Below are 54116 nucleotides of genomic sequence, written 5' to 3'. Positions count from 1 at the left end.
CGATCAACTTCGGGATGAAGCTGAGCGTGGATTCGTTCACAGACGTAGCGGCTTGGATGATGCCAATGAACAAACCCACTGCCAGTGCGAGCACCAGCAGGGGGGCACAAACCAGCATCGCTGTCCAGAGCGCTTGTCGTCCCAAATCGATGACCATGGCGGTGTCCATCTCGTCTCCTTCAAGGCATGGCAAAGCTGCCGGCCAGAGAACCCATGATCAGGCTCCAGCCGTCCACCAGCACAAACAACATCAATTTGAACGGCATCGAAATCATCATGGGTGACAACATCATCATGCCCATGGACATCAAGACGCTGGCCACAATCAGGTCGATGACCACAAAGGGGATGTAAATCAAGAAGCCGATGGTGAATGCGCTTTTGAGCTCGGAGGTCAAAAAGGCGGGCACCAAGGTCATGAAAGGCACGTCTTGAGCGCTCGCCACGCCTTTGTTTCTGGCGATTTCCATGAACATGGCAATGTCGTCTTCACGGGTTTGCAAAAGCATGAAGGCCCGAATCGGCTTTTCTGCCGCGGCCAATGCCTTGTCAAAAGCCAGACCTTGGTTCATGTAGGGGAGCAGGGCGTTTTGGTAAACGTCGTTCAGTACGGGCGACATCACAAACAAGGTCAAAAAGAGCGACAGACCGACGATGACCATGTTGGGGGGAGTTTGGCCAGTGCCCAAGGCTTGACGCAAGATGGACATGACGATGACGATGCGCACAAAGGCGGTCATCATGAGCAGCAAAGAGGGCAACACCGACAGCGTTGTCATCAAGGCCAGCAGTTGCAGCGTGATGCTGTATTGCGTGCCTTTGCCTGTGTTGGTGCTGGTGATGGCGGGCATGTCGGGCGCCGCCTGCGCCAGAATAGGCAAAAGCCCCACCAAAAGGGTGAGGATCAAACCGATGGGGACGTTGCGCTTCATGGGGAGAGGGTTTCCGGTGAGGCCTCAAAGGCAGCTGGCGAGTTGCCACTGCCGTTGGATGTGTAGATGTTCTTGTCAGGCCAAGGTGAGAGCACAGTGATGTTTTGGGCTGAGACTCCGACCAAAATTTCACGCTCATCCACCCGGATCAGCATGATTTTTTGGCGTGTACCCACCGAGAGGGTTTCAATGGTTTGAAGACGTTGGGTGTGTTTGCGCAGCAGGCCTTGGCCGTTTTGCAGCTTGCGCAGCGTCCACAAGAGGGTCAGCAGCAAGCCGATGACAAAAACAAAGCTGAACAGGTATTGCAACCAGTCGCTCAATGTCCAAACCGAGGTCATGCTGTGTTCGCCTCGGGTTTAGAGGTTGTCAAGACGTTCGGAGGCTGGGACCACGCGCGTCAAGCGAATGCCATAGCGGTCGTTGACCAGCACCACTTCGCCTTGGGCCACCACGGTGTTGTTCACCAGCAGGTTCAAGGGTTCGCCCGCAATGCGGTCCAGCTCAACCACGCTGCCTTGGGTCAGGCGCATGAGGTCACGGATTTTGATCACGGCACGGCCCACTTCAATGGACAAAGTGACCGGGATGTTTTGCAACACATCGCCGTGGATCTGGCCTTTGGTGCCTGACTCCGGGATGAATTCTTCGGGGTTGTTCAGTTCGCTCATGGGCGCTCCTCAAGGGGTTCAAGCGGTTAAGTTGGGGCTGATGGCTTCGGTGATCTTGACAGCCACTTGACTGCCCATGGCACCCACTTCGACCTCGAAGACAGGCATGTCTTCGATCATGGCCCGCGCCGATTCGGGTTTTTTGAATGGCAATACATCGCCAGGTTGCATGGTTTTCAAATCTTGCAGAGACATGCTCATCTTGCCCAGCAAAATTTGGATTTCCAATTCGGCATCGCGCACCGCATCGTCCAGCTGTACGCGCCAGACTTTGTCAGACTCTTCATTGCCGTCGCCCGTTTGTACGCGGCTGCGCAAAACGTCGCGCACAGGCTTGAGCGCGACATAGGGGATGACCATGTCGATGAAGCCAGAGCCTTGGTTGGTGGAGTCCGATTCGAATCGGCTCAGCACCACCAGGTCGTTTTCATCGGCGATTTGGGCAAATTGAGGGTTGATTTCTGAGCTGACGTGTTCAAAGTCAATAGGCGCCACGGGAGCCCAAGCTTCTTTGAACGAGCGGAAAAAAACCTGCAAGATGATTTTGATGATGCGCGCTTCGGTCGGCGTGAACAAGCGGCCTGCAGGCAGTTGCCCGACACCACGCCCAAAGCCGCCAAAAAAGCTGTCCAGTGAACTGAAGACCACGGTGGTGTCGATCACCACCATGGCATAGCCCCGCAACGGGGCCATGCGGATGATGTTCACCGACAGGGGTGCCTTCAACTCTTTGATGTAATCACCAAAGCGAACAATTTGCGCCCGAGTGGGGTTGACCCTGGGGCTGGTGCGCAGCACTTCCAACATGCCCAAGCGGAACATGCGGATAAAGCGCTCATTGATCATGTCCAGCGAGGCGACGTTCACACCCAGGCTGCTGTCTTCAGCGGCCAGGTCGTGCTTGCGCACTTGGACATCCAGGTTGTAGCCTGTGTCCACTTCCATGCTGCCGTCGTTGAAGCTGGCCGACAAGGCGGCCAGTTCTTCGGGCGACAAGAGGTTTTGCGATTCAGCCAAGCTCATGAGAAACGATCAGTCAAACAGGATCACTGGACCACAAAGCTGGTGAAATAGACTTCTTCGATGCCACCGAAGTCTTCGTATTTCTGCAACAGAGCGTTCATTTCTTCGCGAATTTTGGCGGCCAATTCTTTGCGGAACTCAGGCTTGGCCATGTCCGCTTCGGTTGTTTGACGCATGACGTCCAAAGCCACAGAGCGCAGTGCAAATTCATGCTTTTTGGCGTTTTTGAAGACGCGCTCGTCGTAGTGCGTCATGATGGCTGCGTTCAATTGAATGACTTTGCGTGTGCCCGTCAAGTTGGAGACGAGCGGCTTTTCCAGCTCCATGTAGCTTTTCTCAAACCGCTCGAGCTCGGGCGATTCCTTGGCTTTCTTTTGGGGAGTGGTGTCACTGGCCCCAGCTTTGGGGTCAGAGGCGCTTTCTTCCATGGCTTTCAAGGCTTGTTCGGCGGCCAAAGTGTCTTTTTTGTCAAAGAAGCCGGTCACAAACATGGTGCCCACGGCCGTGCCCACCAAAAGAAGCAGCGCCACCAATGCGATCACAATGATCTTGATCAGGGGAGATTTTTTCTTGCCTTCAACTTCAATTTCTTCGTCAGCCATCATTTTTCCTTGGTTGTTTGCGGGTCAAACCAGCACATCCCAGCCATCTTGCCCCATCTTCATCCGCGCAGTGGGGGCCTGAAGGGCTGAAAGGCTGGATTGTGGGTCATCCGAGCTGTCATCTGCCGATTTTGACATTTGTCCAGGTGTCGACTCTCCGCCACGTTTTTGGGTTTGACCATCGCCAACCTGCATTGAAGCAACATCCATGCCCATTTGGTTCAAGGTGTCTTTGAGCTTGGACATGCCTTCCTGGAGCAATTCGCGGGTGAGGGCTTGCGGTGCGGTGAACACCGCGTCCAGCTCGCCACTGCGCATGCGCATTTCCACCTCAATGTGACCCAAGGTAGCAGGGCGCAAGGAGAGTTTCAGGTGCCATTGGCCTTTTTCGATCTCTGACAAAATGCGCTGGCCCACCGCTTGGCCCATTTTTTCGGCCAAGTTTTGGATTTTCTCACTGCGCTGAGCGTTTCCAGAGTCGGGTGCCGAGGCACTTGCATCGGGGTGTTGGGCATCTTGGCGTGCCGCTGCGGCCAAATCGACCCGTTGACCCGCATGGCCAGACAAGGGTGTTGGGTGATCATTGCCAGCCGTGGTGTTGCTCAGACCGGACCCTTCGGTCAAGGCTTGGCTCAAATTGTCCAGCAACTCGGGCGTGGCGATCTGGGACAGATCGATCTCGCTCAAGGATACGCCGGAAGGCGTGGTGACGGCTTCTTTGGCTGGCGCTGCGACCATGGGGTTGCGCAGCATCCAGAAAGCAGCGGGTGCTGGAGAAGCCATCAAGTTGATTTGGACTTTGGCGACTTCAGCCGGGTCTTCTTGAGCAGGGCTGGTCACGCGGGCTTTTTCTGTGCCTTGTGCCATGGCCCAGAGTGCAGCCGCAGTGAGCGCATTGGGATTGAACAGTCCATTGGGATTGCTGTCGCCGACATTGGTATCTGCGTTTGTTATGGCGACTGGTGTCAAGGCGGAGGACTGACCCAGTGGTGCAGTGTTGGGCAATCCCAGCTCTGCCATCGAAGAGGTGGGTGAGTTGATGGCTGTTGCGGGAAGAGGGCTCCCCGAGGCGGCGGAGTTCTCAGTTGGAATGGTGTTCCCGAGGGGGCTGCTTCCCAAACCTGCCAGAACGGCTTGTCCTGAGATGTCAACAGGGTTCAGTGGCGCCACTCCACCTGCTTGGCCTGCCGTATTCATGGAGTTGACCAAAGCCACGCTATCGAGAGAGCCAAGGCCAACTGTGACGGTCATGGGCGTGGGCGCGGCGACCACCGGGTTGCTGCCCATCAGCCATTGGACTGCAGTTTCGTCCAGTCCTTGTGAGCGGGCAAACGCTTCCAAGCTTTGTTCGTCGGGCACCGCGGCCTCCGAGGTGATGACATTCATGTTGGGGCCCAAATGGACGGCCTTCAGAAAGTCCCCGCCCAGTGAAGCACTCAAATTTCCGCCAAAAGAGCCTGGCCAACCTGCTTGCTGCTCAGAAACGGCGGCCATCTCTTGCCCCGCTGGCTGAGCGGAAGTTTCCGTTGAGGACTGCAAAACCCCCGACATGATTTGCCCAAACTCGCCGTTGGCAGGGCGATCGCTGGGGTTGCCAGCAGTTTCTGGCAGGTCGACTTTGGCGCTGTTGGCTGTTCGGCTGGGAGATTCAATCGGTGCGAGGTTCAGGGACATGTGGATTTAGAGTGAGCAATGACTGGGAAAACAGGCCTCAGGCAGCGGACAATTCTTGCCGCTTGCCTTTGGAACACCCTAATTGAGCAATTTGCGCACCAGGTTTTGCTGGGGTGGCGGGCTCAGTTGGGTGAGGGGTGTCAAAAGGTGTGGCATGTACCTTGCTTAAAGGTCATGAAACATTGGTATTCCGACACTTTATTCACCCTGCCAGCTTCGACCCACCCATGACCACATTGACCCTGTCCGCCATCCGACAGAATTTTGCGCGCTTCGATTTGGCGGGTTTGGGCTTGCCCGTCTTGGTCTTGTTGATCATGGCGATGTTGGTGGTGCCCTTGCCAGCCTTGTTGCTGGATATCTTGTTCACGTTCAACATCATGATTGGCTTGGTGGTGATCATGATCGCGATTGGCACCCGCAAACCCCTCGAGTTTTCGTCTTTCCCCTCGGTGTTGCTGTTTGCCACCATGCTGCGCCTGGCGCTGAACGTGGCCTCAACACGTGTGGTGTTGGTCAACGGCCACGAAGGCCCAGATGCCGCAGGCAAAGTGATCGCCGCATTTGGCGAGTTCGTGATCGGCGGTAACTATATTGTGGGTTTCATCATTTTCGTGATCTTGATGATCGTGAACTTCTTTGTGGTGACCAAAGGTGCAGGTCGAGTTTCCGAGGTCAATGCCCGCTTCACCTTGGATGCCATGCCCGGCAAGCAAATGTCGATCGACGCCGATCTGAATGCTGGTGTGATCGACCAAGAAACCGCCAAAAAACGTCGTGAAGAACTGGCTCAAGAGTCCGATTTCTTCGGCTCCATGGACGGTGCTTCCAAGTTTGTGAGCGGTGACGCTATGGCGGGCTTGCTCATTTTGATCATCAACATCGTGGGCGGCTTGGCCATTGGCATTGGTCAGCACAACCTGTCGGTGGGTGACGCCAGCCGTATTTATGTCTTGTTGACCATCGGTGACGGCTTGGTGGCCCAGATTCCATCTTTGTTCTTGTCGCTGGCCACCGCCATCATCGTGACCCGGGTGACGACCTCCGAGTCCATGACCGAGCAGGCGACCAGCCAATTTTCAAATGTGCCCGCTTTGTTCATCTCGGCCGGCATTTTGACCATTTTGGGCCTGGTCCCTGGTATGCCCCACCTGGTCTTTTTGTCCTTGGCGGGCGCCACGGCGGGTGTGGCTTTCATGGTCATGCGCAAACAAATGCAATTGGAAGAAAGCGCAGCTGCACCCGCAGCGCCCAGCAGCGATGCGCCCAAAGAGTTGGATTGGGACGATGTCGAGCAGGTCGATTTGATTGGTTTGGAAATTGGTTACGGCCTGATTCCCTTGGTCAATGTGGAGTCGGGCGGTCAGTTGATGACCCGCGTAAAGGGTGTGCGCAAGAAGCTTTCGGCCGAATTGGGCTTTTTGGTGCAGCCTGTGCGCATCCGCGATGCCTTGAATCTCGAGCCCGATGCGTATCACATCGTTTTGAACGGCGTGGTGCGTGGCCGTGGCGAAGTGAAGGTGGGCCGCGAATTGGCGATCAACCCCGGGAAGGTGTACGGCAAAGTCGAAGGCCAGGCCACCAAAGAGCCTGCTTTTGGTCTGGAAGCCGTTTGGATTCAGCCCGTCATGCGCGACCAAGCCCGCGCCTTGGGTTACACCGTTGTGGACCCGAGCACTGCCATTGCCACCCACATGAACAAAGTGCTGCGCGACAACGCTTCGGAGTTGATGAGCCACGATGAAGCGCAGAAATTGCTCGACAAGTTGGCCGCCAAGTCCCCTAAATTGGTTGAAGAGCTCGTGCCCGGCAAGTTGTCCTTGGGCGTGGTCACCCGCACGCTGCAAAACTTGTTGCAGGAATCGGTGCCGATCCGCGACATGCGTACCGTCGTCGAAGCCCTGACCGAAGTCTGTGGCCGCACGCAAGACCCTGACCAATTGACACAACTGGTGCGTCCCAAGTTGGGCCGCATGATCGTGCAAAGTTTGACGGAAAACCGCGACACCTTGTCGGTGTTGACCCTGGACCCCCAGTTGGAGCAGTTGCTGCACAACGTGTTGCAACAAAACACCAACTCGGCCGGTATGGTGCTGGAGCCCAGTTTGGCCGAAAGCCTCTTCGCTGCACTGCGCGAGAGTGCACGCACAACGGAAGAGCAGGGCTTGCCTGCTGTGTTGGTGGTGTCACCCGCCATTCGGCCCTGGATGTCCCGCGCGGTGCGTTACCGCGTGAACGACCTCACGGTTTTGTCTTACAGCGAAATTCCGGACGACCAGTCTGTCAAGGTGATCAACACCGTTCAAGCTGATCCTCGCAACAATTCTTCCGCCCCCAAGGCCTGATAAATCATGGAACTCAAACGCATCATTGCCCGCGACAGCCGCTCCGCCAATGAAAAAGCCATCCAGTTGTACGGCAACGATGTCTTGATCATCTCCAGCCAGCGCGTGGACCAGCAGACCGAGTTGATCGTGGCCGTGGACGTGGCCAGCGAACCCTTGGCGCAGGCCCCTCAGGCTTCCTTGCCCCCCGTCGATGCGACCGAGGCCAAGCCTTCGTTCAAAGCCAACGACGACCAGTTTTTGCCCTTTGCCGAGGTGTTCCAAAACGCCAACGCACCCGTTGCACAAGACCCAGTCGCCGCAGATTCCGATGAAATGGCCTTTGAAACCGCGCTGGAACGTTTGCGTGCCCGCCCTGACGCGCCCGCGCCCGCAGTTCACGTCGATGCGCAGACCCCGATGGCCACGCCTGCGGCAGTGGTTCAGCCAGCCCAGTCCAAACTGGAGGTGGCCAAAGCCGCCCAATACGAACAACAGCGCAGCCACGAAATTGTGGACATGCTGCGTGAAGAAATGGCCGCTTTGCGTAAGGAATTTGCCCTTTCGCGCCAAATGCAGCCTTGGCAGCAAACCTTGGGTTTGTCGCCAGACATCCAAAAACTGAGCATGGCGATGCAAGAAGTGGGCATGCCTTCGGGCTTGCGATCCTTGCTCACCGACAGCATTCAGCAACTTGAAACGCTCGACGAAGCCTGGCCCTTGGTTCAGCGCATGTTGGTGGAAGCCATGGATCGTCCTGTGGTGGAAGCGCCTAGCCAAGGCGTGCATGCTTTGTGCGGACCCTCGGGCGCTGGCAAAACCTCGATGCTGGGGCGTTTGGCTTATGCCGCTGCCCAGACGCACGGTGCCGAAAAGCAGGTCATGATCAGTTACGGTGACCAGCGTCCCGGTGCTTGGTCACAAATTCAACTGTTGGCTTCTCAAGCGGGCGCTTCCTGCTTTCGGGCTGCCGACATGGGCATGCTGCAGACCTTGTTGGACGATTTGCAGGGCAAGACCATCTGGATCGACACCCCAGGGGCAGATTTTTCCGCCCAAGCACAACAACTTCAGTCGCAATTGAGCCTCCAACTCCATGCGGTCTTGCCGGTTGATGCTACAGTGACCAGTGTGCAAAAAATTCTCCAAAACCCCGAAATTCGCTGGTCTTCATTGATGTTGACCAAAGTGGATGAAGCCGCCTACCCATGGCCCTTGATCAAGGGTCTGTGTGAGCAGCCTTTGGCGGTTTCTTGCATGGCTGAGGACAGCAAAATCAACGTTCCGGCTTTGGCTTTTGGCGCAGCCCGCTTGGTGGATTTGGCCATGACGCCTTTGCAGGCCTTGTTGCCTGAGATTCAGCATCTGGGTGCTGCCATGCCATCGGTCAAAACTGCACGCAAGCCACGGGCCAATAAATCAACCATTTCTGTGGCAGAAGTTCAACCCAAGTCCCGTGCCGTCAAGCCGCGGGCCACGACAATGTCGTCTGCCAAGGCCGTTCATGGATAAGAAAAACTTCCCTCAAGTCATTGGTGTTGCCAGCGGCAAAGGGGGCGCCGGAAAAACCACGGTGGCCATCAATTTGGCCGTTGCTTTGGCGCTCCGGGGACACAACGTCATGTTGTTGGATGCAGATTTGGGCATGGCCAATGCACAAATCGCTTTGGGTGCGCATGCCCCGTTCAACATCAGCCATGTGCTCAATGGCACGAAAACCCTGCAAGAAGTCCTGGTGACCACAGCCCAAGGTGTGCGTTTGGTGCCTGGCGCTTCGGGCTTGCGCAACATCGCTGCGCTGGATGCTGCCCAGATCGCGACCATGATCCGATCCTTTGACAGCTTGGATGAGCCGGTTGATTACTTGGTGGTGGACGTTGCTGCGGGCATTGCGCCAGCCGTTTTGGAGTTCATGGCCGCCTGCCAACGCCGCTTTGTGGTGGTGTGCGACCAACCTTCTTCGATCGCCGATGCCTATGGTCTGATCAAGGTCATGTCGACCGAGCAGTCGCTGGACGAAATTTATTTGATTCCCAACATGGTGGGCAGTGCCCATGAAGGCCGCCAGTTGTACCGGCGACTGAACGATGTGTGTGCCCGATTTTTGGGCATTTCAATCCGTTACTTGCATGCCATCGAAGGCGATGAGTTGGTTTTGCAAGCTTTGCGCAAATACCAATCTGTTCTGGATTACGCCCCGGGCAGTGCCGCTTCGCGTGATTTCAGAGCCTTGGCTGAAGCGCTGGACCAGCTGCCCCCCATCCAAACGGCATCGGGTCGCATGCAGTTTTTCATGGAGCGCATGCTCCGTGTTCCTTCAAACGGGTGACACGCATGAGCAGCAACGTCTCTCTGTACGAAGAGGTTGGCAACCAGCATGAGTCCATGATTCTGGCGCACATGCCCATGGTCAAACGTGTGGCGGTGCACTTGAAGGCACGCTTGCCCCCTTTCATGGAGCTCGATGAGCTGGTCCAGGTCGGCATGGTCGGCTTGATCGAAGCTGCCCGGTCTTTTGACCCCACCAAAGGTTTTGAGTTCGAACATTTTGCGCTGAGCCGTGTTCGAGGGGCCATTCTGGACGAGGTGCGGCGTCAGTCGTTCCTGCCTCGCTCGGCTGTGGCCTTCAATAAAAATGAAAACGAAGCAGTCCATGTTTTGGCCGCCGAGTTGGGGCGCGCGCCCACCCAGGCCGAGTTGGCTTTGTTCATGGGCAAAGAAATTGAGGAATTTCACAAAGAGCGTGGCCAAGCCAAACGTTTTGAAACCTTCTCGATGGAAGTGGTCAACGACGAGGTCATGAGCATGCCTGCTGACAGCGCCATGCAGCCCGAAGTGATGGTGGAGGAGGCCGAGTTCATGGAGGCCGTGGTGCAAGCCATTGACGAGTTGCCAGAGCGTGAACGGCTTGTGATGTCTCTTTATTACGTCGAAGAGCTCAACCTTAAGGAAATCGGTGAGGTTCTTGGCGTGAGCGAGTCCCGGGTCAGCCAGATTTTGTCGACGGTGGTGAAGAAACTGCGGCAAAATTTGCAAATTGCTTAAGGTCAGACTAGGTCCATGTTCGGTCTTTTTTCACGCAACAAACCCGTCGACGACATGCGTCGCGCGGAGGCGGCTTACGAAAAAGTTGCCTCTTTGAAGGGTGACTCCCATGATGCGCGCAGCTTGCGCTTGCGCATGGGCTTGATCTGCCGCGCCCATTTGGACAAAACCTTTGTGGACGGAGCCGAGCAAACTGCGGCTTGGGAAGAGCGAGCACGGTTGGCATTGCTCGAAGGATTGCCTTTGCCTGAGGCCCCTAAACCGTCCAAATTCCAGAAAATCCGCTCAGGCGACAACGAGATCTACGCCTACTTGCCCGAAGAGTTTGTTGTTCAAGCCTTTGCTTTGGGTTCACGTTACCAAAAAACCGAGTTATCGGCCCCCAAAGCCATTGAGGCGATGCAAGCTTTGGCTCAGCAAATCAGCTACTACGAATTGCGTTTGCCTGAGCCTTTTCAGGTGTTGGACTTCTTGCGAGAAGAGCTGGCTGCAGAAGCTGCCTTGCAAGAAGCGGCCGAGTCTGAGCAAGACAATTCACAACCGCCTGTTGGCGTCTTACCGACGTGATTCCCATGGATGCATTGCTCAACGCTTTGATGGCCATCGGCTTGCTGCTGGTACTGATTTTGGTCATTTACCTGATCGATCGGGTCAATTCGATCGAGTCTGAAACGCGCAAAGTGGTGAGTACGCTCAATGAAAGTGCCGCGAAATTGGCCACGCCCTCCATGGGTTTGAGTGCCAAAAAGCTGTGGGATGTCATGACCGGCAGATCTACCGAAGGTTTGGATCCCCAAGCCATTGACGACCTGCGCAGCCGTTACCCCATTATTTTGTCGAAACACGCTGAGGCCCTCTACAAAGACGGCTTCAAGGACGGCATTCTCGGCTCGCCCCCCAGTGATCCTAAAAACACCAAAGACATTGTGACCGCCAAAGGTCCTGTGGAGTCTTGGATTCCGACAGCCCAGGCCAATGCTTTGTACCAATGCGGTTTGAGTGCATCCCAAACCCCCGAGGCCGAATGGGGGCCGATTCGTGCCTCCATGGATGAAGCGGGGCAGTTTCTGTGGAGCAAAGCGCAGTTGGATGCCACCAGCCCCTTGTCAGAGTGGTTGATGCCGTCGTCTTCCGATGACGCCGCGACGCCTGGAGCGTGAACGCGAGAGTGATGTGAAAGGCCTTTGGCTGGCATCTTCCCCAGATCCGGCTGAATCTTTGCAGAAATGCAAGACAGGCCTCAAGTTTCTCCCCGAACCGCCGATTCCTCTGTTACTGAAGTAGTAAAGGGGTTTTTTCCATGCGTGCCTATTCCAAGTTTGCTGAGAGTTACGGTTCAGTTCAAGTCACCACAGGTGTGGCCACGGCAGACAACATTCAGCTGATTCAGATGCTTTTTGATGGCTTGCTCGAGAGCCTGGCTTCTGCTACCGGTCACATTCAAAACAATGTGATTGAAGACAAATCGAAAGCCTTGGCCCGTGCCGGTCGCATTGTGGTTGGTTTGCAAGGCGCCTTGGACTTCGAGCGTGGCGGTGAATTGGCTCAGAACCTCAACGAGCTGTATGCTTACATCACCCGTCGACTCTTCCACATCAACGCTTACAACGATTTGGCAGCGCTGGAAGAAGTCAAAACCTTGATCAGAGACATTTCGCAAGCTTGGCAGACATTGCCTACTTTGTTGGCAGATACCGGTCGCAAGACACGTTACGCCAACTGAGGAGGGGATACCCTGTCAAAGGGTAAGGCCGAATGGTCTGCCCGACAGGGATCGAACCTGTGACCCACAGCTTAGAAGGCTGTTGCTCTATCCAACTGAGCTACGGGCAGAAGTGGCAAGATCGACAGAAACACAAAAGGCCCTGACGGGCCTTTGTTGTTTGTGCGTCTGTGATCAGACTTTTGGTATTTCTTGAAGGTCAGACATCAGGAAATGGTCGGAGCGGCGGGATTCGAACTCGCGACCCTCTGCTCCCAAAGCAGATGCGCTACCAGGCTGCGCTACGCTCCGACAATCGATATTCTAACCCCCAAAAACCCCGTTCTTGGCCTTTCGGCCAAAAAAGTCAGCTGCCCCGTGTGATGGGCATGCCCAAATCACCGGGCAAAGCCAATTGCTTGGCCAGTTCCAGCTTGGCCAGCGAGTTGCGGTGCACCTCGTCTGGGCCATCGGCCAGTCGCAGTGTGCGCTGGTGAGCGTAAGCGTAGGCCAGCGGGAAGTCTTGCGACACGCCGCCACCGCCGTGGGCCTGAATCGCCCAGTCGATGATTTGGCAAGCCATGTTGGGAGCCACGATTTTGATCATGGCGATCTCGGCCTTGGCCACCTTGTTGCCCACGGTGTCCATCATGTACGCAGCTTTGAGGGTGAGCAAGCGGGCCTGCTCGATCATGCAACGCGACTCGGCAATGCGCTCTTGCCACACGGTCTGGCGGGCCACTTCGCGGCCAAAGGCCACGCGTTCGTTCAGTCGTTTGCACATCAATTCCAGGGCGCGTTCGGCGATGCCGATGGTGCGCATGCAGTGGTGAATGCGGCCAGGGCCCAAGCGGCCTTGGGCAATTTCAAAGCCACGGCCTTCGCCGAGCAAGATGTTCTCAGCCGGCACACGCACGTTCTTGAGCACGACCTCCATGTGGCCGTGTGGCGCGTCGTCGTAACCAAACACCGACAGGGCGCGTACCACGGTGATGCCGGGTGAATTGGCGGGCACCACGATCATGGATTGCTGCTCGTGGCGGCCTGCGTCGGGGTTGGTTTTGCCCATGACGATGTAGACCGCGCAGCGTGGGTCACCCGCGCCGGACGACCACCACTTGCGGCCGTTGATGACATACTCGTTGCCTTCGCGGCGGATCTCACACTCGATGTTGGTGGCGTCAGAGGACGCCACATCGGGTTCGGTCATCAAAAAAGCAGAGCGAATTTCGCCGCGCAACAGGGGCTCAAGCCATGTGTCCTTGAGGCTTTCGCTGGCGTAACGCTCCAGGGTTTCCATGTTGCCAGTGTCTGGCGCCGAGCAGTTGAAAATTTCTGCGGCAAAGGGCACGCGTCCCATGATCTCGCAAAGCGGCGCGTATTCGAGGTTGGACAGTCCCTGAGGTGCGCGGGTGGACTTGGGCAGAAACAGGTTCCACAAACCGGCGGCCAGGGCCTTGGGCTTGAGTTCTTCAACGATTTTGGTGGGCACCCAGGCATTGCCTTTGGCGCGGTTTTCGGCGATTTCTTCAAAGAACCGCGCCTCGTTGGGGTAAATGTGCTCGTCCATGAAGGCCAACAAACGGGCCTGCATGTCCTTGACCTTGGGGGTGTATTCAAAATCCATGGTCTATCTCCTAAGGGTTGGGGGTGTTGGTGTGAAAAATCAGGCTTGGCATGCAAAACGCCAGGCCAACTCGGCCATGGGACGGGCACCTGCGCCCGAGCTCTTGGCTTGTTCGCTGGAGGCCGTACCGTCTTCGACGCGTTTGGCAATGCCTTGCAAAATGGCCGCAATGCGGAACATGTTGTAGGCGAGGTAAAAATTCCAGTCTTGGGCCAATGCCTCAGGGGTTGTGAAGCCGGTTCGTTCGCAATAGCGGCGAATGTATTCGGCCTCAGATGGGATGCCCAGTGCCGCGAAATCGAGTCCGCCAATGCCCCGAAAGGTGCCTGGTTTGATGTGCCAAGCCATGCAGTGGTAGCTGAAGTCGGCCAGTGGATGACCCAACGTAGACAGTTCCCAGTCCAGCACAGCCAGCACACGGGCTTCAGTGGGGTGGAACATCAGGTTGTCCAAGCGGTAGTCGCCGTGCACGATGCCGACCAGCGATTCGTCCTTGGCACTGTCCGGGATGTTTTTCGGTAACCATTCGATCAGCTGGTCCATTTCGGGGATGGGCTGGGTGATGGAGGCGGCGTACTGTTTGCTCCAGCGGCCAATCTGCCGCTCGATGTAGTTACCCGGTTTGCCGTAGCTGGCCAGGCCTTGCTTGGCCACATCAACTTTGTGCAGCGCTGCCAGAACCCGGTTCATTTCGTCGTAAATCGCGCCGCGCTCGGCAGTCGTCATGCCAGGCAGTGACTGGTCCCAGATCACACGGCCTTGTACGAACTCCATGACGTAGAAAGCGCGGCCGATCACCGACTCGTCATCACACAGCACATGCATCTGGGCCACAGGCACATCGGTGCCGTGCAGGCCTTGCATGACGGCAAACTCGCGCTCGATGGCGTGTGCTGAAGGCAGCAACTTGGCGACCGGGCCGGGCTTGGCCCGCATCACGTATTGGCGTGATGGGGTGATGAGCTTGTAGGTGGGGTTGGATTGCCCGCCCTTGAACATTTCTACGCTCAAGGGCCCTGAAAAGCCTGGCAATTGGGCCGTGAGCCAACTTTCAAGCGCTGGAATGTCAAAGGCGTGGGAGCCTGTGACAGGCCGGGTCCCCACGAAATGGTCAAAAGCACTCATGGGGTTTCCCGTCGAAAATCAATGGCCTCTGCAGAAAGCGGCAAGAGGATGTAACTGAGTCGTTTCAGTGATCGGCATTCACGATCAAGAGCAGTGCGTCGCGGTCCAGTACCACCAACCCACCGGGCTCGATGCGGATGATTTGTTCCCGCTCCATTTGCTTGAGCTCTTGGTTGACCCGTTGACGCGATGCCCCCAGCAACTGGGCCAATTCCTCCTGCGCCAACTGCAAGCTGATGCGGATGGCTTTGGCATCCGACAAACTGGGGACGCCATAGCTGCGCAACAAGTGGTTGAGCTGTTTGGCCAGTCTGGCCCGCAAGGGCAGGGTGTTGAGGTCCTCCACCAAGCCGTAAAGCTGGCGAATGCGCCGCGCATGCAGGCGAAGCATGGCATCGTAAAACTCGACGTGTTGCGACAGAATTTTCTTGAAGTCGGCTTTGGCCACATTCAGCGTGGTGGTGTCGCCGTGTGCGTAACAGTCGTGCGTGCGGCGATCCCCATCGAAGATCGAGACATCGCCAAACCAAATGCCCGGCTCCACGTAGGTCAAGGTGATTTGTTTGCCGGACACCGAAGTGGAACTCACACGCACCGCGCCCTTGGCACAGGCAATCCACTGCTCGGGTGGATCGCCGCGTGCTGCGAGCATGTCGCCGTCTTTGTGGCGTTTGACGTAAGCGCATCGAAGTATGTCGTGTCGAAGTGAAGGTGAAAGGGTAGAGAACCAGCGACCTGCATTGATCGCTTCTCTTTCCTCCATTGTCAGAATCGGTTCGTCCATGCTCTGTCCTTTGAGTGACTGGTGATCGAATTTTTGTCGCCTGGGGGACCAGCCGCTTTATTCGTATTCGGGTTTTTGCTTGTTGAGAAAAGAAGAAATGCCAATGCCTGCATTGGTATGGTGCAGATTTTTGACAAAGTGGTCTCGCTCGTGGCCCAGTTGGGCGTTCAAACTGCTGCTGTCTGCATCGGACAACAATTCTTTGATACTGGCCAGCGCATTGGGTGCGCGGGCATTGAGCTGCGCGCACAGTGCCAAGGCTTGTTGCAGGGACTGACCGGCATCCGCCAAGCGATTGACCACACCGAGTTGCTGCAAACGCTCTGCACCGATGCGCTCCCCACACATGAGCAGTTCTGTGGCCAGTTGGCGCGGCACAGCGCGGGCCAGGCTCCAGCTGCCGCCGCCATCGGGTGACAGGGCAATGGAGCTGTAGGCCATGACGAACACGCTGTTGCGGGCTGCCACGATCATGTCGCATGCCAGTGCCAGTGAAAAACCTGCGCCGGCTGCCGGGCCCTCCACGGCCGCAATCACAGGTTTGGGAAAAGTACGGATCGCCTCGATCCAGTTGTGCAAACCTTCAATGCTTTGGGCTTGGTGCTCAGGCGGTAACTGTCGGTTGTTTTGAAGACGTTGCAGATTGCCGCCCGCACTGAAAATACCATTTGCTCCAGTGATCACCACACTGCGCACATCTGCGCTCGATTCGGCCACGCTCAGTGCTTCGACGCCTGCGGCGTACATCTCCGGGCCGAGGGCGTTGCGAAACTCGGGGTTGCTGAGGGTCAAGATCAGAGTCTGGCCTTCGCTGGTGCTGAGGAGTTGGGCGGTCATATTTTTAATCAGTTGGGGACAGAGCTAAAGATCTGTCCCGCAATGTTATTCAGATGGGGACAGAGCTAAAGATTTGTTCCCTAAAGTCATTCAGATGGGTACAGAACAAAGGTCTGACCCACACAGTCATCAATCCTCGGTGTGCATCAAGGACAGGCCAATGGCACCTCGGCGGCGCAACCAAGGGCTGGGGCGATAACGTGGATCACCATAAACGGTTTGGAGGTTGAACAGCACTTCCAGAATGCTGTCCGGGCCCAAGCGGTTGCCCATCGCTAAAGGGCCCATGGGGTAAGCCAAGCCCAAGGTGACGGCGGTTTCCAAATCCTGCGGGGTACAAATTTGCTGCTGGCAAATGTCCGACGCAATGTTGACGATGGTTGCCACCACGCGCTGTGTGACAAAGCCACCGCTGTCACGGATGACGGACACGGCCTTGCCATCGCGGGCAAACAGGGCATGAGCCGCATCACGCATGTCGGCGCGTGTGGCGGGGTTGGTGGCCAGCACGCGGCGCTTGGTGGCGCCGTCGTCAAACAGCATATCGATCCCCACGGTTCGGGCCGGGTCCAAGCGCTCCACCACCGCCACGGTGGTGATGTCAAAGCCCAGCGGGGCAACGATGGTCAGCGCTTCAGGTGAAGGTGAAGCACCTGTTTCAATGGTGGCGCCGAGGTTTTTCAGAATTTGTAAGAGCTCCATTCGCCGGGCAGCTCTGGGCGAGACCCAGACGGGCGGCATGTTCTCAACCTCAGGGACGGGCGTTTCCGCGGGCACCTGCGCTGAACCGTCCACGTATTTGTAAAAGCCTTCGCCCACTTTTTTACCCACCACACCCCCAGCCAATCGCTGGGCGGTGATCACGTTGGGGCGGTAACGCGGCTCCTCGTAATACTGGTGATAGATCGATTCGATCACATGGTGTGAGACATCCAGCGCCGTCAGATCAAAGAGTTCGAAGGGGCCAAGTTTGAAGCCAACCTGGTCGCGCAAGATGCGGTCGATGGTGGCGAAATCGGCCACGCCCTCGCTCACGATGCGCAAAGCCTCCGTGCCGTAACCGCGCCCGGCGTGGTTGACGATGAAGCCAGGCGTGTCTTGCGCTTGCACCGGGGTATGGCCCATCTGGCGTGCAAAATCCGACAAACGCTGACACACCGCAGGGTCGGTTTTAAGGCCCGCAATCACTTCGACCACTTTCATGAGTGGTACCGGGTTGAAGAAGTGGTAACCCGCAAATTGCGCTGGACGCTGCAAGGCTGCGGCAATGGCCGTGACAGACAAGGAGGAGGTGTTGGTGACCAGAACAGCCGAAGGAGCCAACACTGTTTCCAGCTCGGTGAACAGACTTTTCTTGATCTCGAGCTTTTCAACGATGGCCTCGACAACCAGTTCACACTCCGCCAAGTCTTGAAGCTGGGTGGCACCCAGCAGGCGGGTTTTGTGACCCGCTACGGCTTCGGCTGTCAATCGGCCTTTTTCTTGCAATTTGTCCCATTGCAGGAACACGGCTTCACGAGCTTTGGTGATGGCTTCGGGTTGAGTGTCGTAAAGCCAGACCTGGCTGCCGGTCTGAGCGGCAATTTGAGCAATGCCTCGGCCCATGGCCCCTGCGCCAATGATGGCGACTTTGGAAAATGCAAGCGTCATGTTGGAATGGAAAATGAAATGAGAAAAAAGAACCGTTGGCCTCAGCGGCGAACCTGCAAGGCCCCGGGGTTCACGATGTTGGTAGGGGTGCCCTTGATGTAATTGACCACATTGTCAAAAGCGGCGCTGAAATACAGCTCGTAGTTGTCTTTTTCGACGTAGCCAATGTGCGGCGTGCAAATGCAGTTCTCCAAGCGCAAGAGGGCTGAGCCTTGCAAAATTGGCTCTGACTCGAAAACGTCGACCGCAGCCAATCCCGGACGGCCGCGGTTGAGGCCACCGATCAAGGCGTTGGGTTCAACCAATTCAGCGCGAGAAGTGTTCACAAACAGCGAGGTGGGCTTCATTCGGCCCAAATCTTCGCTGTTCACGATACCTTGGGTGGCCTCGTTCAGGCGCAAGTGGATCGACAACACATCGGACTCTTCAAAGAATGCAGCCCGGCTGGAAGCGGCACGGTAGCCGTTTTGAATGGCTTTGTTGCGAGATTCGTCGCTGCCCCAGACCATCACGTCCATGCCAAAGGCTTTGCCGTAGCCGGCCACCATTTGGCCAATTTTTCCATAGCCCCAAATCCCCAAGGTTCGGCCTTTGAGGACTGTGCCCAAACCAAAATTGGTCGGCATTGAGCCCGCTTTGAGGCCTGATTGCTGCCACGCGCCGTGCTTCAAGTTGCCAATGTACTGGGGCAAGCGGCGGGTGGCTGCCATGATCAGGGCCCAAGTCAACTCAGCCGGTGCCACCGGGGAGCCCACGCCCTCGGCCACAGCCACACCGCGTTCGGTGCAGGCGGCCAAATCTACGTGTCCGCCCAAGCGGCCAGTTTGCGAGATGAGTTTCAAGCGCGGCAGTTTTTCGATCACGGCCCTGGTTAGTTGGGTGCGCTCTCGAATCAGCACGATGATGTCGGCATCTTTGAGGCGAACGGTCAGCTGGCCCATGCCCTTGACCGTGTTGGTGTACACCTTGGCCGAGAAATTTTCGAGTTTGGCGGCGCAGTCGAGTTTGCGGACCACATCTTGGTAGTCGTCAAGAATCACAATGTTCATCCCTCCATTGTGCCTTGACGAGGCGGCCCCATTGGGCCGCTGGGCATGCTTTTCAGGTCAAATGCGTGCCTGTGATGCCTCAATCGCGGCCAACCGGTCCAATTCGGCGCACACATCGGCCATGCGACCGGAAATCACCATTCGGCCCGCGCCTTTGACGCGTTGGTCACTCTCAGTGACACGAAGCACCCGCAAGGCTGGTGCAGTTGTTGCCGTGTGAACCCGATGAGGCTGAATGCTGGACTTGAGCCCTTGAGGCACACAAGCCGGACGGCGTGTGGCCCAAACCGGACGCAAAAAAGCGTTGGCACGCTGGGGTTTGGCTGCGACGGTCGCAGGGCGGGTCCAATTGGAGAGGCCTTGAAACAGACCCGAAAAAGCAAGCAGAGCGATTCCCATGTGAAACCTTTCAAAAGCATGGAGGTTGGACACAGGCAGGATTGCTGAATGAGCCTGTTGCACCAGGGCTGGCGGAACCATTCCGCCTGCGCCCGCCACCTGGTGCAGCAAGCAGATCTCTTACATGAGCAGGGTGTTTCGGATCAAGCCCACGGCCAAACCTTCGATGTCGAAAGGCTCTTCGGGATTGACCACGATGGTCGGATAGTCTGGGTTTTCCGGCAGCAGTTCAATGCCATCGGCAGTTTTGCGCAAGCGCTTGACGGTGACGTCATCGCCCAAGCGGGCCACCACGATTTGCCCGTTGCGCACGTCTTTGGTGGATTTGACGGCCAACAGGTCGCCGTCCATGATGCCGGCGTCACGCATGGACATGCCGCGAACCCGAAGCAGGTAATCGGGTTGTTCAGTGAACAAGCTGCTTTCTATTTGGTAGGTCCGGTCCACATGCTCTTGCGCCAAAATGGGTGAGCCGGCTGCGACTCGGCCAACCAGTGGCAAACTCAGTTGCCCCAAACCGGGCAGCGTCAAGCTGAAGAGGTCGGAAGGTGCGCGAAAATTGCTGCGGTTGCTGCCCTTGAGGCGAATGCCGCGGGATGTGCCACTGACCAACTCGATGGCGCCTTTGCGGGCCAAGGCTTTGAGGTGCTCTTCTGCCGCGTTGGCTGATTTGAAGCCCAACACACTGGCGATTTCGGCGCGTGTGGGAGGTGCACCTGTGTTGGCAATGGTGTTCTGGATCAGTTCCAGAATTTCCTGCTGCCGAGCGGTGAGTTTGGGGCTGTCGATCATGGCGGTCTCCGTGTGAGGACTGGTTGGGCTGTTTTTTCATCCAGTGACTGTATTTTTAACCAGTTTTTAAGGCAGTGCAAGTGGTAGACGCAAAAAAAAGTCAAAAAGTCGTGGTTTTGGGCACAGGCGGCACCATCGCAGGCACGGCGGCCAGCGCCAGTGACCATACCGGCTACACGGCTGGTCAGTTAGGCGTCCAACACCTGTTGGACGCGGTACCAGCGCTGCAAGACAGCTTGCAAGGCCATGAGTTGGTGGGTGAGCAGCTTGTGCAACTGGACAGCAAAGACATGGACCATGCGACTTGGCAGGCGCTCGCGCAGCGTTGTGCGCATTGGTTGGCTCGACCCGATGTAGATGCTGTCGTCATCACCCATGGCACCGATACTTTGGAAGAAACCGCTTGGTTTTTGCAGATGGTGCTGGACACGAACAAACCGGTGGTCTTGACTTGTGCGATGCGTCCTGCAACGGCCTTGGCGCCGGATGGCCCTCAAAATTTGCTGGATGCCATGGTGGTGGCCTGCGATCCTTTGTCACGGGGGGTGATGGTGGTCTGTGCCGGTCTCATTCACAGCGCCCGGGCGGTGCAAAAGGTTCATCCCTACCGACTTGATGCTTTCAGTTCGGGTGAGTCGGGTCCCCGAGGCTTTGTGGAGCAGGGTGGTGTGCGGTGGCAGGATTTGGGTGTTTTGCCAAAGGTGCATGCCCATGCGCGCACTGCCTTGACTTCCAATGTTGCGCAATGGCCCTGGGTGGCCGTGCTGCACAGCCACGCAGGATCGGACGCACGACAAATTCAGGCCTTGGTGGCTGCGGGGGTGAAAGGGCTTGTGATGGCAGGCACAGGTAACGGGACTGTGCACGAAAAGCTAGCGTCCGCATTGTCGGAAGCACAAGCGCAGGGCGTTGTTGTTCGGCTGGTTTCGCGCTGTGCACAGGGTCAAATCGTGGGTAAAGCTGCGTTTTCGACAGCGCCGCTGGGATTGAATGTTTTCAAAGCCCGAGTCAGCTTGCTGCTCGATTTGCTGGGCTAGAGATTGAAAAGTGCTTGCTTCACGCCATGCCCTGAAAGCAAAAAGCCCCGCTGAGCGGGGCTTTGTTTTTTTGGGGGCAGCTTCAGTTCAGCCAGCCAGTGCCGAAAACGCCCGGGCTGTGATGTCTTCCACGCTGCCAGTGCCGCTGATGGCGCGGTACTTGGGGGCCGCTGCAGCGTCGTTTTTCGCCCAACCCGAGTAATATTCGACCAAGGGACGAGTTTGAGCGCTGTAAACATCCAGACGCTTTTTCACGGTTTCTTCCTGGTCATCGGCACGTTGTACCAAGGGCTCGCCCGTCACGTCGTCCAGGCCTTCCACTTTGGGTGGGTTGAACTTGACGTGGTAAGTGCGGCCCGATGCGGGGTGCGAGCGGCGACCGCTCATGCGGTCGATGATGGCGTCAAAGGGCACATCAATTTCGAGCACGTAATCCAACTTGACGCCAGCTGCCTTCATGGCATCGGCCTGAGGAATGGTCCGGGGAAAACCGTCAAACAGGAAGCCGTTGGCGCAGTCGGCTTGGGCGATGCGTTCTTTAACCAAGTTGATGATCAGGTCGTCGCTGACCAAGCCGCCCGATTCCATGACGGCTTTGGCTTGCAGGCCCAGCGGCGTGCCCGCCTTGACAGCCGCACGCAGCATGTCACCGGTGGAGATTTGAGGGATGTTGTATTTCTGGCAAATGAAAGAGGCTTGTGTGCCTTTGCCGGCGCCGGGTGCGCCCAACAGAATCAGTCTCATGGGGAAGGTCCTTATCGTTTGAAATCGGTTCAGTCGGCAAGACCAAAGGCCCAACCACTTGATTGGTTTTGAGAATATCACGCCAGCCTCAAAGCTGGCTTACGGTGTAAACCCTGTTTTTAGCTCAGCATTTGGCGCACTCGGGCCAAATCTTCTGGCGTGTCCACACCAGGACCCAGGGCCTCAGAAGTCACATGAACCGCAATCCGATGCCCGTGCCACAATACGCGAAGTTGTTCCAGCGACTCCATGCTTTCAATGGGGGCAGGTGTCAATTGTGGGAACAATCTTAAAAACCCAGCACGGTAGGCGTAGATGCCGATGTGCCGCAGAGGCGCTGGGTTGGGCAAGCTTTTGAAGCCCGCGTCACTTTGGCCGTCTCGCCACCAAGGGATGGGCGCACGACTGAAATACAGGGCCATCTGGCGTGCATCCATGACCACTTTGACCACGTTGGGGTTGCCGAACTCTTCCAGCGACCCGATGGCGTGGGCGGCTGTGCTCATGCTGGCGTCAGGGCGCTCGTTCAGTACGCAGGCCACTTCGTTGATGAGTTCGGGCCGCATCAAAGGCTCGTCTCCTTGCACGTTGACCACCAAAGCATCATCGGGCAAGCTCAGCAGTTGACACGCTTCGGCCAATCTGTCACTGCCGCTGACATGGTCCTGCCGTGTCAACAAAACTTGGACGCCATGTGCTTTGCAGGCATGAACAATGCGTTCGTCATCGGCGGCCACCACCACTTGAGTGGCTTGCGACTGCATGGCGCGTTGAGCCACGCGCACAACCATTGGCAGTCCGGCGATGTCGACCAGCGGTTTGTTGGGCAAACGGATCGAGGCCAACCGTGCAGGAATGACCACGGTGAAGCCTTGCGGCTTTGTGGAATCTGTCATGCCGGCGTCTCAGAGTGGTGGGCGCAGGGCCGCGAGCTTGTCAATTTCATCGTCACTCAGCGTCCGTGCTTCGTTTTCCAGCAGGATCGGAATGCCATTTCTCACCGGGTAAGCCAAGCGTGCGCTGCGCGAAAGCAATTCTTGACGCTCGCGGTCGAAGTTGAGCGGTCCTTTGGTCACTGGGCAAACCAGCAGTTCAAGCAATTTGGTGTCCATGGCTGAATGATAACGACCTTGAATTTCCCGGCTAAATGAGTCGATGGCCGCTTCAACGTTTCAAAAGTTGACCGATGCGAGCGTCAAGGGTCGTCCAAAAACCAGGTTCTGGTGTCACCACTAGGGGGATGGCCAGAGCGCCGGGTTCGTGCAACCAGAGCTTGGCCGCATCCTTTTCGGTACACAACCAGGTCAGACCGGGCTGCTTGGGCCAGTTTTGGTAAGGGTGGTGATCGGGCAGTGGGGTCGTACTGGCCAGACGCAGACCTGATTGGCGCAACATTTCAAAAAATGCTTCTGGGCGGGCCAGTCCTGCCACCGCATGAAGCGGTGAATTTTCATTGCTCAGGCTTTGCAGCGTGATGCGCCGGCCATCTGCCGCCAGGGCATGGTCGGCCAATTGGCGGGGGGCGTGGTAAGTGTCGGTTGGCCAGTTTGAAGACACTGGGCCCGTCTGGAGTACCGCGTCAACCTGCCGTGGCCAAGCTTCTCGCAGGGGGCCAGCGGGCAATAGCCAGCCATTGCCAACCCCACGCTCGTCCATCACACAAATCTCGATGTCTCGCGCCAATGCCCAGTGTTGCAAGCCATCGTCACACAGCAAAATTTGCACGCCCGGGTGCGCTTGCAGCAAGCCCATTGCCGCATCGGCTCGAGCCCGGCCAACCCAAACCGGTGCGCCTGTGGCTTGGTGGATGAGCAAGGGCTCATCGCCCACATCCATGGGGTCGCTGTTCGGTGCGACTGCCCGGATGTCTCGGGTCTTGCGACCATGGCCACGGGAAATGACCCCGATTTTGAAACCTTGTGCCATCAGGTGTTTGGCCAAAGCGATGGTCACGGGGGTTTTGCCCGCACCCCCCGCCACCACATTGCCCACCACAATGACCAGTGCTGGGACCCGCTGTGTTTTGAAAATCCCCTTGGCATAAGCCCAGCGCCGTAAACCGACCAAGGCACCATAAAGGACCGACACAGGCCACAAGGCCAAGGCCACGGGTCCACGTTGCAACCACACGCGGGGCAGATGCTGGTGAAGGAAAGCGGTCAAGCCCATGGGGATTTAAACCGTTCAGGAGCCCGGGGCCTCGGCAGACTGGGCTGCAAAGCTGATTTTCGACAAACCACTTCTGCGCGCTGCTTCCATGGCGTGGACCACGCTTTGGTGGCTTGCTGCCGCGTCGGCGCTGATGACCAGCAGGGTGTCTGGCTTGGCCAAGGGCGTGAGCACCGCCACCAAAGCTCCCACCGAACTGGTTCCTAGGGGGGATTTGTTGATGGCGTATTGCCCCTGCGCTGTGATGCTCAGCACGATTTGTCGGGGCTTGGTGCTCGTTGCACTGGCATCGGCCACAGGCAGATTCAATTGGATCTCAGTCTGGCGCGACCAAGTGGTGGTCAGCATCAAAAAGATCAACACCACCAGGAGCACGTCAATGAACGGCACCAGGTTGATTTCGGGTTCCGGAGCGGTAAATCGAGGCCTGAAATTCACAAGCCACCTTTAGTTACGCGCACGGCTCAAGTGCCGGGCAAAAGTTTCGGCAGTCACTTCCATGTTCAACACATGCCGGTCAACCACTGCGCGAAAGTAACGCCAGAACATCAAGGCTGGGATGGCGATGATCAAACCAAAGGCCGTGTTGTACAAGGCCACCGATATGCCGTGCGCCAACAAAGCCGGTTGGTTGTTGGCCGCGGAGTGCGCCCCGAAAATTTCGATCATGCCCACCACGGTGCCCAGCAAGCCGAGCAGAGGGGCGGCAGAGGCGATGGTGGCCAAGGCAGGCAAGTAGCGTTCGAGTTGCTGAACGGCCAGGCGGCCTGCCATCTGTATGCTCGCGTGAATGTCTTCGCTGGTGGCAAGGGTGTTGTCTTGCACACACCGCAGGCCACGGGCTAAAACGGGACCCATGGTCCCAGCTTTGTCCAAGGTTTCGACCATCTCGGGTAAAGGGACTCCGCGCTGGAGGGCTTCGAGGGTTTGCGCCAGGATTTGCGGCGGCATGACTTTGGCTTCCTGCAGTTGGAACCCGCGCTCCAAGATCAATGCCAAGGCCAGAACCGAACACAGGATCAAGGGCCAAATGGGCCAACCAGCGGCTTGTATGATGGACAACAAGAGCAAACCTTCCAGTTTTTCGGTGAACAAAGAAGCCAGATTATCGGTGAAGGCCATGCCCGGATATGAAAAGTCCCGGTGGTGCCTGAATAGATGCCTCCAGCTGTGGATAACTTTGTGAAGAACTTTGTCCTTTTGATGCCCTGGCAAACTCCGGTATGAAAAAATTCCTGTGAATTTGAACGGTCATTTTTAAAATACTGAATGAAATCAATGGTTTGCAAAGATGATCTGAAGCCTCGTGTCGTACACCCGCTTGAACGCCTGTGTTGCCTCACTTGTGGAGTACTTTTCTAGGCAGAACTGGGTTTGGACGCCTGAATCACCCATGCAAGCCCCATAAAAACGACAAGTTATGCCTGTAAACGACGATTTGAAGCCGCGCGCATGGACAGTTTCTGCCCTGTGCCGCGCCATGGCTGACACACTGGACGCTCAGTTCAATCCGGTCACGGTGCGCGGCGAGATTTCGGGTTTCTCTCGAGCGGCCAGTGGGCATTGCTATTTTTTGATCAAAGACGACACGGGCCAAATTCGTTGCGCCATGTTCCGCCGTGCCGCCAGCTTGATGGACTTTGCCCCGCGAGACGGCGAATTGGTTGAAGTGCGTGGCCGTTTGGGGGTGTATGAGGCCCGAGGTGATTTGCAGTTGATCGTGGAGTCTATGGAGCGGGCAGGGCAGGGCGCACTCTTTGAGCAGTTTTTGCGTCTCAAAGCCAAGCTCGAAGCCGAAGGCTTGTTTGACCCCGTCCACAAACGTGAATTGCCCGGTCAACCCCGTGCCATTGGTGTGGTGACATCTTTGGGCGCTGCTGCCTGGCACGATGTGATGACCGCCTTGCAGCGGCGTGTGCCTCACATCCCTGTGCTGATGGTGCCCGCTTTGGTTCAGGGCACGGGTGCGGCCGCCACTTTGGCTCAGGCCCTGCGGCAGTTGTATGCCTTCACAGCGGAGGACAACCCATTCAGCCCGCCCGTGGATGTGATTTTGCTGGTGCGTGGTGGCGGATCGATGGAAGACCTGTGGTCGTTCAATGACGAAAACCTGGCCCGTGTGATCGCTCAAAGCCCTGTCCCTTTGATTTGCGGTGTTGGGCATGAAACCGATTTCACCATCGCTGATTTTGTGGCCGATGTGCGTGCCCCAACGCCCACCGCCGCCGCAGAGATGGCGGCGGCCGACCGCGGGGTGGGCCTTGAGGCTTTGTCGGTTCTGGAGCATCGTTTGAGCCGCGGGCTGCTGCGCCAGCAAGACCGACAAGCCCAGCGCTTGGACAGTGTGGCCGCCCGTTTGGGGGTGGGCTTGGCTCGCCAGCAAGAGCGGCAAGTGCAGTGCCTGAATGCTTTGGCCAGCCGACTGAGCCGCCCCCAAGCCCTGCTGGGTCAGCACAGCCAGTGGCTGGACCGCTTGGCCAGCCGTTTGCAGACGGGCGTCCGAAGTCAATTGGTCGGCCAAGACCACCAGTTGGAGCGCTTGAACGATCGTTTGGCTTTCAACCGGGCGCAGCAAGTGCCGCAACGCGCCCAGCGCTTGGAGCGAGCCGCTTTGCGTTTGTCGTCGGTGGACCCGCGTCAGGTGCTTGAGCGCGGTTATGCCTGGCTCAGCGATGAGCACGGCCAGGCTTTGACCCACGCTGCCCAGTTTCAACCCGGTCATCGCATTCAGGCCACTTTGTCCGATGGCCTGGTGCCTTTGGTCGTGAAAGGCTGAGACGCCAGCGCGTTCGGGCGGGGTGGGGCCGGGGCGACGATTTCTGGTACCCCAACATGAGGAGCCCCGGCCCCACCCTGTCCGAACGCACCGCTAACGCTGCAGTGACCCTGAACACGGTAAGGGGCATCGCGCTCCCTTAAAATGCCTCAAACACTTTTTTAACCCGCAATAACCTAAGGACCCCTCATGGAACACACCTTGCCCGCACTGCCTTACGCGATCGACGCTTTGGCCCCTCACTACAGCCAGGAAACCCTGGAGTTCCACCACGGCAAGCACCACAACGCTTATGTTGTGAACCTGAACAACCTGCAAAAAGGCACCGAATTCGAGAGCATGTCCCTCGAAGAGATCATCAAGAAGTCCAGCGGCGGCGTTTACAACAACTCGGCCCAGATCTGGAACCACACCTTCTTCTGGAACTGCATGAAGCCCAACGGCGGTGGCGAGCCCACAGGCGCATTGGCCACAGCCATCAACGCCAAGTTCGGCAGCTACGCCGCTTTCAAAGAAGCCTTCGTCAAGAGCGCCGTGGGCAATTTCGGCTCCGGCTGGACATGGCTGGTCAAGAAAGCTGACGGCTCGGTCGACATCGTCAACATGGGCGCCGCTGGCACCCCCCTGACGACAGGCGACACAGCCTTGTTGACCGTGGACGTGTGGGAACACGCCTACTACATTGACTACCGCAACATGCGCCCCAAGTTCGTTGAGACCTTCCTCGACAAGCTGGTGAACTGGTCTTTCGCCGAGAAGAACTTCGGCTGATCGAGGTTTTCTCCAAGTCAAAAAGCCCGCTTGTGCGGGCTTTTTGCTTTCTTTGCTGGATTTTGCTAACCCACTGAGCAGAGCATGGGCTGGGGCCGGGCACCGATTTTGGGTACTCCCTCATGAGGTGCCCGGCCCCAGCCCATGCTCTGCGGCATCCGAAGCACCAGGTGCCAAGTACCAATTGCCAAGGAAAGTCAGCGAATCATCATCCCCCCATCCGCCACGATGGTCTGCCCCGTTACATACTGCCCAGCTGGGCTTGCCAAAAACACCGCCACCCCGCCAATGTCATCCGGCTCACCCATGCGGCGCAGCGGCGTTTCGCTGTTGTACTTGGCGCTCATCACCGGGTCCTCGTGCAAGGCCTTGGCAAAGTCGGTTTTGATCAAGCCCGGCGCGATGCAGTTGACCCGGATGTTGTCCGGACCCCATTCCACCGCCAGGTTGCGCGCCAGTTGCATGTCGGCTGCTTTGGAGATGTTGTACGCCCCAATAATGGCCGAGCCGTGCAGGCCGCCAATCGACGACACGATCACGATGGCACCGTCTTTCTTGGCTTTCATGTCAGGGTAGACCATGGTGCACAGCCAGGTGTTGGACAGCACGTTGTTGCGCATCACCTTGTCGAACACCTCGTCGCTCATGCCGGTGGTGGGGCCGTAATAGGGGTTGGTGGCCGCGTTGCACACCAGAATGTCGATCGGGCCCCAAGCTGCACGGGTCTGGTCGATCAGGTTTTGAAGTTGCTCCTTGCTGGAGATGCTCGCGGCAATCGCCATGGCTTCTCCCCCTGCGGCTTGGATTTCCTTGACCACCACTTCGCAAGCGTCTTGCTTGCGGCTGGACACCACCACCTTGGCACCTTGTTTGGCCAGCTGGTGTGCGATGGACCGGCCAATGCCCCGGCTGGAGCCCGTGACGACGGCGACTTTGCCTTTGAGATTGAACAGCGACATGAAACGGTCTCCTTGTTGAATGCTTGGCAGTCTGCCCGTGTGCGGTGCCCGTGTCTGTCTTGCGGGTGTCAGCTCTCGGGTTTTGTAGGAGCCCCGCCCTCGGGGCGATGGGTGGTGGTCTGCTCGCGCCCCATCGCGGCGAGGGCGCCGCTCCCACAAAGCCCCTTCAGACCAAGCCTCAATGCTTGTCAGTCTGCGCCACAATGCTGCCCATGGAACAAGTTGATGCTGTGGTGATTGGGGCCGGCGTGGTCGGCCTGGCTGTGGGGCGGGCGCTGGCGCTTTCGGGCCGCGAGGTGCTGGTGCTCGAATCGGAAAACGCCATTGGCACGGGCACCAGCTCGCGCAACAGCGAGGTCATCCACGCGGGCATTTATTACCCTGCGGGCTCGCTCAAGGCCCGGCTGTGCGTGCAGGGTAAGCAAATGCTCTACGCTTATTGCGCCGAGCGCGGCGTGGCGCACAAGCAGTTTGGCAAGCTGATCGTGGCCACAACTCCTGAGCAAGTGCTGGCGCTGGACGGCATCATGGCCAAGGCAGATGCCAACGGCGTGCACGATTTGCAAAAACTCACGGCTGCCCAAGCCCAAGCGCTGGAGCCAGCGCTCTCTTGTCAGGCTGCGCTGCTCTCGCCCAGCACTGGGGTGATCGACAGTCACGGCTACATGCTCGCCTTGCAAGGTGACATGGAAAACGCAGGCGGTTTGCTGGCGCTGGTCTCGCCTGTGCAACACATAGGTCTAAAGCACGGCACCGCCACGCACCCGATTCGCGTGACCACGCAAGACGGTACCGAGCTGGCGTGCAAAGTGCTGGTCAATGCCGCTGGGCTGAGCGCCGTGGCGATGGCCGAGCGCATGGACGGGCTGGACAAAAGCTTGCTGCCACAAGCCCATTACGCTAAGGGTAACTATTTCACACTCGCGGGCAAGGCGCCGTTCTCCTGCCTGATTTACCCCGTGCCCGAAAAAGCCGGTTTGGGCGTGCACCTCACGCTCGACTTGGGCGGACAGGCCAAGTTCGGCCCAGACGTTCAATGGGTCAACGATCCCACCGACCTGCAGGTCGACCCGCGTCGGGGCGATGCCTTTTATGCCGAGGTGCGCAAATACTGGCCCGCGTTGCAAGATGGCGCATTGCAAGCCGGCTACTCGGGCATGCGTCCCAAGATCAACGCCCCGCATGAGGCGGCAGCTGACTTCATGATCCAGGGCCCAGCCGAGCACGGCGTGCCGGGTCTGGTGAACCTGCTGGGCATCGAGTCGCCGGGGCTGACCAGTTCGTTGGCCATTGCCGACGAGGTTTGCGCTCGGCTGGCCTGAGGCCATCCTCATCAAGCGCTAGCCCTTCATGCACTCCTCGCCTTCATTCTTTCAACGGTTGTTTCAACGGGTAGAGACCGCACTTTTGCGCCACGGCTCAGAGCCCAAAACCATCTTTTGGCTGGCAGTTTTTTCGGTTTTCGATGGATTTCTGCCCATGTTGCCCGCGGAAATGTTTGTCCTGGCCTTGTGTGTTCTTCAGCCGCAAAAGGGCAAAGTCATTGTGCTGGTCTTTGCACTGGCTTCTGCATTGGGTGCTTTTTTGTTGGCCTTGGGCATGGGGACGCTGACGGAATCTGCCGAATCTTTGAGCCAAAAGCTGATGGGCTCACAAGGGCCACAAGTCTTGTCCATGCTGCGAGACTCGGGGCCGATCAGCATGGTGTTTTTCTCAGTCTTTCCAGACTCTCCGCGTTCCGCCATCGCGCTGTTCGCATTGAGTGGCGTATCGCCTGATTCCATCGGTGCGATGGTGTTCATCGGCAAACTGATGCTCTACACGGTGCTGTTGCTGTTGATCCACCATTTGCCATCCAGGGTGGGCAGATGGCGTGGTGCGGGGCCGTTTAGGGTGAAATGGCTGCAGCGCCGTGCGAGCCGTTTTGTGGCCTATTGCCGCCGAATCCGCCGACGAGCGAGGTGTCTCAGCCAAGGCACTTGAATGTCCCAAGCGAATCTAGCCCGCAATTGATCGCTTGTGAGACAGCGCAGGGCGAGCAGGCGCATCTATCATCGTTCGCATGCACCCATTCGACGAAGCCATTGACCTGCACGCCTCTGCACTTGCGGACGCCCCCCACGAATTCACAGGCGCGACCCACCCCGCCTACGCCAACATGGTCGGGCCTTTTGGCGGCACCACCTCGGCGCAACTGCTGCAATCGGCCATGCTGCACCCCGAGCGCCTGGGCGAGCCGGTTGCGCTCACGGTCAACTTTGCCGCCCCGGTGGCCGATGGCGAGATCCGCTTCTTGGCGCGGCCCGTGCGCACCAACCGATCGACTCAGCACTGGATCATCGAAGCCCACCAAGCCGAAGGCGTGGTGGCCACCGCTACGGCGGTGTTTGCGGTACGTCGTGAAACCTGGTCTGACATCGAAGCCGTGATGCCTGCCAACTTGCCCGCGCCTGAGGCCTTAACCCGGATGCCTGTCAGGGGCATGCCCGCTTGGCCGCAGCGTTACGACATGCGTTTTGTCGAAGGTGCTTTCCCCGAGGCCTTTGACGAACAAGAACAAACCCACTCGCGATCCACCTTGTGGGTGCGCGACGAGCCCGAGCGGGCGCTGGACTTTGCTTCTTTGGCGGCCTTGAGCGACAGCTTTTTTCCGCGCATTTACATCCGCCGCCGTCGTCGCGCCTTGATTGGCACGGTGTCCCTGACCACCTATTTTCATGCAGACAGCGCCTTACTGGCGCAGGTCGGCACGCGCCATGTGTTGGGCGTGGCCAATGCGCTCAACTACCGCCACGGCTACTTTGACCAGACGGGCGAACTCTGGAGCCCCGAGGGGCAGCTGCTGGCGAGCACGCACCAGTTGGTGTACTTCAAGGACTGAGCATAGGGGCCAATGAATCTTGGCCCCCGTTTCTTGATTCAGCGCTTCATCTGCTGCAGCGCACTCGCCACTTCGGTGACCAGCGCCGGGCCTTTGTAGATCAGCCCGGTGTAAATCTGCACCACGTCGGCCCCGGCTTCTATTTTTGCGATCGCATCGTGCCCGCTCAGGATACCGCCCACGCCGATGATGGGGAAGTCCTTGCCTAAAGCAGCACGCAGCTGGCGGATCACACGGTTGCTGCCTTCGAGCACGGGCGCACCCGAAAGACCGCCGGTTTCTTCGGCATGCGGCAGACCGCTCACCGCGTCACGCGCCAGTGTGGTGTTGGTGGCGATCACCCCATCCATGCCGTGCTTTTGCAGCGTGGCGGCAATCACGCCCACTTGGGTTTCGTCCAGATCGGGAGCAATTTTCAGAAACATGGGCACGCGGCGGCCGTGCTCAAAGGCCAGTTCTTCGCGCCGCGACACCAGGGCGCCCAGCAGTCCGTCCAGCGCCTCGTCACTTTGCAGGGCGCGCAGGTTCTTGGTGTTGGGGCTGGAGATGTTCACCGTCACGTAGTCGGCATGTGGGTACACGCCTGCCAGCGCGATCAAATAATCGTCGGTGGCGTTTTCAATGGGCGTGGCGGCGTTCTTGCCGATGTTCAGGCCCAGCAGGCGACCTTGTTGGCGGAACTTGGAGCGCTTGACGTTGGCGATGAAGGCGTCGAGTCCGTCGTTGTTGAAGCCCAGGCGGTTGATCAGGGCTTGCGCTTCGGGCAAGCGGAACATGCGGGGCTTGGGGTTACCCGGCTGCGCCTTGGGCGTGACGGTGCCGACTTCGACAAAGCCAAAGCCCATGGCGCCCAAGCCATCGATGCAGCGGGCGTTTTTGTCCAAACCAGCAGCCATGCCGACGCGGTTGGGGAAATGCAAACCCGCCAGCGTGATGGGTTGCGCCACAAAGGGCTGGCGGTAAACGCGGTCCAGCGGGGTGTTTTGGGTACGGGCCAAGCCCTCGATGGTCAGGTCGTGGGTCTCTTCGGGGTCCATCTTGAACAAAAAGGAGCGGGCGAGGGCGTAAGGGATCAGGGACATTGGATAATTCTGGCCAGCAAAGGCAATGACAACAATTCCCGTCATTGTCTCAAACCCCCGGCCACCCTCCATTTTTTACCCAGACCCAACCCCATGACACAAGACGAACTCAAAGCCCTGGTGGGCCAAGCCGCCCTGAAATACGTTGTTCCCGGCGAGATCGTTGGCGTGGGCACCGGCTCCACGGTGAACAAATTCATCGACGCGCTGGCTTCCATGAAAGACCAAATCAAAGGCGCTGTGTCGAGTTCTGAAGCCTCCACCGTGCGCTTGAAGGCCTTGGGCATCCCGGTGTTCGACAGCAACGATGTCGAGAGCCTGTCGGTCTACATTGACGGTGCCGACGAGATCGACCACCAAGGCCACATGGTCAAGGGCGGCGGCGCGGCGCTCACCCGCGAAAAAATCGTGGCCGCCCAGTCCAAGCAGTTTGTCTGCATCGCCGACGAGAGCAAATTGGTCGATGCTTTAGGCGCTTTTCCTTTGCCTGTGGAAGTCATTCCCATGGCCACGGCCCGGGTGATGCGCCAGTTTGTGGCCATGGGCGGCAGCGCCACTGTGCGCCAAAAAGACGGCCAGCCGCTGGTGACCGACAACGGGCAGCACATCGTCGATGTGAAGGGCTTGAAGATCACCGACCCTGTGGCTTTTGAAAACACCGTCAGCCAGTGGCCGGGCGTGGTGACGGTGGGTGTTTTTGCGCTGCAGAGAGCCCAGGTGTGTTTGTTGGGCACGTCGTCGGGTGTGAAGACGCTGAACTTTTGATCGTGTGTCTCAGGCCAGTCGCTGGCGCAGCTCGGTTTTGAGCACCTTGCCGTAATTGTTTTTCGGCAGGCTGCTCACCACTTCGTAGCGTTTGGGCCGTTTGAAGCGGGCGATTTCTTGCAGGCACAGTGCGTCCAACGCGGCGATGTCGAGTGTTTGCCCATCTTGCGGCACCACAAAAGCCACAACCACCTCGCCCCATTCGGCATCGGGGGCGCCCACAACCGCGACTTCGGCCACCCCCGGCGCGCGCAAGAGCACTTCTTCGATTTCGCGGGGGTAGATGTTGGAGCCGCCGCTGATGATCAGGTCTTTGCTGCGGTCCTTCAGGGTCAAAAAGCCGTCGGCGTCCAGACAGCCCATGTCACCCGTGAACAGCCAGCCGTTCTGGATGGCTTTGGCCGTGGCCTCGGGGTTACGCCAGTAGCCTGCCATCACACTGTCGCCCTGAATCAACACCTCGCCAATTTCACCCAGTGGCAAGTCGCAGCCTTGCTCGTCGGTGACGCGGATGCGAACAGGGGTTTGCGCCACACCAATTGACGCCAGTCGCTCCTGGTGCCGGGGGTGTTGGGTGTCTTGCAGGTGATGGCGTGACAGGGCGGTGCCCACCATGGGGCTTTCGCCTTGGCCGTAAATTTGCACAAAGCGCGGCCCCATCACGCGCAGCGCCCGCTGGATATCGGCCGCATACATGGGAGCGCCGCCGTAAACCACGGTTTTGAAGGATTGGCCACAATCGCTGGCTGACAAGCCGGCTGTCTCAGCATGGTCCACAAGCCTTTTGACGATGGTGGGCGCGGCAAACATGGACAGTGGGCCAAGCTGTGGGCCCAGCGCAAACAGCTCGGCCGGATCGAACCCGCCAGAGGGGGGCACCATGTGCAGTGCCCCGGCCATCAGGTGTGGAATGGCATAGATGCCTGCGCCGTGCGACATGGGAGCAGCATAAGCAATGGTGTCTTGCGGGCTGACGGCGTCGACATCGCAGAAATAGCCCAAGCCCATGGTCATCAGGTTTCGGTGGGTGATCATCACGCCCTTGGGGCGTCCCGTGGTGCCGCTGGTGTAAAAAAGCCAGGCCAAATCGTCGGCTGCACGCTCTGTGATGGGTGTGTCGACATGTGAATCGTGCCCCTGCCACAGCGCATCGGCTTGGGCACTGTCCACATCGATCACACGTTCCAAGCCAGTGAGGTTTTCACCAGTGTCATGGGTGATGTCGGCCGTCACAAAAGCCCAGCGGGCTTGGGCGTTGTCGATGATCCATTGCGCCTCGCGCACATGCAGTTTGGCGTTGATGGGCACCACCGCCAGCCCGGCCCACCAAGCGCCAAACAGCACCTCAAGGTAGCGCACATGGTTGCGCATGAACAGGGCCACCCGGTCGCCGGGCTGCAAACCTGCGGCCTGAAATTGGCGCGCCAGTTGCTGGCAACGCTGCGCCCATTGGCCATGTGAGGCCACCACTTGGGTGCCATTCAGAATGGCGGGTCGCTCAGGCGCTGTGCGTGCCTGGCGTTGCAGTAAATGGGCGAGGTTCAATTCGTTGGCTCCTGGAAAAAGGAGTTTGATTGTGGTCTGGATGGTGCGCGTTAGGCTGTCCCGCGAAAGTCATGGCTCGCGCTGTCCTCAGTCTGGCTGTCGGCGCAGCAGCAAGCGCAGATCGGGCCCGATGCGGTCCACCGCATGAAAGGCCAGCCGGACCGCGCCACTGAGCTCGGTGAGGGTGGGCAAGTTGGCCAGGCCTTGACCGGGGCCCAGCAGTTGCGGGGCCAGATAGACCAGAAATTCGTCCACCAGCCCTTCGCGGATGAACGAGCCGTTGAGCTTGTGCCCGGCCTCCAAGTGCAGTTCGTTGATTTCGCGCCCTGCCAGGTCGCGCAGCATGGCCGCCAGATCGACCTTGCCACCGGGGCCGGGGCAGTCGATCACGGTCACGCCGCGTGTCGTCAGCGCAGCGCGTTTGTCCAGGTGTTCGGCGTTGGCCGGGTTAATAGCGGTGTAAATCCAGATTTGCCGGGCTTGTTCGCCCGAGCCTTGTGTGTCCAGCAACTTGGCGCTCAGGGGCATGTCGAGGCGACTGTCCACCACCACCAAGTGCGGCTGGCGCGGGGCGTCCACACCGCGCACATTGAGCAGGGGGTCGTCTTCGAGCACGGTGCCAATGCCGGTCAGGATGGCGCAGGCTCGGGCACGCCAAGCGTGGCCGTCTGCGCGGGCTGGGGCGCTTGTGATCCATTGGCTTTGGCCGTTTTGCAGCGCGGTTTGCCCGTCGAGCGAGGCGGCCACCTTCATGCGCACCCAAGGCAAGCCGCGTTCCATGCGGCTGAAAAAACCGAGGTTCAGTTCACGCGCCTGCACAGCGATGTCGCTTGTCGGGTGCAAGGTCTCTGTTTGCACGCCCGCAGCTGCCAAACGCGAGATGCCTTGGCCTGCGACTTTCGGGTTGGGATCGTGCATGGCCGACACCACGCGGCCCATGCCCGCAGCGGCCAAGGCGTCGCAGCAAGGCCCGGTGCGGCCTTGGTGGGCGCAAGGCTCCAGCGTGACCCAGGCCGTGGCCCCTTGCACGTTGTGCCCGCGGGAGGCCGCATCGCGCAGCGCCATGATTTCGGCATGTGGGCCGCCTGCGCGTTGGGTGTGGCCTTCGCCCAGCACGGTGCCATCGGCGGCAGTGATCACACAGCCCACGCGGGGGTTGGGCGATGTCAGCCACAGTGCTTGGCGGGCCAAGTCCAGGGCGCGGTTCAAGGGAGAGGTGTCTAACAAAGTGGGCACAGGGGTCAGCGGTGAAGAGGGCGGAGAGGGCGGAGAGGGTTCATGCAGATTATGGCGGGGATAAGCCTGCCCAAGCTTGCAAACCCGAGGCACTGCTGTGCCATTCGATGCGCTGCTCGGCAGCAGCCCCGGTGGACCCAGATGCGGCCCCCCAAGTAGGCCATTGCACGCTGACCCGAAAATCCACGAGCCCCTGGCCCCGCGCTGAGCTGCGCGTTTGACGGGTGTAGCGCGTGCCTTGGTGTTCGATGATGTCTTGGGTCGGGCACATGTCTGCGTTGGCCCGCAAGCAGTCCATGGCCTCTTGGGCCAGGTGCTGGGCCACGGTGTGTTGACGGTTCAGGCTGGCGCTGCCGATGGTTTTGAGCATCAGCTGCGTGGCCCCCACCAGGCCGATACCCAGCACGGCCGAAGCCACCAAGGCTTCAATCAAGGCCATGCCCTGCTGCTGGGGTGGTGGTTTTTTCATGGTTGGCCCTCGCTCCAGCTGCCGTTGATGCGCTGGACCCGGCGGGCATCGATGCCTTCTGGCCAGTTGACGATGTACGCATCGCGGCCCTCAGGCCGGGCCAACACGGTGCCAAAGCGCCATTCGGGCAGGCCCGACTCCACCACCAACTGGCCCTCGATCGTTCCGCCTTGCCAGCCCCGCATTTTCTCGTCGTTGCAGCCCGAGTCGAGCAAGACACTGCCCACAATGCGCACGTTGGTGGCCATGCGTGGGCAGCGCTGGGCGCAGGCCTTGGCAGAAAACACCACCACAGCTGGGGTCTCGGGTGTGCCCACGCTGATCTGCCAGTCTGCGGGGCTGTCGATCCAGTAGACCGAACGGGGCGGTTTGGTTTGCGCTGTCAGGCCATTGGCCTCTTGCGCTGCTGACCAGGCTTGCAGCTGTTCATCCGTGATGTCGCCCAACACACTGCGCCAAGCGGCACGGTTGCAGGGGCTTCGCGCCAAGGCTGCGCTGGGGCCGGTTTTGCTCCCACCACCGGGCATGCTGGTGGTTTTGAGGGCCAAGCAGGCATTTTTTTCAGCGTTGGAAATGCTGCCGTTGCCGTTGGTGTCCGGCACAAAATGCGTGAGCACAGCCGGGCCTTTGGCGGTGCCTTCGCAGATGTTGCCTTGGCTGACCAAGGGGCAAACACGCAAGCTGGCACCAGCCGCTTCAGTCACACAGCCATTGAGCACCAACGCAGCGGGTGCAGGCAGATCCGGTGCTGGTGCCACTGTGGGCACAAACAAGCTTTCACGCGCATGCGCCTTGCTGTTGTTTGCAGTGCTGCTGGCGCTGGCATGCAAGGTGAGTACATGGGGCGAGGTCACCAAGTCCCGCACGGCAATCGTACTCAGTTGGGTTTGTGGCAGCGCGGGGTGAGGTGTCAGCGGTACAGCGCTGCACTGCCATTGCGGACCCGAAACACCTGCAGGGCAGGGCGCGCGGGTGGCCAACAGCGCTGAAATTGGGTTTGCCGTCGATGGCAAGGCCGCTTGAGCACTGGCCAAGGCTGTGTCGGCCGCCAGTCTGGCCTGATTGGCGTGGGCGTGGTTTTGGCTGGCCAGTTGGTCCATCAAAGCACTTCGGGCGCTGTAAAAGCTGGTCAAACTGGCCAAGATCACCAGCCCAATGGCCACCAGCAAGGTGATGGCCCCGTTTTGCGCTGGCGAGTGGCTGTGGGCTGTCATGGGCAAAATAGTGCCTGCGTGCTGGCGGGCATGTCGTTGCGCAAATGCACGGTTTGCGAGAGGCGGATTTGGCGGGCCGCGTCCCGAGGCCACTGTGCCGTCAAATCCATGAGCACGCTTCGGTGGATCCATCCTTGGCGCAGTTCGCAGCGCAATTGCCAACTCAGAGCCGTGATCTCCAAGTTGGCGCTGTCGGTGATAGCCTGCCAGTCACCACTTCCGCTGCACGACCTTCTGGCGTGCAAGGTGGTTCCTGAAAGCCGAAAACCCATGCATTCATCGTCGTCTTTTTGGCCGTCGTGATTGCGGTCGTAGCTGAAGTCGATCCAGTCACCTTCGATGCTGAAGTCTTGCCAGCCTTCGCAAAACGGGTCGTCGCAAACGCCGGGCGCACGGCTTTGCCACGCATTGGCTGTGTATTGCGCTTTGCGCAGTTCGCGGGCCATCCAGTCCATGGCCGAGCGCAAATCGTGGTGCAAATGGCTGTCTTGCAGCGCCATGCGGTGGCCGCGCAGGTGGTTGGCCAGCATGGCAGAGCCCGCGGCCAAAACCACCAAACCCACCGACAAACCCACCAAGAGTCCGATCAGTGTTTCACCGCGTTGCGTGACGGTGGTCATCGTGTTCAACGCCGCCAGCAAGATGCCGGGTCACTGTCTGGGTGCTCGCCTGCGCTGAAAATTGCAGTGGCACCGCCTTGCCAGCGCAAGCCCAATTTGGCGCATTCGCGGTCTGCAGATTGGCTTCCCAGTCCGGTAGCCTGCGCAAAATAGCCTTCGGCCGTGGCATCGGTCACCGTGATTTGGTAGTGCCCCTGGGGTGACAAACCCTGCGCCCAACCGAGCTCGCTCACGCTGCTGGCGTAACGCTCGTGCGTGCTGCGCCAGCGCGCTTGGTCCATTTGCAGTTGCAGCAAGGCCGCTTGCCCGTCGCCGCGGCGGGCTTGGCGCTGCTGTTGTTGGTAGGTGGGCAGGGCCACTGCCGCCAGCACACTCATCAAGGCCAAGCTGATCAGCAGCTCGGCGAGTGTCCAACCGCGGGCGTTTGGCTGGGCAGGGGGGCGAGCAGCTGTAAGGGGTCTGGTCATGTGCATGGACTCTCCAGTTTTGTTTTTATTGTGGCCTTATGTATTCTTCTTGTACAGTCTGGCCATGCACAAAATGGATTTGTTGCGCTGTGAATCGAGGCCGCGAGACCATGCGGGAGGCTTCACCCTGCTGGAGGCCTTGGTAGTGCTGGCGCTGGTCGGGGTGTTGGTGGCCTTGGCGGCACCCTCGGTTTCAGGAATGCGTACTCGCCACCAGTTGCAAGCCCAGGCTGAGGGGCTGTTGGACAGTTTGGTGCTGGCCCGCTCAGAGGCTTTGCGGCGGCAGCAACGTGTCACTTTGTGCCCACGCACACGCGACAACGCTTGCGATGTCTCAGCGCCATGGCAAAACGGGTGGTTGGTGTTTGTGGACGCCAACGACAATGCCAAGCGCGAAGCCGAAGAGCCCTTGATCGAGGTGCATGGCGATGTGCCACGGGCAGTGCGCATGGGCGTTGCCAGCACGGTCAAAGGCTATTTTTCGTATGGTTCAGAAGGGCGCAGCCAAAGCACGGGCGGTGCGTTCATGGCCGGAACTTGGCGCTTTTGCCTGGCAACCGCACAAGTGGGCTGGCAAGTGGTGAGCAATGCCTTGGGCAAGCCCCGAATTGAAAAGTACAACCCAGAGACGTGCCCCTGAGAAGGCCCACAGTGGGGGAAAGCTTCAGCTTTGGACTTCGTCCACCAGCGTCTTGAACTCGTCGATGTCTTCAAAGTTGCGGTACACGCTGGCAAAGCGCACATAGGCCACTTTGTCGAGCTTTTTAAGCTCGCGCATGACCAGCTCACCAATGCGGTGCGAGGCCACTTCGCGACTGGGCATGGCCAGCAGTTTTTCTTCGATGCGCTCAATCGCGCCGTCCACCTGCTCAGTGCTCACAGGGCGTTTGCGCAAGGCCAAGTTGAGGCTGGCGCGCAGTTTGTCGCGTTGGTATTCGATGCGGCGACCGTCTTTTTTGACGATGGCCGGGAAACTCACTTCGGGTTTTTCGTAAGTGGTGAAGCGCTTTTCACACGCCCCACATTGACGCCGACGGCGAATGAAATCCCCGTCTTCGGCCAGCCGTGTCTCGACCACTTGGGTTTCGAGGTGACCGCAAAACGGGCATTTCATCGTGCAGCCCGATCAGCCGTAAACCGGGAAACGGCTGGTCAGGGCGTGCACCTTGGCGCGCACAGCGGCCAAGTTGGCTTCGTCCAGTGGGTTGTCGAGCACATCGGCAATCAGATGGGCCGTGGCGCGGGCTTCTTCGTCCTTGAAACCGCGGGTGGTCATGGCGGGTGTGCCGATGCGCACGCCACTGGTCACGAATGGCTTTTCTGGGTCGTTCGGGATGGCGTTTTTGTTGATGGTCATGTGGGCGTTGCCCAAGGCAGCTTCGGCCACTTTGCCGGTGATGCCCTTGGCACGCAGGTCCACCAGCATGACGTGGCTCTGGGTGCCGCCGCTGACGATGCGCAGGCCCCGAGCGGTCAAGGTTTCGGCAATGATCTGCGCGTTCTTGATCACTTGGGCTTGGTAGGCCTTGAATTCAGGCTGCAGCGCTTCTTTGAAAGCCACGGCTTTGGCCGCGATCACATGCATCAGTGGGCCGCCTTGCAGGCCGGGGAAGATGGCGCTGTTGATGGCTTTTTCGTGCTCGGCCTTCATCAAGATGATGCCGCCGCGGGGGCCGCGCAAGCTCTTGTGGGTGGTGGAGGTGACGACGTCAGCGTGGGGCACCGGGTTGGGGTACACGCCTGCGGCAATCAGACCCGCGTAGTGGGCCATGTCCACCAAAAAGATGGCGCCGACTTCCTTGGCCACTTTGGCAAAACGGGCAAAGTCGATGTGCAGCGAATAGGCCGAGGCACCGGCAATGATCAGTTTAGGCTGGGTTTCGCGGGCTTTGGCTTCCATGGCCTCGTAGTCGATGGCTTCGTTGGCGTCCAAGCCATAGCTCACCACGTTGAACCACTTGCCGGACATGTTCAGCGGCATGCCGTGTGTCAGGTGGCCACCTTCGGCCAGGCTCATTCCCATGATGGTGTCACCAGGCTTCAAGAAAGCCAAAAAGACCGCTTCGTTGGCCGATGCGCCGCAGTGCGGCTGCACGTTGGCAGCTTCGGCGCCAAAAATTTGTTTGATTCGGTCAATGGCCAGTTGCTCGGCCACGTCCACATGCTCGCAGCCACCGTAGTAGCGCTTGCCTGGGTAGCCTTCGGCGTATTTGTTGGTGAGCTGGCTGCCTTGGGCGGCCATGACGGCGGGCGAGGCGTAGTTCTCGCTGGCGATCAGCTCAATGTGGTGTTCTTGGCGGGCATTCTCGGCCTGAATGGCGGCGAACAGCTCGGGATCGGTTTGCTCAATCAATGTGTTGCGGTTGTACATGGCAGTCCTTTGGATGGATGTGACCTTGACCAAAAACGGGGGGTTCTTTGACAAGGGCTGCCCAGGCGAACGGCTGATAACCCGAGACTGGGTATGCAGACCCGTCTCGGGCTGTGCGCTTCCCAGTGGTTTGGGGTGGCCTCTTTGGCCATCGCGTTCCACGTCAGAGTGATCCTTTTCGGTCCTACCGAGCAGGGGCTCCTATCGCCAGTCGCGCACGGCGTAAGTGTAGCTCAGCCGGCAGGGATCTCAGAGACGCTCAACGGGTGAAGAACCGTCCTCGAAATCTAAGATCCACCCTGATGGCGGGTGATCATTTCCCAAAGGCTTTTTCAATCAACAGCTGCTCGGCCAGCACCCGGTCAACAAATTGGCCTTCGTCACTGAACCCCGAAGACAAGCCATAAAGCGCCAAGGCTTCTTCCAGGGAGTCGGTCTGTTGAATCAGGCCTTGAAGGTGCCGCACCCCCACCCGCACATTGGTCAGGGGGTCAAAAGCCGACAGCGTGCCGCCAAACTGCGCCAAGGTCTCGGTGTGGGCTTGCAACTCAATTTGCATCAAGCCGACTTGACCCGCAATGGCTGAGGCAAAGGGGTTGAAGCGCGATTGGACGGCCATGATGGCCAAGATCAAACTGGGTGGCAACTGGCTGCGCTCTCCCAAGACCCAGGCTTCTGCCACCATGGCGCCCAAAGGCTCCGGTGATACGCGGTATTTGCGGCTGAGCCAACGCGTCACCAGCAATTGAGTCTCGGTGAGGGTCTGAGGGTCTTTGGCGGTCGCGCGGTTGGCCGCATTCCGCTGCGGCGTGGGTTCTTGGTTTTCTGATTGACGAATTTCGAGCCAGCCCAGCAGGGCTCCGCTGGCGCTGGCTTGCAGGTCTGGCCGCGCCGAAAAGGTCAGTGTGACCAACACGACGGCCAAACCAAACAAGGCCAGGCCGTGCCGGGTGATCTCGACAAAGCCTTCGCGGACATCAATGAAAAAGGTCTTTAAACACAAGACCAAGCGGGGCATGTTCATGGCGCAGTGAAGGCTGGTTCTCAAAGGCCCCGTCACAGGGCGTCGTGATTCAAAGGTGAGCGGGGGGTGGAGGGTGCTGGTGCTTGGCTTTCAGGTCAGCGGGCGTCACCAAAACACATTCATGGCTGAGATGGCAGCTTTGAGCCAACGTTTTGCACATGCTGGGCAGATTTTAGAAACATCTAATATCGAGTCAATACTATCAAATCATATAAATAGATCTGAAGTGCATATGGAAGATGGTGCGCTGTGCAAATCACAAGAGATTGCGCCGTATTCACGCCAGTGCACCAGCTCAAGTGAAATCCCGGCGAAAATACGGGGTTGTTGTCAGTGGCTTCAGGCATTTGGCCTGCCTCCATCTGTTGACCCCGATGCCGCATTGGCATGAACCGTGTTTTAAAGTTTTTACCGTGACCTCAACCTCCAAGCCCCTTGACCTCGCTGCCCTTGACCAATCCACCGGGGGCGCATTCAATGCCATGACCTCCGGGGAGCGCAGTGCCAAGTTACGCGAATGGCTCACGACAGAACCCTCGATCGACTTGTTGGCCGAGGTCTACCGCGAAATGTCCTCCCGTGACAAAGGGGCCGCCAAACTGCTCAAGGAAAAACTCGATGAGCTCAAGCGCTTGCAAGGCCAAGACGCTTTGGCAAGCGATTGGGCCCAAAAGGCCGAGCAGTTGTTGCAGGCTTCCCGCTTGAATATTGGCGATGCCATGGCATGGCAAAGGGATGCGGCCAAAGCTGGAGCGCCGCTCTCGCGCGAGCCGCTGGCGAGTTTGAAGGTCCGTCTGGCCGAAGTGGTCAAAGGCGTCGAGGACCTGCAGCACCAGGTGATGGTGCAACGCGAAGCCGCGGTGCTGTTGGCTCAGCGCATCGAAGTGCTCTCGACCAAGCCTATCGCCGAAGCGCACACGGCGATGACAGGTTTGCAGAGTGATGTTGACCAGTGGCAAACCCAGGCACAGCAATTGACCACCAACATGGTCTGGCCCAGCGTGGACCCCAAGTTTCCAGCCCAATTGGATGCGGCTTCTAACCAATTGCAAGCGGTGTGGCAAGGTTTTTCAGCCGCATTGGTGTTGGCCCAACAAGCCCAGATCGATGCCTCAGCCCCCTTGCCATCGGTGCCAGTATGGGCCGATGAAGTTCGCCGTTTGCGCGGCGAGGTGGTGGCCGAGGTGCAGACGCCTGCTCACGGTGGTAACACGGCCCAAGCTGCGGAGGCTGCCAAAGAAGTCAAGCCTGCCAAACCCAAAATGGATGCGGCCCAACGCCAAGCCCTGCGCGAGCAAGCAGGCAAGGCTGTGACCGAAGTCTTGGAAGCCTTGGAAAAGCAGATCACCGAAAGCCAAGGCGCCGCCTTGCCCGAGGGCGCCGAAGCTTTGCGTGCTGCGCTCAAAACCCATGGCAAAAACCTGGACACCACATTGGACGAGCGCGTGCACCTGGCCTTGACGGCTGCTGGTGACGCAGAGGGCTGGCAACGCTGGCTGGCTGACCAAGTCCGCCAGAGTTTGGTGGCCCAGGCTGAAGGCCTTCTGGGCGCCGACAAAGTGCCCACCGTGGGTGGTCGCAAAATGCAAGACAAGCTGCGCCAATTGCGCGACAGCTGGAAGCAAACCGATCAAGGTGGTTTGCCCAACCATGCACTTTGGAAGCGGTTTGATGCCGCTTGCAACGAAGCCTACAAAGCGGTTTTGGTTTGGCTCGAACAGATGAAAAAAGAGTCCGCCGACCACCGTGCACAACGTGTGGCCCTCATGGACGAAGTCAAGGCTTGGTCCACGGCCAATGCAGAAAGCGAAGACTGGCGTGCCCAACTGCGTGCCTTGCACCAGTTTGCCGACCGTTGGCGCAATGCCGGCCACTTGAGCGAAAAATCGTTTGGTGAAATGCAGTCGCAATGGAAAGCCATTTTCAAAGCCGCAGCGGCCCGCCTTGAAGCGGCCCAAAAAGCCAGCGTGGAACGTCGCCATACGCTGATCACCGAAGCCCGTGAGTTGGGCGCAGCACCTGCATTGCGGGTGGACGCGGTCAAAGCGTTGCAACAACGCTGGCAGGTCGAAGCCCAAGCCGTGCCCTTGGACCGCAAGACCGAACAAAAACTGTGGGAAGTGTTCCGCGCTCCGCTGGACGATGCTTTCCAGCGCAAAGGCACCGAACGCCAAACTTCGTCGGCTCCCTTGACCGCCCGCGACCGCGCCGTGATCGATGCGTCGAAAGCCCTGGACGAAGCCAACGCTGCGGGCGATGCCAGCAAAATTCGCGCGGCCATGGCGGCTTTGGATGTGGCTTTGCGTGGCCAAGCCCAAGAGGCTCAGGCTTCGCATGTTGCCTCAAGCAATGCGCCTGCAGCGGTGGCAGTTTCTGACGTTTCCGCCGAAGAAGCGGCTGCCAAGGCAACGGCTGCTGGAGCAGACTCTGCAACGGATTTGCCTGCTGACGCGGTTGAAGCCAGCAGCAACGGCAGCGATGACACGCCGGTCGAAGCTCCTGCAGCCCCCGTGGCTCCTCCCAAACCGGCCAAGCCAGTCGTGGCGGTGCGCGGCGATGACCGTCCTGGACAGAAGAAAACCGAATCCGCCACTGGACGAGACGGGCGCGATGGTCGCCGTGATGGCCGTCCCGGCGATCGGGGTGCGCGGCCTGGTGGTGACCGTGGAACCGGCCGCTCGGGTGAGCGCGGTGGTGACCGTTTTGGCGACCGAGGCCCACGCGGCGAAGGCCGAGATTTCCGTGAAGACCGAGGCCCTCGTTTGGGCGATGCCGCATTCCGTGCGCAACGTGAAGCCATGGAGCGGGCTGAGATGTCTCTGCGCAAATTGGCCGCGCAAGCCCATGGTGAAACACTGACCCGTTTGATGAGCGCTTGGCAAGAACGCCAAGCCGATGCATTGCCAAGCGTACAAGAGTTAGGCCGTGCCATCAACGCGACCACACGCCAAGCATGGGCGCAAGCCGTCAGCGCCGAGGTCAAGACCCCGGCCGCTACCGCTTTGTTGCGCCTCGAAATGGCCGCTGAAGTGCCCACACCCGCAGACAATTTGAGCGAGCGCCGGATGCTGCAATTGCAATTGCTGACCCAGCGCAACCAACCTGGTCCCCGCGAAACCTGGGGTCAAGATGTGGCGCAGGTCTTGTCGGGTCCGCACGAAGAGGCTACCGCACGCCGTTTGCAAAACGTCTTGAAGAACCTGCTGCGCAGCTGATCGGCCCGCCGCATGCAAAACGGCCGCTTGCGAGCGGCCGTTTTTTTATCTGTACGTTTCTCTAGAAAAAGAAGACTGCTTTAGAGCCAATCGATGCGCTGTGAAGCGCCATCGCGCTGCAGCCTGAACACCTGCGCCCGCAAAGGTGCGTGGTCCAAGGACCAGTCGCTCAGCACATGCCGCTGTGCCGAGCCCAAGGCATGGTCTGCTGGTCGGTGTGTGTGGCCATGGACCAAGCAATCGGCTTGAGCTTGTGCAAGCCAAAACAGGCTCATCTCTAAATCGGCATCCGCAAAGGTCATGCCTTCGTGTTTTTGCGACTCGCTGAGTGCACGCAAACTGCGGGCGAATTCCTGGCGTTCTGCCAAGGGTTTGGCCAAAAAATCCTGTTGCCATTGGGGGCTGCGGGCTTGCAGTCTGAACGCCTGGTAGGGTTTGTCGTCCAAGCACAGGGCGTCGCCATGGCTGAGCAGGATGCGTTGCTTACCCAGTTCCAGCAAGGTAGGGTCCGTCAGAGTGGCGACGCCACAGTCGCCCAAGTAATCCGGGCCGACTAAAAAATCGCGGTTACCGTGCATGAAGGCCACATGGGCACGCTGCGCAGTTTGGCGCAAAACCTCGGCGCAACTTTGCAAAAAGGGGTCTTGGGCTGCAGCATCGTCGCCGACCCAGACTTCAAACAAGTCACCCAAAATCAGCACCGCATCGGCGGTGGTGCGGGCCATGTAGTCGCGCCAGGCTTCATACGTGGTGGTCTCGGAGGCCTGCAAATGCAGGTCCGAGATCAGGTCCACGGTTTGCCAGGTCGCTGGCGCTGTCAGCCGACCGAGGCTCGGAGCGGTGGTGCGCGGGTCAGCAGACATGATTCAGACCATCAAATGGCGACAGCTTTTTCGATCACGACGTCTTCTTTGGGCACGTCACCGTGGCCGCCGCGGTTGCCGGTTTTCACGCCCTTGATCTGGTCAACCACTTCGGTGCCTTTGACCACTTTGCCGAACACGGCATAGCCCCAGCCTTGCATAGAGGGCGCAGTGTGGTTCAAAAAGTCGTTTTTGGCGACGTTGATGAAGAACTGGGCTGTGGCCGAGTGGGGGGCCGATGTACGGGCCATGGCCACGGTGTACTCGTCGTTCTTCAGACCGTTGTTGGCTTCGTTCTCAATGGTGGCATCGGTGGGCTTTTGGCTCATGCCGGGCTCAAAGCCACCGCCTTGGACCATGAAGCCGGGGATCACACGGTGAAAAATCGTGTTGTTGTAGTGGCCCTTGTTCACATAGGCCAAGAAATTTTCGGTTGACTTGGGGGCTTTTTCAGCGTCCAGTTCGAGGGTGATGACGCCGTAGCCGGTGATGTGCAGTTCGACTTGTGGGTTGCTCATGGTGTTACTTCAACAAAGTGATGGATTGGATGACGACCGGCGTCCGTGGAACATCGGTCGGGAAGGGGCCGCCTGCGCCCGTGGGCGTATTGCGGATTTTTTGGACCACGTCCATGCCGGACGTGACTTTGCCAAAAACGGTGTAGCCGAACAGCTGGGGGGCGTTCAGCAGTTGGGCGCGTGCCACTTTTTCGTAAACACGGCCTTGGTATTCAAATTTCGCAACGGGATCACCATCCGGAATGGGCGTGGGGTCCAAAAACGCGTTGTCCACCACGTTGATGAAGAACTGCGCTGTGGCCGATTGCGGGTCGTTGGTGCGGGCCATGGCCAAAGTGCCGGTGGTGTTTTTCAGGCCTGCGGCCAGTGATTGGCGGCCTTCGTGCTGCACCGGGGCACGGGTTTTCTTTTCTTTGTACTGCGCATCAAAGCCACCGCCTTGCACCATGAAGCCCGCTATCACCCGGTGAAAAATGGTGCCGTCGTAGTGCTTGTCATTCACATACTGCAAAAAGTTGGCCACGGTTTTGGGCGCCTTGTCGGCATACAACTCCGCTTCGATGTCACCCTGGGTGGTGCTGATGCGCACTTTGCTCACGCCACCCGTCTGAGCTTGGCTGGCCATGGGCAGCCCCAGAGCCAAGGGCAGGGCCAGCGTCATGGCCAAAGATGTCAAAAAGCGGGAGCGGCGCATGAATATTCTTTCAACGGTGCAAAGTGGGGTGGTGCTGGATGGGGTGCTCAAAGGGCTTTGCCCATCAAGGGGCCGGTGACTTCAGCAATTGTTCAGCCGCCAAGCGTTTGCTCGTCACGCGGGGCTGCGGGGCAGGGGCGCGGCTGGCGTTCTGGTAGGCCTGAATGGCCAGTGCCATATAAACATCACCCAAATTTTCCAAGGCCGTGCCGTAATCGGGGCGGGCACGCACAGCCGCTTGCAGGGCTTCCAAGGCTTCGGCATACCGATTTTGGCGTGCCAGCAGGGCGGCCAGGTTGTTGTGGGGTTCTGGCAACTCGGGGTAAGACTGGGTCAGACCCTGAAGGGTGGCCATGGCCTCGGTGGTTTGGCCTTGACCGTCCTGAATGCGGCTGAGCAATAGGCGCATTTGCGGATCGGTTGGACGGGTCTTGAGGTGTTCTTGGGCTTGGGATTGGGCTTTGGACCATTGCTCTGCGACGATCAGTCGGTTCACGTCCTGGTAAACATCTGCTTGAGCACCCGCACAGAAGAGCAGCAAGAGACTGGTCAAGACGAACGAAAGAAGAGCTTGCATGCGCGCCAAAAGTGTTGAGTTCGGGCTGCCAGAAACTGGGAGCAGGACCCTCGTCGGGGATATACTGAAGGGTCATTGTAGCGGAGGGCATTCGGCCAACAGACCGGCAGCACTGCCAGTTCTCCTCCCGAAAAGCCGGGTTTGGGGCCTGCAACATGGCCTTGAATTTTCTGAATTTCCCTGAGCCGATCAGATGCCGATGCCGGACACTGTCGTGTGGGAGCTGGTACCAAATAATCTTTGATCTGACATGAGTCTGCGCATTTTCAACACGCTGAGCCGTGCTGTCTCCGAGTTTTCACCGGCCAATCCCGGCCATGTGCGCATGTATGTGTGCGGCATGACCGTGTACGACCTGTGCCACTTGGGGCATGCCCGCTCCATGATTGCGTTCGATGTGGTGCAGCGCTGGCTCAAGGCCAGTGGCTACCAGGTCACTTATGTGCGCAACGTCACCGACATCGACGACAAGATCATCAAACGTGCCCTGGAAAACGGTGAAACCATCCGCGGTTTGACCGACCGGATGATCGATGCGCTGCACCAGGACGCCGACGCCTTGGGCATTGAGCGCCCTCAGCACGAGCCACGCGCCACCGATTTCGTGCCGCAAATGCTCAGCATGATCGGCACGCTGGAGCAAAAAGGCCTGGCTTACCGAGCGGGCAATGGCGACGTGAACTATTCGGTGCGCAAGTTTGCGGGCTACGGCAAGTTGTCTGGCAAGTCGCTGGACGAATTGAATGCGGGCGAGCGTGTGGCCGTGGAGTCGGACAAGCAAGACCCGCTGGACTTTGTGCTTTGGAAAAGCGCCAAGCCCACCGAGCCAGAAGACGTGAAATGGGCCAGCCCCTTTGGCACGGGCCGCCCTGGCTGGCACATCGAGTGCTCGGCCATGGCCTGCGAATTACTGGGCCAGACTTTCGATATCCACGGCGGCGGGGCCGACCTGCAGTTTCCGCACCATGAAAACGAAATCGCCCAAAGCGAAGGCGCCAATGGCCAGCCTTTGGCGCGGTTTTGGATGCACAACGGCTTCATCAATGTGGACAACGAAAAGATGTCCAAGAGCCTGGGCAATTTCTTCACCATCCGCGATGTGCTCAAAGAATTTGATGCCGAGACCGTGCGCTTTTTCATCGTGCGCAGCCACTACCGCAGCTCGCTCAATTACAGCGATGTGCACCTGAACGACGCCAAGGGCGCCCTGAAACGCCTGTACACCGCGCTGCAGGCTGTGCCTGCTGCCGATGTACGCATCGATTGGGCTGATCCCTTGGCCGCCCGCTTCAAAGCCGCCATGGACGAAGACTTCGGCACGCCTGAGGCGGTGGCCGTCCTCTTTGAGTTGGCAGGGGAAGTCAACCGCAGCGGCTCGGCAGAGCGTGCGGGCATGCTCAAAGCCTTGGGTGGCTTGCTCGGTTTGCTGCAAACCGACCCAATGCTTTACCTGCAGGCGGGGGCCGGATTGGATGAAGCGGCCATTCAGGCCCAAATTCAGGCCCGGGCGGACGCCAAAAAGGCCAAGAACTTTGCCGAAGCCGACCGTATTCGCAACGACTTACTGGCCCAAGGCATCGTCTTGAAAGACGCTGCCACTGGCACGACTTGGGAGGCGGCTCCATGAGTGCTGCAACAACTTCTGTGATCCCCGTGACGCCCGAGTACTGGGCCGAGGCCTGTGCGCACCTGGCCAAAAAAGACCGGGTCATGAAAAAGCTCATTCCCCAATTTGGCAATGCCATTTTGGAGACCCGGGGTGACGCGTTCGTCACTTTGGCGCGTTCCATCGTGGGCCAGCAAATCTCGGTCAAGGCGGCCCAGTCGGTGTGGGACCGTTTTTCGCTGCTCACCAAGCGCCTGACGCCTGCTGCTGTTCTCAAACTCAAGGTCGACGACATGCGTGCGGCCGGTTTGTCGGCCCGCAAGGTGGAATATTTGGTCGATTTGGCCATGCACTTCAGCTCGGGCACGGTGCACGTCAAGGCTTGGCAAGAGATGGACGACGAGGCCATCATTGACGAATTGGTGGCCATCCGGGGCATTGGCCGCTGGACCGCCGAGATGTTTCTGATCTTCCACCTGATGCGTCCCAATGTGCTGCCGCTGGACGATGTGGGTTTGATCAATGGCATCAGCCGCAACTATTTTTCGGGTGAGCCGGTCAGCCGCAGCGACGCCCGTGAGGTGGCCCAGGCCTGGAGTCCCTATGCGACTGTGGCAACTTGGTATATTTGGCGCTCGCTGGACCCGGTTCCGGTGGCGTATTGAGGGCTGGACGAGGCGTCCACCCGGTTAAGAACAGAGGAGTCCCACTTGGCCAAAAAAACATTTCTCGACTTTGAGCAACCCGTTGCCGAACTCGAAGCCAAGATCGAAGAGTTGCGCTATGTGCAAACCGAGTCGGCGGTGGACATCACCCTCGAAATCGAGCAGCTGAGCAAGAAAAGCCAGCAACTGACCAAAGACATTTACAGCGACCTGACCCCGTGGCAGGTCACCAAAATTTCGCGCCACCCTGAGCGTCCTTACACGCTGGATTACATCCACGGCATCTTCACCGACTTTGTTGAGATGCACGGCGACCGCCACTTTGCCGACGATTTGTCCATTGTGGGCGGCTTGGCCCGCTTCAATGGCCAGGCCTGCATGGTGCTCGGCCAGCAAAAAGGGCGCGACACCAAAGAGCGCACCCTGCGCAACTTTGGCATGAGCAAGCCCGAGGGCTACCGCAAAGCGCTGCGCCTGATGAAGACCGCCGAAAAGTTCAAGCTGCCCGTGTTCACCTTTGTGGACACGCCCGGCGCTTACCCCGGCATCGACGCCGAAGAGCGCGGTCAGTCCGAAGCCATTGGCCGCAACATCTTCGAGATGGCCCAGTTGGAAGTGCCCATCATCACCACCATCATCGGCGAAGGTGGCTCGGGCGGCGCATTGGCCATTTCGGTGGCCGACCAGGTGCTGATGCTGCAGTACTCGGTGTATTCGGTCATCAGCCCGGAGGGTTGTGCCTCCATTTTGTGGAAAACCAGCGAGAAGGCCGAAGTGGCGGCCGACGCGTTGGGCATCACAGCCCACCGTCTGAAGGCCTTGGGTCTGATTGACAAGATCGTCAACGAACCTGTGGGCGGCGCGCACCGGGATACCGAGCAAATGGTGTCCTTTCTCAAGCGGGCTCTGGGCGATGCTTGGCGCCAAGTGGCGGACCTCAAGCCCAAAGAGCTGCTGGACCGTCGCTACGAGCGCCTGAACAGCTACGGCCGTTTCACCGATACCAAAGCCGGCAAGTAAGCGCTGAGCTGAGGCGTCTGGCTTCCCATATGGCCAAGCCATCGGCGCACCCCCTAGAACAGGCCCTGGCTGATTTCAGCCCGGGCCTTCCTTTTGCGGTGGCTCTCAGCGGCGGGGCCGATTCAACCGCATTGCTGTTGGCCTGTGCCCAGCGATGGCCAGGGCAGGTGAGGGCGGTGCACATCCACCACGGCTTGCAAGACGCTGCCGACACCTTTGAAGCCCATTGCCGTGACCTGTGTCAGCAATTGAACGTGCCTTTGGCTGTGCGTCGAGTGCATGCAGGCCATGCCCCCGGCCAAAGTCCGGAAGACGCTGCCCGAAAAGCCCGTTATGCGGCGCTGGCCGAATCGGTGCAAAGTGAATGGCCTGACGTGCAAGACATCGCGCTGGCCCAACATGCCGACGACCAGGTGGAGACTTTGCTCATCGCCTTGTCGCGTGGCGCAGGCTTGCCCGGCTTGGCCAGCATGCCGGCGCAGTGGATGCGCCAGGGCCTGAACTGGCACCGCCCTTGTCTGACCGTTCCGGGGGCAGCACTGCGCGAATGGCTCAAGGAACAAGCGCACACCCAAAGCTGGGTAGAAGACCCCAGCAACACCGACGAGCGCTACACCCGCAACCGCATCCGCGCCCGCGTCTTGCCCGCATTGTCCGAGGCTTTGCCTGCTTTTCGAGAAACGTTTGCACGCAGTGCCGCGCATGCCGCAGAGGCGCAAGAGGTGCTGAACGAGGTGGCCGCGCAAGACTTGGCCCGAGTGGGCGTGCCGCCACGCATCCAGGCGTTGCAGCAACTCAGCCGCGCCCGCCAAGCGCTGGTGTTGCGCCATTGGCTGCGTCAACACCATGCCACCACGCCCAGCACGGCGCAACTGCATGAATTGCTCGACCAAGTGGCGGCTTGCACCACCCGGGGGCACCGCGTGCACCTTAAGGTGGGGCAGGGCTTTGTTGAGCGAAAGGCCCATCATTTGGCTTGGACCGGTCAAGAAAGCGTCAGGCCGATGGGTACAATCTAGGGTTTTTCCGGGGCCAGCGACAAGGATTCTTGGCGATGCGTGTCCGGTTTCACCATCACTTGAACCTTACACATGGCTTTGATCGTTCACAAATACGGCGGCACCTCGATGGGCTCGACCGAGCGCATCCGAAATGTCGCCAAGCGCGTGGCCAAATGGGCCCGTGCAGGCCACCAGATTGTCGTGGTCCCCAGCGCCATGAGCGGCGAAACCAACCGCCTGCTCGGCTTGGCCAAAGAGCTGGCCCCCGCCAAACCTGGCGATGACTACAGCCGCGAGCTCGACATGCTCGCCTCCACAGGCGAGCAAGCTTCTTCGGCTCTGTTGGCCATTGCGCTGCAATCCGAAGGTCAACCTTCGGTCAGTTATGCAGGCTGGCAAGTGGCCATCAAGACCAACAGCGCTTTCACCAAGGCCCGCATCGAGTCGATCGATGATGCCCGCGTGATGGGTGATTTGAATGCCGGCAAAGTGGTGATCATCACCGGCTTTCAGGGTGTTGACGACAACGGCAACATCACCACGTTGGGTCGTGGCGGCTCTGACACCTCGGCTGTGGCCGTGGCCGCTGCCCTCAAAGCCGATGAATGCCTGATCTACACCGATGTGGACGGTGTCTACACCACCGACCCCCGCGTCGTGCCCGAGGCGCGCCGCCTGCACACCGTGAGCTTTGAAGAGATGCTGGAGATGGCGTCTCTGGGCTCCAAGGTCCTGCAAATCCGCTCGGTGGAGTTTGCTGGCAAATACAAAGTCCCCATGCGTGTGCTGTCCAGCTTCACGCCCTGGGACATCGACATCAACGAAGAAGCCGCATCCGGCACCCTGATCACTTTTGAGGAAGACGAACAAATGGAACAAGCCGTCGTTTCCGGCATCGCATTCAACCGCGACGAAGCCAAAATCTCCGTGTTGGGCGTGCCCGACAAGCCCGGCATTGCCTACCAAATTCTGGGCGCAGTGGCCGACGCCAACATCGAAGTCGATGTGATCATTCAGAACTTGAGCAAAGACGGCAAGACCGACTTCAGCTTCACGGTTCACCGCAACGACTACGCCAAGACCATCGACCTGCTCAAGGAAAAAGTCTTGCCCGCACTGGGTGCGGCCGAAGTTTCGGGCGACGCCAAAATCTGCAAAGTGTCCATCGTCGGCATTGGCATGCGCAGCCATGTGGGCGTGGCCAGCAAGATGTTCCGCAGCCTGAGCGAAGAGGGCATCAACATCCAAATGATCTCCACATCGGAAATCAAGACCTCGGTCGTGATCGACGAAAAATACATGGAATTGGCGGTGCGCGCCCTGCACAAAGCCTTCGATCTGGACCAAGCCTAAGTTATAATTTCACCTACTGGAAACGTGACCGAGTGGCCGAAGGTGCTCCCCTGCTAAGGGAGTATGGGGTGTAGAGCCTCATCGAGGGTTCGAATCCCTCCGTTTCCGCCAAGTAGCGTGGTTTTATGCGGCCTTTAAGTGGGTCACTTGAAAATTACCACTTCAATTACCACGAGAGTTGCAACACTCTCGTGGTTTTTTTATGCCCAATCTGCAGCAGCCAATGACGTGAAGAGTC

General features: G+C 58.8%; 58 protein-coding genes, 3 tRNA genes and 1 riboswitch (1 of these 62 running past the window's edge). Of the genes, 23 read left to right on the top strand and 38 right to left on the bottom strand.

The annotated features are described in order from the left end of the window. The 7 genes in view from fliQ to SWE17_RS06715 are tightly spaced (at most 24 nt apart) and all read right to left on the bottom strand, a layout consistent with a single transcriptional unit that may run on beyond the window. Positions 1-169 carry the 5' portion of a flagellar biosynthesis protein FliQ gene (gene fliQ, locus SWE17_RS06745; protein WP_322992341.1) on the bottom strand. 101 nt of this gene lie to the left of the window's left edge, so only the first 169 of its 270 coding nucleotides appear in the window; its start codon is at positions 167-169; the stop codon falls past the left edge of the window. 10 nt (positions 170-179) lie between these two features. Next, positions 180-932: a flagellar type III secretion system pore protein FliP gene (gene fliP / locus SWE17_RS06740; protein ID WP_322992340.1), complete on the bottom strand. Its 753-nt coding sequence runs from the start codon at positions 930-932 to the stop codon at positions 180-182. After that, on the bottom strand, positions 929-1273 hold the full coding sequence (gene fliO, locus SWE17_RS06735; protein WP_322992339.1) for a flagellar biosynthetic protein FliO: 345 nt from the start codon (positions 1271-1273) through the stop codon (positions 929-931). Before fliO ends, fliP begins: the two co-directional genes overlap by 4 nt. A gap of 18 nt (positions 1274-1291) precedes the next feature. Then, on the bottom strand, positions 1292-1603 hold the full coding sequence (fliN, locus tag SWE17_RS06730) for a flagellar motor switch protein FliN (RefSeq protein ID WP_322992338.1): 312 nt from the start codon (positions 1601-1603) through the stop codon (positions 1292-1294). A gap of 18 nt (positions 1604-1621) precedes the next feature. After that, entirely contained in the window at positions 1622-2626 is a 1005-nt protein-coding gene (fliM, locus tag SWE17_RS06725; RefSeq protein WP_322992337.1) for a flagellar motor switch protein FliM, read from the bottom strand. A 23-nt stretch (positions 2627-2649) separates the two neighbouring features. Further along, a complete protein-coding gene (locus SWE17_RS06720; protein WP_322992336.1) occupies positions 2650-3228 on the bottom strand; it encodes a flagellar basal body-associated FliL family protein in 579 nt (192 codons plus the stop codon). A gap of 24 nt (positions 3229-3252) precedes the next feature. After that, positions 3253-4902 carry a flagellar hook-length control protein FliK gene (locus tag SWE17_RS06715; RefSeq protein ID WP_322992335.1) on the bottom strand — a complete coding sequence of 550 codons (1650 nt, stop codon included), beginning with the start codon at positions 4900-4902 and terminating at the stop codon, positions 3253-3255. Between the two features lie 227 nt (positions 4903-5129). Here SWE17_RS06715 and flhA point away from each other — a divergent pair, with 227 nt between their 5' ends. The 7 genes from flhA (at position 5130) to fliS (ending at position 11994) form a co-directional block, all read left to right on the top strand. Further along, on the top strand, positions 5130-7247 hold the full coding sequence (gene flhA, locus SWE17_RS06710; protein WP_322992334.1) for a flagellar biosynthesis protein FlhA: 2118 nt from the start codon (positions 5130-5132) through the stop codon (positions 7245-7247). Between the two features lie 6 nt (positions 7248-7253). Continuing rightward, positions 7254-8738 (top strand): hypothetical protein, encoded by a 1485-nt coding sequence (locus tag SWE17_RS06705; protein ID WP_322992333.1) that lies wholly within the window; start codon positions 7254-7256, stop codon positions 8736-8738. Next, a complete protein-coding gene (locus tag SWE17_RS06700) occupies positions 8731-9555 on the top strand; it encodes a MinD/ParA family protein (RefSeq protein WP_322992332.1) in 825 nt (274 codons plus the stop codon). Before SWE17_RS06705 ends, SWE17_RS06700 begins: the two co-directional genes overlap by 8 nt. Before the next feature lie 5 nt (positions 9556-9560). Continuing rightward, positions 9561-10271: an RNA polymerase sigma factor FliA gene (gene fliA, locus SWE17_RS06695; protein ID WP_322992331.1), complete on the top strand. Its 711-nt coding sequence runs from the start codon at positions 9561-9563 to the stop codon at positions 10269-10271. A gap of 15 nt (positions 10272-10286) precedes the next feature. After that, entirely contained in the window at positions 10287-10838 is a 552-nt protein-coding gene (locus tag SWE17_RS06690) for a hypothetical protein (RefSeq protein WP_322992330.1), read from the top strand. A 5-nt stretch (positions 10839-10843) separates the two neighbouring features. Beyond that, positions 10844-11431 (top strand): hypothetical protein, encoded by a 588-nt coding sequence (locus tag SWE17_RS06685; protein ID WP_322992329.1) that lies wholly within the window; start codon positions 10844-10846, stop codon positions 11429-11431. A 140-nt stretch (positions 11432-11571) separates the two neighbouring features. Continuing rightward, a complete protein-coding gene (fliS, locus tag SWE17_RS06680; protein ID WP_322992328.1) occupies positions 11572-11994 on the top strand; it encodes a flagellar export chaperone FliS in 423 nt (140 codons plus the stop codon). A gap of 33 nt (positions 11995-12027) precedes the next feature. On the opposite strand, the gene SWE17_RS06675 is transcribed toward fliS, so the two are convergent. From SWE17_RS06675 to lexA, 10 genes are all read right to left on the bottom strand, one after another. Further along, positions 12028-12104, bottom strand: a tRNA-Arg gene (locus SWE17_RS06675). 104 nt (positions 12105-12208) lie between these two features. Continuing rightward, positions 12209-12285, bottom strand: a tRNA-Pro gene (locus SWE17_RS06670). A gap of 55 nt (positions 12286-12340) precedes the next feature. Then, a complete protein-coding gene (locus SWE17_RS06665) occupies positions 12341-13600 on the bottom strand; it encodes an acyl-CoA dehydrogenase family protein (protein WP_100118899.1) in 1260 nt (419 codons plus the stop codon). Positions 13601-13639: 39 nt separating this feature from the next. After that, a complete protein-coding gene (locus tag SWE17_RS06660; RefSeq protein WP_322992327.1) occupies positions 13640-14725 on the bottom strand; it encodes a phosphotransferase in 1086 nt (361 codons plus the stop codon). Between the two features lie 64 nt (positions 14726-14789). Next, entirely contained in the window at positions 14790-15509 is a 720-nt protein-coding gene (locus SWE17_RS06655; RefSeq protein ID WP_100118901.1) for a Crp/Fnr family transcriptional regulator, read from the bottom strand. 57 nt (positions 15510-15566) lie between these two features. After that, a complete protein-coding gene (locus SWE17_RS06650; protein WP_322992326.1) occupies positions 15567-16346 on the bottom strand; it encodes an oxepin-CoA hydrolase, alternative type in 780 nt (259 codons plus the stop codon). A 129-nt stretch (positions 16347-16475) separates the two neighbouring features. Further along, entirely contained in the window at positions 16476-17996 is a 1521-nt protein-coding gene (locus tag SWE17_RS06645; protein ID WP_322992325.1) for a 3-hydroxyacyl-CoA dehydrogenase, read from the bottom strand. A gap of 41 nt (positions 17997-18037) precedes the next feature. Continuing rightward, positions 18038-19045 carry a D-2-hydroxyacid dehydrogenase family protein gene (locus tag SWE17_RS06640; RefSeq protein WP_322992324.1) on the bottom strand — a complete coding sequence of 336 codons (1008 nt, stop codon included), beginning with the start codon at positions 19043-19045 and terminating at the stop codon, positions 18038-18040. A 57-nt stretch (positions 19046-19102) separates the two neighbouring features. After that, positions 19103-19444 carry a hypothetical protein gene (locus SWE17_RS06635; protein ID WP_322992323.1) on the bottom strand — a complete coding sequence of 114 codons (342 nt, stop codon included), beginning with the start codon at positions 19442-19444 and terminating at the stop codon, positions 19103-19105. 120 nt (positions 19445-19564) lie between these two features. After that, complete coding sequence (gene lexA / locus SWE17_RS06630; protein WP_322992322.1) at positions 19565-20236, bottom strand: transcriptional repressor LexA; 672 nt, start codon at positions 20234-20236, stop codon at positions 19565-19567. Positions 20237-20310: 74 nt separating this feature from the next. On the opposite strand from lexA, the gene SWE17_RS06625 reads away from it, so the two are divergent. Next, on the top strand, positions 20311-21273 hold the full coding sequence (locus tag SWE17_RS06625) for an asparaginase (protein ID WP_322992321.1): 963 nt from the start codon (positions 20311-20313) through the stop codon (positions 21271-21273). Positions 21274-21360: 87 nt separating this feature from the next. Here SWE17_RS06625 and adk read toward each other — a convergent pair whose 3' ends face one another. The 6 genes from adk to SWE17_RS06595 all read right to left on the bottom strand — a co-directional run bounded on the left by adk (position 21361) and on the right by SWE17_RS06595 (position 25251). Beyond that, positions 21361-22017 carry an adenylate kinase gene (gene adk, locus SWE17_RS06620; protein ID WP_322992320.1) on the bottom strand — a complete coding sequence of 219 codons (657 nt, stop codon included), beginning with the start codon at positions 22015-22017 and terminating at the stop codon, positions 21361-21363. A 119-nt stretch (positions 22018-22136) separates the two neighbouring features. Next, a complete protein-coding gene (gene kdsB, locus SWE17_RS06615) occupies positions 22137-22913 on the bottom strand; it encodes a 3-deoxy-manno-octulosonate cytidylyltransferase (protein WP_322992319.1) in 777 nt (258 codons plus the stop codon). A 9-nt stretch (positions 22914-22922) separates the two neighbouring features. After that, a complete protein-coding gene (locus tag SWE17_RS06610) occupies positions 22923-23129 on the bottom strand; it encodes a Trm112 family protein (protein ID WP_322992318.1) in 207 nt (68 codons plus the stop codon). Positions 23130-23181: 52 nt separating this feature from the next. Beyond that, positions 23182-24186, bottom strand: coding sequence for a tetraacyldisaccharide 4'-kinase (lpxK, locus tag SWE17_RS06605; RefSeq protein ID WP_322992317.1), 1005 nt, complete (start codon positions 24184-24186; stop codon positions 23182-23184). Positions 24187-24201: 15 nt separating this feature from the next. Then, positions 24202-24624, bottom strand: coding sequence for a biopolymer transporter ExbD (locus SWE17_RS06600; RefSeq protein ID WP_322992316.1), 423 nt, complete (start codon positions 24622-24624; stop codon positions 24202-24204). A 9-nt stretch (positions 24625-24633) separates the two neighbouring features. Then, positions 24634-25251, bottom strand: coding sequence for a MotA/TolQ/ExbB proton channel family protein (locus SWE17_RS06595; RefSeq protein WP_322992443.1), 618 nt, complete (start codon positions 25249-25251; stop codon positions 24634-24636). Between the two features lie 355 nt (positions 25252-25606). Here SWE17_RS06595 and xseA point away from each other — a divergent pair, with 355 nt between their 5' ends. Then, positions 25607-26962: an exodeoxyribonuclease VII large subunit gene (xseA, locus tag SWE17_RS06590; protein WP_322992315.1), complete on the top strand. Its 1356-nt coding sequence runs from the start codon at positions 25607-25609 to the stop codon at positions 26960-26962. Positions 26963-27151: 189 nt separating this feature from the next. Next, positions 27152-27733, top strand: coding sequence for a superoxide dismutase (locus tag SWE17_RS06585; RefSeq protein WP_019431287.1), 582 nt, complete (start codon positions 27152-27154; stop codon positions 27731-27733). Positions 27734-27930: 197 nt separating this feature from the next. Here the strand turns inward: SWE17_RS06585 and SWE17_RS06580 are convergent, their stop codons facing one another. Then, complete coding sequence (locus SWE17_RS06580; RefSeq protein ID WP_322992314.1) at positions 27931-28692, bottom strand: SDR family oxidoreductase; 762 nt, start codon at positions 28690-28692, stop codon at positions 27931-27933. Between the two features lie 212 nt (positions 28693-28904). Here SWE17_RS06580 and SWE17_RS06575 point away from each other — a divergent pair, with 212 nt between their 5' ends. The 3 genes from SWE17_RS06575 (at position 28905) to SWE17_RS06565 (ending at position 31573) form a co-directional block, all read left to right on the top strand. Beyond that, positions 28905-30014: an NAD(P)/FAD-dependent oxidoreductase gene (locus tag SWE17_RS06575; RefSeq protein ID WP_322992313.1), complete on the top strand. Its 1110-nt coding sequence runs from the start codon at positions 28905-28907 to the stop codon at positions 30012-30014. Positions 30015-30171: 157 nt separating this feature from the next. Next, a complete protein-coding gene (locus tag SWE17_RS06570) occupies positions 30172-30675 on the top strand; it encodes a hypothetical protein (RefSeq protein ID WP_322992312.1) in 504 nt (167 codons plus the stop codon). Between the two features lie 79 nt (positions 30676-30754). After that, entirely contained in the window at positions 30755-31573 is an 819-nt protein-coding gene (locus tag SWE17_RS06565) for a thioesterase family protein (protein ID WP_322992311.1), read from the top strand. 38 nt (positions 31574-31611) lie between these two features. Here SWE17_RS06565 and SWE17_RS06560 read toward each other — a convergent pair whose 3' ends face one another. After that, positions 31612-32655 carry a quinone-dependent dihydroorotate dehydrogenase gene (locus SWE17_RS06560; RefSeq protein WP_322992310.1) on the bottom strand — a complete coding sequence of 348 codons (1044 nt, stop codon included), beginning with the start codon at positions 32653-32655 and terminating at the stop codon, positions 31612-31614. A gap of 93 nt (positions 32656-32748) precedes the next feature. Here SWE17_RS06560 and rpiA point away from each other — a divergent pair, with 93 nt between their 5' ends. Continuing rightward, positions 32749-33420, top strand: a complete 672-nt coding sequence (gene rpiA / locus SWE17_RS06555) for a ribose-5-phosphate isomerase RpiA (RefSeq protein WP_322992309.1) — start codon at positions 32749-32751, stop codon at positions 33418-33420. A gap of 9 nt (positions 33421-33429) precedes the next feature. Here the strand turns inward: rpiA and SWE17_RS06550 are convergent, their stop codons facing one another. The 6 genes from SWE17_RS06550 to SWE17_RS06525 form a co-directional block, all read right to left on the bottom strand. Beyond that, positions 33430-34965 (bottom strand): class I adenylate-forming enzyme family protein, encoded by a 1536-nt coding sequence (locus SWE17_RS06550; protein ID WP_322992308.1) that lies wholly within the window; start codon positions 34963-34965, stop codon positions 33430-33432. An 87-nt stretch (positions 34966-35052) separates the two neighbouring features. Continuing rightward, entirely contained in the window at positions 35053-36192 is a 1140-nt protein-coding gene (ribD, locus tag SWE17_RS06545; RefSeq protein ID WP_322992442.1) for a bifunctional diaminohydroxyphosphoribosylaminopyrimidine deaminase/5-amino-6-(5-phosphoribosylamino)uracil reductase RibD, read from the bottom strand. A gap of 58 nt (positions 36193-36250) precedes the next feature. After that, on the bottom strand, positions 36251-36670 hold the full coding sequence (locus SWE17_RS06540; RefSeq protein ID WP_322992307.1) for a type IV pilus modification PilV family protein: 420 nt from the start codon (positions 36668-36670) through the stop codon (positions 36251-36253). After that, on the bottom strand, positions 36667-37884 hold the full coding sequence (locus tag SWE17_RS06535; protein ID WP_322992306.1) for a hypothetical protein: 1218 nt from the start codon (positions 37882-37884) through the stop codon (positions 36667-36669). The genes SWE17_RS06540 and SWE17_RS06535 overlap by 4 nt, the downstream gene beginning before the upstream one ends. Beyond that, positions 37881-38504 (bottom strand): hypothetical protein, encoded by a 624-nt coding sequence (locus SWE17_RS06530; protein WP_322992305.1) that lies wholly within the window; start codon positions 38502-38504, stop codon positions 37881-37883. Before SWE17_RS06530 ends, SWE17_RS06535 begins: the two co-directional genes overlap by 4 nt. A gap of 5 nt (positions 38505-38509) precedes the next feature. Then, positions 38510-38971 carry a type IV pilin protein gene (locus tag SWE17_RS06525; RefSeq protein ID WP_322992304.1) on the bottom strand — a complete coding sequence of 154 codons (462 nt, stop codon included), beginning with the start codon at positions 38969-38971 and terminating at the stop codon, positions 38510-38512. A gap of 4 nt (positions 38972-38975) precedes the next feature. On the opposite strand from SWE17_RS06525, the gene SWE17_RS06520 reads away from it, so the two are divergent. Then, on the top strand, positions 38976-39611 hold the full coding sequence (locus tag SWE17_RS06520; RefSeq protein ID WP_322992303.1) for a GspH/FimT family protein: 636 nt from the start codon (positions 38976-38978) through the stop codon (positions 39609-39611). Between the two features lie 24 nt (positions 39612-39635). On the opposite strand, the gene nrdR is transcribed toward SWE17_RS06520, so the two are convergent. From nrdR to SWE17_RS06505, 3 genes are all read right to left on the bottom strand, one after another. Continuing rightward, positions 39636-40085, bottom strand: coding sequence for a transcriptional regulator NrdR (gene nrdR, locus SWE17_RS06515; RefSeq protein WP_322992302.1), 450 nt, complete (start codon positions 40083-40085; stop codon positions 39636-39638). A gap of 12 nt (positions 40086-40097) precedes the next feature. After that, the gene (glyA, locus tag SWE17_RS06510; protein WP_322992301.1) at positions 40098-41342 is read right to left on the bottom strand and encodes a serine hydroxymethyltransferase; all 1245 of its coding nucleotides are present in this window, start codon (positions 41340-41342) and stop codon (positions 40098-40100) included. Positions 41343-41394: 52 nt separating this feature from the next. Beyond that, positions 41395-41567, bottom strand: a riboswitch (ZMP/ZTP riboswitch). Positions 41568-41655: 88 nt separating this feature from the next. After that, positions 41656-42366: a transglycosylase SLT domain-containing protein gene (locus tag SWE17_RS06505; RefSeq protein ID WP_322992300.1), complete on the bottom strand. Its 711-nt coding sequence runs from the start codon at positions 42364-42366 to the stop codon at positions 41656-41658. A 121-nt stretch (positions 42367-42487) separates the two neighbouring features. On the opposite strand from SWE17_RS06505, the gene SWE17_RS06500 reads away from it, so the two are divergent. Continuing rightward, complete coding sequence (locus SWE17_RS06500; RefSeq protein ID WP_322992299.1) at positions 42488-42757, top strand: hypothetical protein; 270 nt, start codon at positions 42488-42490, stop codon at positions 42755-42757. Beyond that, entirely contained in the window at positions 42741-45581 is a 2841-nt protein-coding gene (locus tag SWE17_RS06495) for a DUF349 domain-containing protein (RefSeq protein WP_322992298.1), read from the top strand. Before SWE17_RS06500 ends, SWE17_RS06495 begins: the two co-directional genes overlap by 17 nt. Positions 45582-45661: 80 nt before the next feature. On the opposite strand, the gene SWE17_RS06490 is transcribed toward SWE17_RS06495, so the two are convergent. From SWE17_RS06490 to SWE17_RS06475, 4 genes are all read right to left on the bottom strand, one after another. After that, positions 45662-46444 (bottom strand): UDP-2,3-diacylglucosamine diphosphatase, encoded by a 783-nt coding sequence (locus SWE17_RS06490; RefSeq protein WP_322992297.1) that lies wholly within the window; start codon positions 46442-46444, stop codon positions 45662-45664. Positions 46445-46455: 11 nt separating this feature from the next. Beyond that, positions 46456-46962: a peptidylprolyl isomerase gene (locus SWE17_RS06485; protein WP_108286719.1), complete on the bottom strand. Its 507-nt coding sequence runs from the start codon at positions 46960-46962 to the stop codon at positions 46456-46458. A 4-nt stretch (positions 46963-46966) separates the two neighbouring features. Further along, entirely contained in the window at positions 46967-47656 is a 690-nt protein-coding gene (locus SWE17_RS06480) for a peptidylprolyl isomerase (RefSeq protein ID WP_322992296.1), read from the bottom strand. A 64-nt stretch (positions 47657-47720) separates the two neighbouring features. Further along, positions 47721-48233, bottom strand: coding sequence for a tetratricopeptide repeat protein (locus tag SWE17_RS06475; protein ID WP_322992295.1), 513 nt, complete (start codon positions 48231-48233; stop codon positions 47721-47723). 250 nt (positions 48234-48483) lie between these two features. Between SWE17_RS06475 and cysS the strand changes: the two genes are divergently transcribed. From cysS to SWE17_RS06445, 6 genes are all read left to right on the top strand, one after another. Continuing rightward, positions 48484-49860, top strand: a complete 1377-nt coding sequence (gene cysS / locus SWE17_RS06470; RefSeq protein ID WP_322992294.1) for a cysteine--tRNA ligase — start codon at positions 48484-48486, stop codon at positions 49858-49860. Next, positions 49857-50504 (top strand): DNA-3-methyladenine glycosylase 2 family protein, encoded by a 648-nt coding sequence (locus SWE17_RS06465; RefSeq protein WP_322992293.1) that lies wholly within the window; start codon positions 49857-49859, stop codon positions 50502-50504. The genes cysS and SWE17_RS06465 overlap by 4 nt, the downstream gene beginning before the upstream one ends. 45 nt (positions 50505-50549) lie before the next feature. After that, the gene (locus SWE17_RS06460) at positions 50550-51524 is read left to right on the top strand and encodes an acetyl-CoA carboxylase carboxyltransferase subunit alpha (RefSeq protein WP_322992292.1); all 975 of its coding nucleotides are present in this window, start codon (positions 50550-50552) and stop codon (positions 51522-51524) included. A 29-nt stretch (positions 51525-51553) separates the two neighbouring features. After that, positions 51554-52543, top strand: coding sequence for a tRNA lysidine(34) synthetase TilS (tilS, locus tag SWE17_RS06455; RefSeq protein WP_322992291.1), 990 nt, complete (start codon positions 51554-51556; stop codon positions 52541-52543). 72 nt (positions 52544-52615) lie between these two features. Further along, on the top strand, positions 52616-53878 hold the full coding sequence (locus SWE17_RS06450; protein WP_100173266.1) for an aspartate kinase: 1263 nt from the start codon (positions 52616-52618) through the stop codon (positions 53876-53878). 18 nt (positions 53879-53896) lie between these two features. Beyond that, positions 53897-53989 (top strand) — tRNA-Ser (locus tag SWE17_RS06445). The last annotated feature ends 127 nt before the right edge of the window (positions 53990-54116 follow it).

The organism is Limnohabitans sp., assembly GCF_034680285.1.
GTDB lineage: Bacteria > Pseudomonadota > Gammaproteobacteria > Burkholderiales > Burkholderiaceae_C > Limnohabitans_A.
Note: the sequence above shows the minus strand (reverse complement) of the source record. Positions and strands in the feature narration are given on the sequence as shown.

What these genes read in the sequence shown, in the direction of transcription:
- fliP (WP_322992340.1), bottom strand. Translation starts at nt 932, where the DNA reads ATGAAGCGCAACGTCCCCATCGGTTTGATCCTCACCCTTTTGGTGGGG.
- fliO (WP_322992339.1), bottom strand. Translation starts at nt 1,273, where the DNA reads ATGACCTCGGTTTGGACATTGAGCGACTGGTTGCAATACCTGTTCAGC.
- fliN (WP_322992338.1), bottom strand. Translation starts at nt 1,603, where the DNA reads ATGAGCGAACTGAACAACCCCGAAGAATTCATCCCGGAGTCAGGCACC.
- fliM (WP_322992337.1), bottom strand. Translation starts at nt 2,626, where the DNA reads ATGAGCTTGGCTGAATCGCAAAACCTCTTGTCGCCCGAAGAACTGGCC.
- SWE17_RS06720 (WP_322992336.1), bottom strand. Translation starts at nt 3,228, where the DNA reads ATGGCTGACGAAGAAATTGAAGTTGAAGGCAAGAAAAAATCTCCCCTG.
- SWE17_RS06715 (WP_322992335.1), bottom strand. Translation starts at nt 4,902, where the DNA reads ATGTCCCTGAACCTCGCACCGATTGAATCTCCCAGCCGAACAGCCAAC.
- flhA (WP_322992334.1), top strand. Translation starts at nt 5,130, where the DNA reads ATGACCACATTGACCCTGTCCGCCATCCGACAGAATTTTGCGCGCTTC.
- SWE17_RS06705 (WP_322992333.1), top strand. Translation starts at nt 7,254, where the DNA reads ATGGAACTCAAACGCATCATTGCCCGCGACAGCCGCTCCGCCAATGAA.
- SWE17_RS06700 (WP_322992332.1), top strand. Translation starts at nt 8,731, where the DNA reads ATGGATAAGAAAAACTTCCCTCAAGTCATTGGTGTTGCCAGCGGCAAA.
- fliA (WP_322992331.1), top strand. Translation starts at nt 9,561, where the DNA reads ATGAGCAGCAACGTCTCTCTGTACGAAGAGGTTGGCAACCAGCATGAG.
- SWE17_RS06690 (WP_322992330.1), top strand. Translation starts at nt 10,287, where the DNA reads ATGTTCGGTCTTTTTTCACGCAACAAACCCGTCGACGACATGCGTCGC.
- SWE17_RS06685 (WP_322992329.1), top strand. Translation starts at nt 10,844, where the DNA reads ATGGATGCATTGCTCAACGCTTTGATGGCCATCGGCTTGCTGCTGGTA.
- fliS (WP_322992328.1), top strand. Translation starts at nt 11,572, where the DNA reads ATGCGTGCCTATTCCAAGTTTGCTGAGAGTTACGGTTCAGTTCAAGTC.
- SWE17_RS06665 (WP_100118899.1), bottom strand. Translation starts at nt 13,600, where the DNA reads ATGGATTTTGAATACACCCCCAAGGTCAAGGACATGCAGGCCCGTTTG.
- SWE17_RS06660 (WP_322992327.1), bottom strand. Translation starts at nt 14,725, where the DNA reads ATGAGTGCTTTTGACCATTTCGTGGGGACCCGGCCTGTCACAGGCTCC.
- SWE17_RS06655 (WP_100118901.1), bottom strand. Translation starts at nt 15,509, where the DNA reads ATGGACGAACCGATTCTGACAATGGAGGAAAGAGAAGCGATCAATGCA.
- SWE17_RS06650 (WP_322992326.1), bottom strand. Translation starts at nt 16,346, where the DNA reads ATGACCGCCCAACTCCTCAGCACCAGCGAAGGCCAGACTCTGATCTTG.
- SWE17_RS06645 (WP_322992325.1), bottom strand. Translation starts at nt 17,996, where the DNA reads ATGACGCTTGCATTTTCCAAAGTCGCCATCATTGGCGCAGGGGCCATG.
- SWE17_RS06640 (WP_322992324.1), bottom strand. Translation starts at nt 19,045, where the DNA reads ATGAACATTGTGATTCTTGACGACTACCAAGATGTGGTCCGCAAACTC.
- SWE17_RS06635 (WP_322992323.1), bottom strand. Translation starts at nt 19,444, where the DNA reads ATGGGAATCGCTCTGCTTGCTTTTTCGGGTCTGTTTCAAGGCCTCTCC.
- lexA (WP_322992322.1), bottom strand. Translation starts at nt 20,236, where the DNA reads ATGATCGACAGCCCCAAACTCACCGCTCGGCAGCAGGAAATTCTGGAA.
- adk (WP_322992320.1), bottom strand. Translation starts at nt 22,017, where the DNA reads ATGAGACTGATTCTGTTGGGCGCACCCGGCGCCGGCAAAGGCACACAA.
- kdsB (WP_322992319.1), bottom strand. Translation starts at nt 22,913, where the DNA reads ATGACAGATTCCACAAAGCCGCAAGGCTTCACCGTGGTCATTCCTGCA.
- SWE17_RS06610 (WP_322992318.1), bottom strand. Translation starts at nt 23,129, where the DNA reads ATGGACACCAAATTGCTTGAACTGCTGGTTTGCCCAGTGACCAAAGGA.
- lpxK (WP_322992317.1), bottom strand. Translation starts at nt 24,186, where the DNA reads ATGGGCTTGACCGCTTTCCTTCACCAGCATCTGCCCCGCGTGTGGTTG.
- xseA (WP_322992315.1), top strand. Translation starts at nt 25,607, where the DNA reads ATGCCTGTAAACGACGATTTGAAGCCGCGCGCATGGACAGTTTCTGCC.
- SWE17_RS06585 (WP_019431287.1), top strand. Translation starts at nt 27,152, where the DNA reads ATGGAACACACCTTGCCCGCACTGCCTTACGCGATCGACGCTTTGGCC.
- SWE17_RS06580 (WP_322992314.1), bottom strand. Translation starts at nt 28,692, where the DNA reads ATGTCGCTGTTCAATCTCAAAGGCAAAGTCGCCGTCGTCACGGGCTCC.
- SWE17_RS06575 (WP_322992313.1), top strand. Translation starts at nt 28,905, where the DNA reads ATGGAACAAGTTGATGCTGTGGTGATTGGGGCCGGCGTGGTCGGCCTG.
- SWE17_RS06570 (WP_322992312.1), top strand. Translation starts at nt 30,172, where the DNA reads ATGTTGCCCGCGGAAATGTTTGTCCTGGCCTTGTGTGTTCTTCAGCCG.
- SWE17_RS06565 (WP_322992311.1), top strand. Translation starts at nt 30,755, where the DNA reads ATGCACCCATTCGACGAAGCCATTGACCTGCACGCCTCTGCACTTGCG.
- SWE17_RS06560 (WP_322992310.1), bottom strand. Translation starts at nt 32,655, where the DNA reads ATGTCCCTGATCCCTTACGCCCTCGCCCGCTCCTTTTTGTTCAAGATG.
- rpiA (WP_322992309.1), top strand. Translation starts at nt 32,749, where the DNA reads ATGACACAAGACGAACTCAAAGCCCTGGTGGGCCAAGCCGCCCTGAAA.
- SWE17_RS06540 (WP_322992307.1), bottom strand. Translation starts at nt 36,670, where the DNA reads ATGAAAAAACCACCACCCCAGCAGCAGGGCATGGCCTTGATTGAAGCC.
- SWE17_RS06535 (WP_322992306.1), bottom strand. Translation starts at nt 37,884, where the DNA reads ATGACAGCCCACAGCCACTCGCCAGCGCAAAACGGGGCCATCACCTTG.
- SWE17_RS06530 (WP_322992305.1), bottom strand. Translation starts at nt 38,504, where the DNA reads ATGACCACCGTCACGCAACGCGGTGAAACACTGATCGGACTCTTGGTG.
- SWE17_RS06525 (WP_322992304.1), bottom strand. Translation starts at nt 38,971, where the DNA reads ATGACCAGACCCCTTACAGCTGCTCGCCCCCCTGCCCAGCCAAACGCC.
- SWE17_RS06520 (WP_322992303.1), top strand. Translation starts at nt 38,976, where the DNA reads ATGGACTCTCCAGTTTTGTTTTTATTGTGGCCTTATGTATTCTTCTTG.
- nrdR (WP_322992302.1), bottom strand. Translation starts at nt 40,085, where the DNA reads ATGAAATGCCCGTTTTGCGGTCACCTCGAAACCCAAGTGGTCGAGACA.
- glyA (WP_322992301.1), bottom strand. Translation starts at nt 41,342, where the DNA reads ATGTACAACCGCAACACATTGATTGAGCAAACCGATCCCGAGCTGTTC.
- SWE17_RS06505 (WP_322992300.1), bottom strand. Translation starts at nt 42,366, where the DNA reads ATGAACATGCCCCGCTTGGTCTTGTGTTTAAAGACCTTTTTCATTGAT.
- SWE17_RS06500 (WP_322992299.1), top strand. Translation starts at nt 42,488, where the DNA reads ATGGCTGAGATGGCAGCTTTGAGCCAACGTTTTGCACATGCTGGGCAG.
- SWE17_RS06495 (WP_322992298.1), top strand. Translation starts at nt 42,741, where the DNA reads ATGCCGCATTGGCATGAACCGTGTTTTAAAGTTTTTACCGTGACCTCA.
- SWE17_RS06490 (WP_322992297.1), bottom strand. Translation starts at nt 46,444, where the DNA reads ATGTCTGCTGACCCGCGCACCACCGCTCCGAGCCTCGGTCGGCTGACA.
- SWE17_RS06485 (WP_108286719.1), bottom strand. Translation starts at nt 46,962, where the DNA reads ATGAGCAACCCACAAGTCGAACTGCACATCACCGGCTACGGCGTCATC.
- SWE17_RS06480 (WP_322992296.1), bottom strand. Translation starts at nt 47,656, where the DNA reads ATGCGCCGCTCCCGCTTTTTGACATCTTTGGCCATGACGCTGGCCCTG.
- SWE17_RS06475 (WP_322992295.1), bottom strand. Translation starts at nt 48,233, where the DNA reads ATGCAAGCTCTTCTTTCGTTCGTCTTGACCAGTCTCTTGCTGCTCTTC.
- cysS (WP_322992294.1), top strand. Translation starts at nt 48,484, where the DNA reads ATGAGTCTGCGCATTTTCAACACGCTGAGCCGTGCTGTCTCCGAGTTT.
- SWE17_RS06465 (WP_322992293.1), top strand. Translation starts at nt 49,857, where the DNA reads ATGAGTGCTGCAACAACTTCTGTGATCCCCGTGACGCCCGAGTACTGG.
- tilS (WP_322992291.1), top strand. Translation starts at nt 51,554, where the DNA reads ATGGCCAAGCCATCGGCGCACCCCCTAGAACAGGCCCTGGCTGATTTC.
- SWE17_RS06450 (WP_100173266.1), top strand. Translation starts at nt 52,616, where the DNA reads ATGGCTTTGATCGTTCACAAATACGGCGGCACCTCGATGGGCTCGACC.